Genomic DNA, 54,188 nt, shown 5'->3' with positions numbered 1-54,188 from the left:
CACCAGCTCGGTGACCCGGCCGCCCTGGCCGGGTGCGTCGCCGAGCGGGCGGTCGTACATCGCCTTGACGAACTGCACGTCCGGTTCGGTCAGCAGCGGGCCGACGATCCCGGAGACGAAGGCGGCGGAGAAGTCGCGCAGGTCGGCGTCGACGAAGCAGACGACGTCCCCGCTGGTCACCAGCAGCGAGCGCCACAGCACCTCGCCCTTGCCGGGCACCGCCGGGACCCGCGGCAGGATGTCGTCGCGGTGCACCACGCGGGCGCCCGCCTTCGCCGCGACCTCCGAGGTGCGGTCGCTGGAGCCGGAGTCGATGACGACGAGCTCGTCGACGAGCGGGACGGGCAGGGAGTCCATCAGGTCCCGGCGGATGACCTCGACGATCGCGCCGACCGTCTCCTCCTCGTTGAGCGCGGGCAAAACGACGCTGACTTTGATGCCCGATGCCCGCTTGGCCGAAATCAGCCGCTCCAGCGGTCGATCGGTGGCGGACCAGGAGCGGGCCCCCAGCCAGCGCTCCACCTCTTCCAGCACCTTCAGCACTCCCTGCTTGAGTCGTGGCCGGCCACCGATATGGCCGAAATGTGATCCATCTCGCGGTTCGGACGGCTGTCTCAACCATCCATGCCTTCGGTTACAGTCTTGAACAACGCGGAGGACCATCGCATGTCGGGGGTCCTTCCGTACAAACGCACGGGTGCGCCGCCAAGGCGCGTTCGCGCCATACCGCTCATCCAGAGGGGCAGAGGGATACGGCCCGTTGAAGCCCCGGCAACCCTCCAGTCGGTCTCGCGATTTTTGCAAAGTCAGCGAGGTCCCCGACTAGGGAAGGTGCCAAATCCGTCTCGTGGCGAAGTGCGCCACGGGGAAGATGAGGAGAAAGGGCCTCGCCGTCATGTCTGTACAGACTGTCGCCACCTCTGCCGCGACCACCGTCGATCTCGGACCCGCCATCGGGCTTTCCTGCCGCGAATGCGCCACCCGGTTCGATCTGGGTCCCATTTTCGCCTGTGCCGAGTGTTTCGGCCCGCTCGAAGTCGCCTACGACCTTCCGACCGGTGACCCCGAGGCGCTGCGCGCCGCGATCGAAGCCGGCCCGAACAACATCTGGCGCTACGCCCCGCTGCTGCCCGTCCCCGCCGACGTGGCCTCGAAGCCGAACCTGAACCCGGGCTTCACCAAGCTCGTGGACGCCGAGAACCTGGCCAAGGAGCTGGGCGTCACCGGCAAGCTCTACGTCAAGGACGACTCCGGCAACCCGACGCACTCCTTCAAGGACCGGGTCGTCGCGATCGCCGTCGAGGCCGCCCGCGCCTTCGGCTTCACCACGCTCTCCTGCTCCTCCACGGGCAACCTGGCCGGGGCCGTCGGCGCCGCCGCCGCCCGCGCCGGACTGCGCTCCTGCGTCTTCATCCCGCACGACCTGGAGCAGGGCAAGGTCGTCATGGCCGGCGTGTACGGTGGTGACCTGGTCGGCATCGAGGGCAACTACGACGACGTCAACCGCTTCTGCTCGGAGCTCATCGGCGACCCGCTCGGCGAGGGCTGGGGCTTCGTCAACGTGAACCTGCGCCCGTACTACGGCGAGGGCTCCAAGACGCTGGCGTACGAGATCTGCGAGCAGCTCGGCTGGCAGCTGCCCGACCAGATCGTCATCCCGATCGCCTCCGGCTCGCAGCTGACGAAGATCGACAAGGGCCTCCAGGAGCTGATCAAGCTCGGTCTGGTCGAGGACAAGCCCTACAAGATCTTCGGCGCCCAGGCCGAGGGCTGCTCGCCCGTCTCGACCGCCTTCAAGGCCGGTCACGACGTGGTCCGCCCGCAGAAGCCGGACACCATCGCCAAGTCGCTCGCGATCGGCAACCCGGCCGACGGCCCGTACGTCCTGGACATCGCCCGCCGCACCGGCGGTTACGTCGAGGACGTCGACGACACCCAGGTCGTCGAGGCCATCAAGATCCTGGCCCAGACCGAGGGCATCTTCGCCGAGACCGCGGGCGGCGTGACCGTCGGCGTGACGAAGAAGCTCATCGAGAACGGGCAGCTGGACCCGGCGCTGACGACCGTGATCCTGAACACCGGTGACGGCCTGAAGACCCTGGAGGCGGTGGCCGCCGACAGCGGCCAGACCGCCACCATCCGCCCGAGCCTGGACGCCTTCCGCGCCGCCGGCCTGGCCTGATCACCCCTCGAACCCCGGAAAGGCAGTAGCGCCATGAGCGTCAACGTCCGCATCCCCACCATCCTGCGCACCTACACGGGCGGCCAGGCCGAGGTCGCCGCCGAGGGCGCGACCCTCAGCGAGGTCATCGACTCCCTGGAGCAGAGCCACCCGGGCATCGCCGCCCGCGTCCTGGACGACCAGGGCAAGCTGCGCCGCTTCGTGAACGTCTACGTCAACGACGACGACGTGCGCTTCGAGAGCGGGCTGCAGACGCCGACGCCCGACGGCGTGGGCGTCTCGATCATCCCCGCCGTCGCGGGCGGCTGATCCTCCGCTCGGACGCCAGAACCTGAATTGCCCCCTCCGGTAAGAAACGGAGGGGGCAATTCTGCTTGGTTGGGCGCGGTAGAGTTGGGGAAGTCCCCACCGCTGTTCTTGCCCGGCGCATATGAACGGGTCGCGGAAGGGTTGACATTGAGTCAACATGCGTGCGCGCTATGGGTCGTTGGCGCGGTTTGTCCGGCCCGAGTTGCCCCGGAAGATTCCTAATTTTCACCCTATTTCAATGTAATGCCGTGTCCAGAATTCTCGTGGGAATGACCTGTTGCAGACAGCAGCGGTGCGGATACATTCAGCCCCGGTCGAGGCGTTCCGGCGCAAGTTCTGACCCGGGTCCGCGAAGTGCGGTCCTGCGCAAGGGCCAGTAATAGGGGAGTTAGGCATGGCTCAGGGCACCGTCAAGTGGTTCAACGCGGAGAAGGGCTACGGCTTCATCGCGGTCGACGGTGGTGCGGATGTGTTCGTCCACTACAGCGCCATCCAGATGGACGGGTACCGCACCCTTGAAGAGGGTCAGCGGGTCGAGTTCGAGATCTCGCAGGGTCAGAAGGGTCCGCAGGCGGACATGGTCAAGCTCGCAGTCGGCTAGCCGGAGCGATCGACCACCGACACACGAACGCGCGGGGCCCGCATCCTGAGACACGGATGCGGGCCCCGCGTGCGTGCGGGACCCGGGCCGGGCCCGGGCCGGGCCCGGGCGTTCACCGGGTGTTCCTCGAAGCCGCTTGCACTCGGGGGTGCCGAGTGCTAATCATTGGCGTTAGCACTCTCCAGGTGAGAGTGCTACCAAAACGAGGACCGGGTCGGTGAGGCCCACGGGGTCGGCGGGAAGGAACCGCCGGACCCACAGGCCGTCCGTCGCGGGCGCGGGCGCGGTCCGGGAGCAATCCACCGCTGTCCGGGAGGACCACTTCAGATGGCCAAGATCATTGCGTTCAACGAGGAGGCCCGGCGCGGTCTCGAGCGAGGCATGAACCAGCTCGCCGACGCCGTCAAGGTCACCCTTGGCCCCAAGGGTCGCAACGTCGTCCTTGAGAAGAAGTGGGGCGCCCCCACGATCACCAACGATGGTGTCTCCATCGCCAAGGAGATCGAGCTCGAGGACCCGTACGAGAAGATCGGCGCCGAGCTGGTCAAGGAAGTCGCCAAGAAGACGGACGACGTCGCCGGCGACGGTACGACCACCGCCACCGTGCTGGCCCAGGCGCTCGTCCGCGAGGGCCTGCGCAACGTGGCCGCCGGTGCGAACCCGATGGCCCTCAAGCGCGGTATCGAGAAGGCCGTCGAGGCCGTCTCCGCCGCCCTGCTGGCGCAGGCCAAGGACGTCGAGACCAAGGAGCAGATCGCTTCCACGGCCTCCATCTCCGCCGCTGACACCCAGATCGGCGAGCTCATCGCCGAGGCCATGGACAAGGTCGGCAAGGAAGGCGTCATCACGGTCGAGGAGTCGCAGACCTTCGGCCTGGAGCTCGAGCTCACCGAGGGCATGCGCTTCGACAAGGGCTACATCTCGGCGTACTTCGCCACCGACATGGAGCGCATGGAGTCGTCCCTCGACGACCCGTACATCCTGATCGTCAACTCGAAGATCGGCTCGGTCAAGGACCTGCTGCCGCTCCTCGAGAAGGTCATGCAGTCCGGCAAGCCGCTGCTGATCATCGCCGAGGACGTCGAGGGCGAGGCCCTGTCGACCCTGGTCGTCAACAAGATCCGCGGCACCTTCAAGTCCGTCGCCGTCAAGGCCCCGGGCTTCGGCGACCGCCGCAAGGCCATGCTCGGTGACATCGCCATCCTCACGGGCGGCACGGTCATCTCCGAGGAGGTCGGTCTCAAGCTCGAGAGCGCGGGCCTCGACCTGCTCGGCCGCGCCCGCAAGGTCGTCATCACCAAGGACGAGACCACGATCGTCGACGGCTCCGGCGACAGCGACCAGGTCCAGGGTCGCGTCAACCAGATCCGCGCCGAGATCGAGAACTCCGACTCGGACTACGACCGCGAGAAGCTCCAGGAGCGCCTCGCGAAGCTGGCCGGCGGCGTGGCCGTCATCAAGGCCGGTGCCGCGACGGAGGTTGAGCTCAAGGAGCGCAAGCACCGCATCGAGGACGCCGTCCGCAACGCCAAGGCGGCCGTCGAAGAGGGCATCGTCGCCGGTGGCGGCGTCGCGCTCCTCCAGGCCTCCGCGGTCTTCGAGAAGCTCGAGCTCACGGGCGACGAGGCGACCGGCGCCAACGCCGTCAAGCTCGCGCTGGAGGCCCCGCTCAAGCAGATCGCCGTCAACGGTGGTCTCGAGGGTGGCGTCGTCGTCGAGAAGGTGCGCAACCTTCCGATCGGCCACGGCCTGAACGCCGCGACCGGCGAGTACGTCGACATGATCGCCGAGGGCATCATCGACCCGGCGAAGGTCACGCGCTCCGCGCTGCAGAACGCCGCGTCGATCGCCGCGCTGTTCCTCACCACCGAGGCCGTCATCGCCGACAAGCCCGAGAAGGCCGGTGCCCCCGCGGGCGGCGGCATGCCGGGCGGTGACATGGACTTCTGATCCGCCCCGGGCTCCGGCCCGAGCTGATCGGCTGTTCTTCGAACGAGGGCGGCACTCCCCACGGGGGGTGCCGCCCTCGGGCGTTTGCGCGCTTCCGCGTTCCCGCGTTCCTACGCGGCGGGGCGCGCCACGAAGGTGACCGCTTCGTGGTCGCAGCCCAGGTCGATGGTCAGCGAGGCGTCGAGGGCGCGGGCGAGCCGCCGCAGCAGCGGCAGCGTGGGCACGGCGTCGGCTCCCTCGACCCGGGAGATCTTCGCCTGGGTGAGCCCGGCACGCTCGGCGAGTTGCGTCTGGGACAGTCCGAGCGCCTTGCGCCGGTCGTACACGGCCTTGGCGAAGGCCATCGCGAGGCGGATCTCCGCCCGCTCGGCCTCGACCTCGGGCGGTTCGACGTACTCCCGCGCGGCCTCCCGCTCACGGGCCAGCTTCCAGCGGCTGTGGTTCATCGCGCGTCCCCTTCCTTGCCGCGGCTGTACGTGGTGTGGGCCGGGGCGTGCTCCCGAGCGCACACGATACGGGCCGCCACGGCGCGGTCCACTTGATCCGGCTCGTGCATGCGCGTCTTGCTGAAGACCGTGAGGAGTACGATTCTGCGCCCCGGCGCGAACCAGTAGCTGATGCGCGTGGGCACGCCGTCGAGCGTGGGCCGCAGTTCGTAGACGCCGTTCCTCAGGGGGCGGGCGAACGGCATCGGGGTCAGGGGGCCTTGGGCGGCCAGCAACTCCGCGTACTCCTCGACCTTGCGGTACTGCTTGCCGGGCAGTAGCTCCAGCCAGGTCCGCACATCGGGCTCCACCTCGATCACGTACAGGTCGGCGTTCATGCGACGCACCGTATTATGTCGTATACGACATAATACGGCCGTGCGGAGCTTTCTGCCCCATCGGATGACCGGGGGCAGGGGGTTGACGGGCGGGTGGTTCACTTGCCGCATGAGTGACGTGTTCATCAAGATCTGCGGGTTGCGGACCGCGGCGGACGTGGACGTGGCGGTGGAGGCCGGGGCGGATGCGATCGGCTTCGTCTTCGCCGCCGGGAGCCCGCGTACGGTCGACACCGCCACCGCCCGCGCGTTGGCCGCCCGGGTCCCGGAGCGGGTGCTCACCGTCGGGGTGTTCCGGGGGCAGTCCGTGGCGGAGGTGCGCCGGCTCGCCGAGGAGAGCGGCGTGCGCGGGGTGCAGCTGCACGGGGAGGAGGGCCCCGAGGACTTCGCGGCCCTGCGCGCCGAGGGCCGGACCCTGCTGCGGGCCACCTCGCGGCACGTGGCGGGCTGCGGGGAGTACGGCGAGGACCTGCTGCTGCTCGACGCCCCCGACCCGGGCTCGGGCAAGCCCTGGAACTGGGGGTCCGAGGAGTTCACCGCGCCGCGGGGCCGCTGGCTGCTGGCGGGCGGGCTGACCCCGGACACCGTCCGCGAGGCCGTACGGGCCACCGGGGCCTGGGGCGTCGACGTCTCCAGCGGGGTGGAGCGGGCGCGCGGGGTCAAGTCGCCCGAGCTGATCCGGGCGTTCGTCGAAGCGGTGCGGAACGCCCCGCGCCCATAGCCGCTCGTGTTCGTACGATTACTCTGAGCGAGAATTCGAGTGTGGCGCGGCGTCCGGCGGGCAGCTCTTCACCATGGTCTCGGACATGCTCGAACGACTGTGGCGGCTCACCCGCCGCCTCGACCCGAGGGAGGGCGGGGGGCTGCTGCCGGGTCCTCGCCGCGCTCCCGTCTTCACCGCCGACTTCACCTCGCCCACCCAGTGGGTCGCCGGCCGCTCGTGGGCGTATCCCCGCGGCGGCCCGGTCAATCCGGGCGACAACAAGCTCGACCACCTCGTCGAGGACCCCGCCTACAGCCGCGGCGGGGTCTTCCGGGCGACGCTGCGCCCCGACGGCGACTGGAACAGCGGGCTGCTCACCACCGAGGGCAGCGACGAGGGCTTCATGGTGCGCACCGGCGACGTGCTGGAGGCCCGGGTGAAGCTGCCGGTGGGGCGGGGCGCCTGGCCCGGGATCTGGACCTGGCGCGACGGCGGCCAGGAGATCGACGTCTTCGAGTACCACCCGGACAACCCGGACCTGCTGGAGCTGTCGAACCACGTCCGCGAGGCGCACCTCTACTACCGCGACCCGGTCGTCCGGCCCGGCGGCTGGGTCGACCTCAAGGTCGAGTTCGGCAGGTCGTCGGTCATCTGGTGGGTCAACGGCTCCCGGGTCTTCAGCGACGGCCGGGGCGTCGGCCGGTCCTGGCACGCGTACCTCATCGTCAACCTCTCCGTCTGCGCGGGCCGTTACCACCCGGCGCCGGACCCGGGCGTGACGGAGCTGTCCTACGAGGTGTCGGCGCTGCGGGTGTACCGGCGCTAGCGGGGCCGGGGCGGGCCGGTCGGCCGTCGGGGCCAAGGGCCGGGCGGGGCGGGGCCTTCGGGCCCTGCGGCCGCGGACCAAGGTCCCTGTCCGGGGGCCTTCCGCCCCGGGAGACTTCGAGCCATGGACTCCCTGGCCTCCCTCGACTCGCTGATCGTCGACGTCAACGATCGCTTCTGGACCTACCTGCTGATCCCGCTGGTGGTCGGGGCCGGCCTGTACTTCACGGTCCGGTCCGGGGGCGTGCAGCTGCGGCTGCTGCCGGAGATGTTCCGGGTGGTCAAGGAGAAGACGCCGCCGCGCGCGGACGGGCGCAAGCAGGTCTCGTCCTTCGGCGCCTTCACGATCTCCGCGGCGGCGCGGGTCGGCACCGGCAACATCGCCGGTGTTGCCACCGCGATCACCCTGGGCGGCGCGGGCGCCGTCTTCTGGATGTGGGTGATGGCGCTCATCGGCGCGGCCTCCGCCTTCGTGGAGTCGGCGCTCGCCCAGCTCTACAAGGTGCGGGGCGCCACCGGCGCGTACCGGGGCGGTCCGGCGTACTACATGCAGCGCGCCCTCGGTAAGCGCTGGCTCGGGGTCCTCTTCGCGGTGACGATCACGCTCACCTTCGGCTTCGTCTTCAACGCGGTCCAGGCGAACACGATCGCCTCCGTGGCGACGGGCTCGCTGCCGCAGACGGAAGGGGCCTGGTTCGCGCCCGCGCTCGGCGTGCTGCTGGCCGCGCTGCTGGGCCTGGCGGTCTTCGGCGGGGTCAAGCGGATCGCGTCCGTGACCACGGTGCTGGTGCCGGTCATGGCGATCGTCTACCTGCTGCTCGGCGCGGCGGTCGTGCTGCTGAACCTGTCCGAGTTCCCCCGGGTCATCGCCGACATCGTCGGCGGCGCCTTCGGCTTCCGGGAGCTGGCGGCGGGCGGCATCGGCGCGGCGATCCAACAGGGCATCCGGCGCGGCATGTTCTCGAACGAGGCGGGCCTGGGCTCGGCCCCGAACGCGGGCGCGGCGGCGGAGGTCTCGCACCCGGTCAAGCAGGGCCTCGTACAGTCCCTGGGCGTCTTCTTCGACACGCTGCTCGTGTGCACGATGACCGCCTTCATCGTGCTCGTCACCAACCCCGAGCCGGTCGGGCGCCAGGGCGCGGACCTGACGCAGACCGCGCTGAGCGACACGCTGGGCAGCTGGGCCGGGCACCTGCTGACGGTGGTCGTCTTCATGCTCGCCTTCAGCAGCATGATCGGGAACTACTACTACGGCGAGTCCAACATCCAGTTCATCACCCGCAAGCGGTGGGTGCTGCCCTCGTACCGGGTGCTGGTGCTGGGCACGGTCGTGCTCGGCTCGCTGGGCTCGGTCTCGGTGGTGTGGAACCTGGCGGACGTCTTCATGGGCTTCATGGCCCTGGTGAACCTGCTGGCGATCCTCCCGCTGTCGACGATCGCCTTCCGCCTCCTGGAGGACTACCGCGCCCAGCGCCGCGCGGGCCTGGACCCGGTCTTCACCCGCGACCGCATGCCGGACCTGCGGGGCGTCCAGTGCTGGGACCCGGTCCGGGTGACGGTCCCGGCGGCGGCGGGACGGCACTGACCTCCTAGGCGGGAGCGGGCGCGCGCCGCGCGGACGCGCGCCCGGCGAGCAGGAGCAGGGCGGCCGGCACGAGGCCGAGCGGGAAGCCGGAGGGCTCCAGGATCCAGGCGCCGACGAGGACCCACGCGCCCACGACCCAGCCCAGGTAGCGCGGGACCTCCTGGCCGGTCCGCGCCATCCGCGACACGAGCAGCCCGAGCAGGACCAGCGGTACGGCGAAGCTGCCGGGCAGGGCCCAGAACTCGGCCATGGAGGCGGCGTTGGCGGGGTCCTTGATCGCGGCTTCGCCGTGCAGCGCGCCGCCGATCCAGTCGCCCCATCTCGGCCAGGTCCTCGCGGTGAAGGCGGCGATGTGCAGGGCGCCGATCGCCACGCTGGTGCGCCCGGCCCAGACGTTCAGGCCGCGGGCGCGGTCCGTACCGGTGGGCACGGTCGCAGTTACGGTACTGACAGTTTCGATACTCATAGTTCCGTATAGTGGACCCGTGCAGCCTTCGAAGCAACCCCCCGGCCGACCGCGGGACGCCCGCGTGGACGACGCGATCCGAGACGCCGTACGGGAGTTGGTGGCCGAGGTCGGATACGCCGCGCTGACCGTGGACGCCGTGGCCGCCCGGGCGCGCGTGGGCAAGGCCGCGATCTACCGCCGCCACGCCTCCCGCGGCGAGCTGGTCTTCTCCGCCCTCGTCCACGGGCGCGCGCCGCAGCCGCTGGCGGACACGGGCACGCTGCGCGGGGACCTCACCGCGCTCGCGGAGCTGATCCTCGGGATCTTCTCCGATCCGGTCGCGGCCGCCGCGACCCCCGGCCTGCTCGCCGACGTGAAGCAGCAGCCGGAGATCGCCGCCCGCTTCCAGGCGACCTTCATCGCCGAGGAGCGGGCCCTGGTGACGCAGCTCCTGGAACGGGCCGTCGCGCGCGGCGAACTGGCCGCCCGGCCCGACCCCGCGCTGGTCCACGCCGCCGTCCTCGGCACGGTCTTCGCCTGGGTGTTCCTCCTGGAGCAGCCCCCCGGCCCCGACCTCGCGCCGCGCATCGCCGCGATGGCCCTGGTGGCGTGCGGGGGCGTCGGCTAGGCCGTCCCCGGAGGGGTCTTCAAGGGATGGGCAAGACCCGAAGGGGCCGCCGGTCTAGGGTTGCTGGCACATGCCTCAGGGGAAGGGGACCCGATGCTCGCTGCGGGCGGTCGCGCGTGGGAGTACCTGCTGGAGAGCTGGCGCGACCTGGACGTACCCGAAGGCTGGCGTGCCGAGATCGGCGGCGGCCGGATCATCTTGTCGCCGCCGCCGGACCGCCATCACCACGGAACGCTCTCGCTCCTCCAGCGCGCGCTGTACGGCGTGCTGCCGGCGGAGTGGGGGCTCTACCAGCGGCTCGGGATCGGGATCGCGGGCCGGGACGAGCTGTGCGTACCGGACCTGGTGCTCGTGCCGTCGGTCGTGGTCGCCGGTGTCAGCCCGGAGGTCAACCACCCGGTCGACGCGGCCGAGGCGCTGCTCGTCGTGGAGATCACCTCGAAGAGCAACGCCGAGGACGACCGGAAGAAGAAGCTCTGGGCGTACGCCCACGCCCCGGTCCCGGTCTACCTGTTGATCGACCGCTTCGACGAGCACGGGCCCACGGCCACCCTGTTCACCGAACCCCGGAACGGCGCGTACAAGCACGCGGACCGCGTGGCGTTCGGTGAGGGGCTGGTGCTGCCGGAGCCGTTCGCGCTGACCCTGGACACCGGGGCCTTCCCGCGCTGACGGCCCGACCGGGTGAGGGAGGAGCGATTCTGCTCGCGCGGGCGGGAGTTGGCCCGGGGCGTGCGCTCGTGCTTCGGGTATCCAGGGGCTCCCACCGCCGAAACCCGGAAGGTCGCGATGAGACTCTCCCGCCCCGCCCTGCTGGTCGCCGCCGCCCTGCTCGCCCTCTACGTGCCGACGGCCTCGGCGCAGGCGGTACCGCCCGCCCCGAGGGCCGCGGAGACCCTGACCCGCGTCACCGGTGAGCGGGTGGAGATCCCGGACGAGTATCCCGCCGTCCTGCACACGGCCCGGGCCGACTGTCCGGCCGGCCAGGTGCCCACCGGGGGAGGGGTGACCACCTACGGGAACAGGTTCAGGTTCTCCCTCACCAGCTCCTACGCGCAGGGGCGCAGCTGGATCGTCACCGGCAGGAACGACGACACCCTGCGGGCCGGGACCGTCGCCGCCACGGTGGTCTGCTCGACGGCTCCCCACCGCCAGGTCTTCGGCGGCCGCGTCACGCTGGAGAGGGGCCAGGTCGTCACCCTCCACCAGCCCTGCCCCAGCGGCGAGGTGCCCACCGGCGCCGGGGCAGGGGCGACGCGGAACGCGTGGTCACCCAGAGTTCGCTCCCCGCCCTCAACACGTGGGAGGTCAGCTACTGGAACAACAGCGGGATGACCCGCACGGTGGAGCCCTTCGTCGTCTGCTCGACCGCGCCGCACCACGCGGTCGCAGGGCGGACGGGCTCGGTGTCGAGGGGCGGCAGCGGAACCTCTCTGGCCCAGTGCCCGGACGGCCAACAGGCCACCGGCGGCGGAGGGTTCAGCAAGAACGACACCGAGCTCATCCTGACGACGTTCGAGGGCGACGGCTGGCGCGCCACGAGCGCCAGCTATTCGCCGGACTTCCAGCAGGTGACCGCGTTCGTGGTGTGCACGGGCGGCTGAGCGCCTAGCCGAGGGCGGCGACGAAGGCGCTCCAGGCGGGACCGTTGAAGGTCAGGTGGGGGCCGTCGGGGCGCTTGCTGTCCCGGACCGGGACGAGGTCCGGGTGGCCGTGACCTTCGGCCACCTCGACGCAGTTGCCGCCGTCGCCGCCGCTGTGCGTGGACTTGCGCCAGGTGGCCATCTCCAGGCAGTCGCCGCCGTCGCCCGCGCTGTAGCTGGACTTGTGCCACCGGGCCGTCGAGAGGTCGTACTCACGCGTGCTGATCATTCTCGAAATCCTCCGCCACCGACTCGATCATGGCCAGGGATTCGCGCGGCGACAGCGCATTGGCCGTGAGGAGATCGTAGGTCAGGGTGTGGTGGGCCACCGTGGCCGGATCGTCGACCAGTTGGCCCGTCCCGAGGCCCGTGACGTAGGCCAGCGGAGGAGCGTCGTCGAAGCTCATCAGCTTGAGGGGCCCGGCCAGAGCGGCGTGCGGGCCCGCGCTGAACGGCAGCACCTGCACGATGATCCGGTGCGACCGGATCAGCCTCGCGATGTGTCGCAGGTTCTCGGCCAGCACCGCTTTTTGGTCGCCCGCGCGGCGCAGGACTGCCTCGTCGATCACGCACCACAACAGCGGTGTCGTCGGGTCATCGAGCAGAGCGGCTCGTGCGAGCCGGTTCGTGACCAGCTCGTCGATGACCGGCTCGGGGGCCGTGGGCTGGTACGCACGGAACACCTGGCGGGCGTACGCCTCCGTCTGCAACAGCCCCGGGATGATCAGCGGGGCGTACTCCCGGATGCCCGTGGCCATCGCTTCCGCCTCGGCCGCCGCGGCGAAGTGGTCCGGGTACTTCGATTTGGCCGCCGCCTCGCAGTTGCGCGCGAAGAAGCCGCCGGTGTCGAGGATCTCGTCGATCCGGCTGGCGATGTCCAGGTGCATCCGCCGCGTGCCGGCTTCCAGTTGGCCGATGAACGAGCCGCTCACGAAGAGGGGTTCGCCCAACTCGGCCTGGCTGAGGCCCGCGCGGTCGCGGGCCACGCGGAGTTCCGCGCCGAGGAGGGCGCGGGGGGACGAGGAGGGATCGAGGGGCTTTGGTGGCATGCCAACTCCTTGGTCAACACGTCCGGTTGTTGCGGGGTTCGCATTGAAAGGCTAGCGAGCGGGTCGCCACGCTGTGTGTAGAAATCGATTACTCAGAGCGAAAGGTGACATGTGATGGTGATGACCCCCAAGGAGCGGCGCCAGGCCGCCGAGGAGGCCGTCTGGCAGCTCAAGGCGGCCCTGGACGGCGTGGGGGTGGTGTTCCCGTCCCTCGGTGTGGACGTGGTGTCCGCGGCCGGGACGTACGGGCTCCCGCTCGTCGACCTCGGGCGCTGCAACCTGGACACCGCGATGCGCCTGGCCGCCGTGCTGCACGAGCGGGCCCACCCGTGACGACCTACGCTGGATGTCGGGTTTGTTCTCGTACGGCGGGAGTCGGGCCATGACGCACTCGTCCATGCGGTTGCGCAGGGGGGCCGTGACCGCGGTCGCGGCCGGGATGCTGCTGGTGCCGCTCGCCGGTGGGGCGGCCTTCGCCCAGGGGACGGCCGTGCCGGGCGTCTCCGCCGCGACCGATCCGCCGGTGGCGCCCGGGACCGTACGGCAGCTGACGCCCGCCGTGGCCAAGCAGCTGGACGCGGCCGTGCAGCGGATCATGACCGAGGCGAAGGTGCCCGGGGTGAGCGTGGGGCTGTGGACGCCGGACAAGGGTGAGTACGTCCGCTCCTTCGGCGTCGCCGACAAGGCCACCGGGCAGAAGATGGCCCGCGACCTGTACATGCGGATCGGCAGCGAGACGAAGACCTTCACCGTGACCGCCCTGCTCCAGCTCGTGGACCAGGGCAAGGTGAAGCTGGACGACACCATCGACACGTACGTCAGCGGGGTGCCCAACGGGGACAAGATCACGCTGCGGCAGCTGGCGGAGATGCGCAGCGGGCTCTTCAACTACTCGGCGGACGAGGGCTTCTACAAGGCGCTGACCAGCAATCCCGACAAGCCGTTCACGCCGCAGCAGCTGCTGGACTACGCCTTCAAGCACCCGGTGCTCTTCGCGCCGGGGGCGAAGTTCTCCTACTGCAACACCAACCTGATCCTGCTCGGCCTGGTGGTCGAGAAGCAGAGCGGGCAGCAGCTCGCGGACTACGTCGACGAGCACGTCCTGACCCCGGCGGGGATGGACCGGACGCTCTTCCCGAAGGGCGCGGAGTTCCCCGAACCGCACGCGCAGGGGTACACGGAGCAGACGGCCAGCGGGAAGGTGGAGGACTCGGCCGACTGGAACCCCTCCTGGGGGTGGGCGGCCGGGGCGATGATCTCCACCCTCGACGACCTGCACACCTGGGCGCCGACGGTGGCCACGGGCGTCCTGCCCGACGGCAAGGACATGCTGAGCCCGGCCACGCAGAAGGACCGGCTGGACACGATCAAGACCACGATCCCGGGGGCGGGTTACGGCCTCGGAATCTTCAAGGTGCAGGGTTGGATCGGGCACAACGGTTCGCTGCCGGGCTACGAGTCGCTGACCGTCTACCTGCCCGAGGCGAAGGCGTCGCTCGTCGTGGTGCTGAACACCGACGTCAACTACAAGGGCGCGGAGCCCTCGACGGTCTTCGGCGAGGCGATCACGAAGATCGCCTCGCCGGGGAACGTCTTCAACCTGCCCGCCGCACCCGCGGCGCGGTGACGGCGGTGCCCGTGGACTACGACATCGCCGGTTCCTTCGCGGGGGCCGGCGGGGGCGTGCCGTCCGTGCCGTGCGTGCCGTCCGCGGTGGTCGCGGCCGGGTCGGTGGCGGCCGCGGTGGCCGGGTCCGGCTCCGGGTCGGTGTTGAGGTCCACCAGCATCTGCTTCGTGAAGCCGAAGAAGTAGGTGGCGAGGAAGCCGACCGCGTAGCCGACGGCCAGGCCGCCCGCGTAGATGGCGATCGTCATGCCCAGCCCGCCCTTGCCGTTGAGCAGGGGGAACAGGGCCCAGCCCGAGGGGCCGATCGCGGTCGAACCGAAGGCCGAGCCGAGCTGGTTGAAGAGGCCGATGAAGGCTCCGCCGGCCGCGCCGCCGACGCAGGCGGTGACGAAGGGGCGGCCCAGCGGCAGCGAGACGCCGTAGATCAGCGGTTCGCCGACGCCCAGGAAACCGGCCGGAAGGGCGGACTTGATGGTGCGGCGCAACGATCCGTTGCGCGGGAGGCGGTAGTAGACCGCGATGGCCGCGCCGACCTGGCCCGCGCCGGCCATGGCGAGGATGGGGAGCAGGACGGTGTAGCCGGTCTGCTCGATCAAGGTGGTGTGGATCGGGATCAGTGCCTGGTGCAGGCCGAGCATGACCAGGGGGAGGAAGAGCCCGCCGAGGACCAGCCCGGCGAAGGCGCCGCCGGTGGCGAGCAGCCAGGTGGCGAAGGTCCCGATGGCCCGGGAGGCCTCACCGGCGAGGAACATCAGGCCGAAGATGGTGACCAGGCCGGAGATCAGCACGGTGAGGGTCGGCGTGACGAGGACGTCGAGGGCCTCGGGGACCCAGCGCCGGCACCACTTCTCGACGTAGACGGCGAGCAGTGCGGCGGCGAGGGCGCCGAGCACGCCGCCCTGGCCGGGGGAGAGCTGCTGGCCGAAGACGTCGATCTTCGCGACGCCGGGGAAGACGATGATCGCGGCGACGGCGCCGCCCAGGATCGGCGTGCCGCCGAACTCCTTGGCCGTGTTGTAGCCGACGAAGACGGCGATCAGCGACATGAAGCCGGAGGCCATCGCGGCGAGGGCCGGGACGATGGTGGGCAGCCAACCGAAGTTCGTCAGCAGGCCGTTGAGGCCCGCGATGATGCCGCAGCCGATGAGGGCGGGGATCAGCGGGACGAAGATGTTGGCGACGCGGCGCAGGAAGAGCTTGAGGGGGGTCGAGTTCTTCGCCTTCTGGGCCTGCTTGATGGCCGCGCCCTGGGCGGCGAGCTCCTCGGCGGTCACGGTGTGCGGGGACGGCGGGGCCGCGGGCGTGGCCGGTGCGGGGGCCGCGGCGCGTTCCTCGGCGACGAGGGCTTCCAGCTCGGGGGTGACGCGGGCGACCGTACCCGGGCCGAGGACGATCTGGTACGTGTCGTCCTCGACGACGCCCATGACCGCGGGCAGGGCCTTGAGGGCCTCGTCCTGGACGAGGGTGCGGTCGCGCAGGCCGATCCGCAGGCGGGTCATGCAGTGCGCGATCGAGGTGATGTTGTCGGGGCCGCCGACCAGCGGAAGGATCGCGGCGGCGGTGGCGCGGTTCTTGTCTGTGGACATGGTGCGGGTCGTCCCTCGGTGGTGGCGGTCAGGTGGTGGGGGCGGGGCGCGCGGCGGTGAGCGCTTCGCGGAGGTGGCCGTGGGAGGACTCCAGCAGGTCCGCGGCCGTGGGGGCGTCGACCGCGCCGAGGATGACGAGGATCGCGTGCTTGACCTCGCCGCCGGTGGCGCCGAGCGCGGCCTCGATCTCGTCGTCCGGGGCGCCGGTGGCGAGGGCGACGATGCGGCGGGAGCGGGCGCGCAGCTTCTCGTTGGAGGCGCGCAGGTCGACCATCAGGTTCCCGTAGGTCTTGCCGAGGCGGATCATCACGATCGTCGAGATGAGGTTCAGGACGAGCTTCTGGGCGGTCCCGGCCTTGAGGCGGGTGGAACCGGTGAGCAGCTCGGGGCCGACGACGACCTCGACGGGGTGTTCGGCGGCCGCGCCGAGCGCGGAGTCCGCGTTGCAGGACAGGCCGACGCTGAGCGCGCCGCGGGTACGGGCGAACTCGACGGCGCCGATGGCGTACGGGGTGCGACCGGAGGCCGAGATGCCGATGACCGTGTCGTCGGCGGTCAGGCCGAGGGCGGTGAGGTCCGCGACCGCCAGCTCCGGGGAGTCCTCGGCGCCCTCGACGGCCTTGACCATGGCGGAGGGGCCGCCCGCGATCAGGCCGACGACGACGGAGGGGTCGGTGTTGAAGGTGGGCGGGCACTCGCTCGCGTCCAGGACGCCCATCCGACCGGCGGTGCCGGCACCGGCGTAGATCAGGCGGCCGCCGCGGGCCATGCGCTCCGCGATGGCGTCGATGGCGGCGGCGATCCGCGGGAGCTGTGCGGCGACGGCCGTGGGGACGGCGGTGTCCTCGGCGTTCATGGCGCGGGCGATGTCGAGGGTGGGGAGGCGGTCGATGTCGGCGAGTTCGGGGCGGAAGGCCTCGGTGGTGAGGGTGTCCAGTTGGGCGCGGAGGTCGCTGGCGCTGGCCTGGTGGGTGGGCATGGGTGGCTCCTTGCGGGTGTGCGGGTGGTCTGTGGCCGTGTTGTTGGCCTCCGGCGGGCCCTCAAACGCCGGGCGGGCTGGATTTGGGTGGGCGGGGGGTTGTCGGTGTGGTGGTGCGGTGGCGGGGGGCCAGGGCTTCGTAGGAGGCGGCCAGGGCGGGGGCGGCCGTGGCGAAGGAGGCCTGCGCGATGCCGACGAAGAGGCAGTCGACGACGAGCAGTTGGCTGGTCCGGCTCGACATGGCCGCCGGGCGCAGCTCGGTCTCCCGGGCCGCGGAGGTGGCGAGGACGAGGTCGGCGTAGTGGGCGACCGGCCCGCCGGGTCGGCCGGTGACGGCGATGGTGGTGGCGCCGTTCTCGAAGGCGTGGCGCAGCGGCTCGATCACGTCGCCGGTGGCGCCGGAGTGCGTGATCGCGACGGCCACGTCCCCGGGGCGCAGCAGGACGGCGTTGGTGATGGCCAGGTGCGGGTCGCCGTGCGCGTGGGCGATCAGGCCGATGCGGAGCAGCTTCTGCGCGAGGTCCTGGGCGACCAGGGAGGAGGCGCCGACGCCGTAGATGTCGATGCGGCGGGCGGCGGCCAGCGCGTTGACCGCGGCCGCCAGCTGGGCGTGGTCCAGCCCGGCCGCGGTCTCGGCGAGGGTCTGCTGCTCCTCGTAGGCCAGCTTGGCGATGACGTCCGCGATCGGGTCGTCCACGGCTATGTCGGCGGTGAGGGCGGGGGCGGCGCCGGATTCCTGGCGGGCGGCGATCGCGGCGAGCGCGAGGCGCAGGTCCCGGTAGCCGGGGTAGCCGAGCAGGCGGGCGGTGCGGACCACGGTGGCCTCGCTGGTGCCGGTACGGGCGGCCAGCGCGGTGACGGTGAGCTTCGAGCAGTCGGCCGGATCGGCGGCGACGGCCTCGGCGACGACCAGCATGGAACGGGTCATGGCGGGGCCCAGCGTGCGGATCTTGGCGCGCAGGGTCTCGGGGCCGGGGATCACGGCGGGGGCGATCGGGGCGACCGGGGCCGGGGCCGGGGCCGGGGCCGTCACCGGGCTCCGGCTGAAAGTTTCCTTCTGGTTTTCGCTCACCCCTGAAAGATATTTTCACGCGGTTGCGGGCGTCAAGGCGCCATAAGTCACCTGCCGGGCGGGACCTTCGCCACTTGGGGCGCGGGGGTCCACAATGACTCGTATGGACCACGCGACCCCCCTGGAGCAGGCGCTGCACGCCGCTCGTGCTCTCGTACTCGCCGACCTCATCGCGGGTGAGGTCGCCGACGCCGATGTCGTCTCCCTCGTCGAGGACTCGGTCGTGCACCGCCGCTGGTGGGCGGAGCAGTGGCCGGAGGGGGCCGACTACCTCGCCGGGCTCGTCGCCCAGGACGTGCAGGACGCGCTCCTGGAGAAGCACGGGCGCTGGCCGCTGTGTCCGGTCTGCTCGCACTCCGACCTGCACGCGATGGACGTGGACCCGGAGTTGGGGCCCGATCCGCACTGGGTGTGCGGGAAGCAGGGCGTGAAGGTGGCGGCCGTGGGCGGGCTCGGCTCCGTCCTCGGTCACTAGGGCCGGGGCCCGGGTGACCCTCTACATCGACCCGCCGACCTGGCCGGGGCACGGCCGGATGTGGTCGCACCTGGTCAGCGACGTCTCCTTCGAGGAGCTGCACGCCTTCGCGGCGGCCATCGGTTGCCCGGAGCGGGCCTTCGAGCGCGACCACTACGACGTCCCCTCGCACCGGTACGCGGACGCGGTGCGCGCGGGCGCCGTCGAGGTGGGCAGCAAGGAGATCGTCCGCCGGATCACGGCGGCCGGCCTGCGCCGACCGAAGGGCCGCCCGTCGGCCTGAGCCGTCCGCGTCGTCGGTCCGTGCCGTTCGTCCGCCTGAGTCGCCCGCCCGATAGGCCGTGGAACGCGATCATGGCAAGGGCGCGATCGCGCCACGTGGGCGCTGGTGTGTCGGGTGGGTCCCGTGGTGGGGAGCGGGGGGTCCGGCGCGCGGCCGGATGTGGCCGTCCGTGAGCCGGTGGAGCCCGGAAGGTCCGGCTTCCGGTGCGCTGGAGCGGGTAACTCCGTTGCTGCGGAGGGTCGGAGAAGTTCCTGGCTGAAGCGGTGGTTCCGGTCGAGGGGGACGTGCGGAGGCCGTCGTGGGCCCCGTTTTTGCGCCGCGAAGGGGCCGCTCCGGCATTTCTTTCGGTTGGCCGAAAAACAGCTCCCGGCGCAATGCTGCCGCAATGAAAGGTGTGAGGGCGGGCACCGAACAGGCGCTCTGATGTATCGATCATTTGTTCGCTTCACGAACCCGATGGGGGACACATGCGCATCGAAATGATTCTCGCCAACGACACGTCCGACCTGGACCTCGACCTCAGCATCTCCGAGGTCTCCGACCAGTCGCAGGAGTTCGGCGCCGGTACCTTCACCTCGCCGAGCAGCTACGCCATCGGCACCCGCTGCCCCACTTGCTGCTGACGCGGTAGACGTGATGTGAAGCGGGGCGGGCCGGTGCCCGCCCCGCTTCTTCGTACCGACACGGGGGATGAACGACGTTGGACCTCTTCGAGGTGCGAGGACCGGTGCTCGTGCGCATGGCGAGCACACCGCGCGGGAGCGCCGAAGCCCGGATCGACGCGGCCGATCCCGTCCCGGGCCTGCGCCTGCTGGCCGCCGACCCGCTGCTGCGCCAGGCCGTCGAGGTCGCCAGCGGCAGCCTCTCCCTGAGCCTCCAGCGCCTCGCCACCGACGCGGGCGCCGCCGCCCTCGGCCGCAAGCGGACCCTCAGCGCGGCCCGGACCCTCACCCGCTACGCCCGCCGCGCGGGCGGGCGCCCCACCCCCTTCGGCCTCTTCGCCGGCGTCTCCCGGGCCCGCTTCGCCACGGCGGCCGCGGCGGCCACGACGGAGCCCACCGCCCCGCCCACCGGTCCGACCACCGCCCCCGCGGAGGTCGCAGTCCGGCTCGACGGCGCCTGGCTGCACCGGCGGGTGCGCGACTGGCTCGCGGTGCCCGAGGTGCGTCGGCGCACCGACGTGGTGCTGAACGACCTGTGCGTGCGCCGCGACGGGAGGCTCGTGCGGCACACCGGCGAGCGGGAGGTCTCGGTCCAGGACAACGCGCTCGTCGCCGTCGTCCGCGAGGCCGCCGCCCGCCCGGTCCCGTACACCGACCTGCTCGACGCCCTGGTCGAGCGCTTCCCGACGGTCGGCGCCGAGCGCATCGACGGGCTGCTGGCCGGACTCGTCCAGCACGGCTTCCTGCTCACCCCCCTGACCCCGCACCGCATCGACGCCGCGCTCCTCGACCGGATCGAGGCCGCCGTGGCCGGGGCGGTCCCGGGCGCCGCCGAAGGGCTGCGCGCGGTCCGCACCGCGGCCGCCGCGCACGAGGCGGACCGGCCCGGCGAGGGGCACGCGTCCTGGCGGGCCCTGCTGGACGCCGTACGCGCCCTCGACGGACCGGACGGCGGGAGCGGCGCGCGGGCGCGGGGCGGGGCCGGGGAGCGGCCGCCCGTCCACGTCGACCTGCGGATGCCCGCCGACCTCGTGCTGCCCGAGGCGATCGGCGAGGAAGTGCGCCGCTACGCCGCCGCGATCTGGGCGATGACCCCGCAGTGGACCAGCCTCGACCACATGCGGGACTACCGCGAGCGGTTCATCGAGCGCTACGGCACCGCCTGCGCCGTCCCGCTCGGCGACCTCGTCGACCCGCACCGCGGGCTCGGCCTGCCGCCCTCCTACGGAGCCCCCGCGCCCGCGCACCCGCGCACCGGCCCCGGCGAGGACGCCGACCGCCCGCGCCGCGCGGCCATCGCGGAACTCACCCAACGGGCGGTCCTCGACGGCGGCGACATCGAGCTCACCGACGCGGACGTGGCCCGGCTGGCCACCGCCGTCGGACACGACCCGGCGGCCCGCGCCCCGCGCACCCTCGAACTCTGCTTCCAGGTCCTCGCCGACAGCCAGGAGGCCCTCGACCGGGGCGAGTTCACCCTGCTCGGCAGCCCGCACATCGGCTCCTGGACGGCCGGTGCGACCGCGGGCCGCTTCGCCGCCGTCACCGGGCTCACCGAAGAACTGCGGGCGTTGGCGGTCGGCCCCGACCCGGACCCGGGCGCGGACCCCGCCGACGAGCCGATCCTCGCGCAGGTCGACGTCATGCCCACCGATCCGCGCTCCCTGAACATCGTGCAGGTCCCGCCGCTGCTGGAGCACCGGATCCCGATCGGCGTCGCCGACGACCGCGGCGATCCGCACTGCCTGGACTGGCGCACCCTGCTCGTCGCCGCCGGGGAGGACGGGCTGCGCCTGCTGCACGGGCCCACCGGCCGCCCGGTCGTCCCCGTCTTCCCGCACATGCTGGCCCTCGACGCCCAGGCCCCGCCCGTCGCCCGCTTCCTCAGCGACCTCGCCGCGGCCCGCCCGCGGGTGTGGTCCGGGTGGGACTGGGCCGGGCTCGACGTGCTCCCGTACCTCCCGAGCGTCCGCTACGGCCGCGTGATCACCGCCCCGCGCCGCTGGCTCGCCGGGCGCGGGCTGCTGGACGCGGCCCGCTCCTCCGACGACTCCGTGTGGGAGGAGGGGCTGCGCGCCTGGCGGCGCCGGGGGCGGGTGCCCGACCGGATCCAGATCGCCCGCAACGACCAGATGTTCCCCGTCGACCTGAGCGAGCCCTGGGACCAGGGGCTGCTGCGCGCCGAACTGACCGCGAAGGAACCCCGGTTCCAGCTGTACGAGGACCTCACCGCCGGTGGCGCCGGGCTCGGCTGGAACGGCGGACACAGCACCGAGATCGTCGTCCCGCTGGTACGGGCCGCCCGCGCCGCCGGGCCGACCCCGCCCGGCGGGCCCGCGCCGCTCGCCCGCTCCGCCGTGCGCACCGCGCCCACCGCCGTCCACCTGCCCGGCGAGGACTGGCTCTCCCTCAAGCTGTACGCCGAGCCGGGCGTCCACGACGCGCTGCTCGCCGACCACCTCCCGCGGCTGCTCGCCGAGGTCGACGCGGACGTGGACCGCTGGTTCTTCCTGCGCTACCGCGATCCCGATCCGCACCTGCGGATCCGGCTGCACGGCGACCCGGCGGCGCTGCACGCGCGGGTGCTGCCCGCCGTGGCCCGGCACGTGCGCCGGTTGGTCGAGGCGGGCACCGTGCGGACGCTGGTCCTGGACACCTACCGGCCCGAGACCGACCGCTACCTGGGGGCGGCCGCCCAGGAGGCGGCCGAGGGGCTCTTCCTCACCGACAGCCGGTCCGCGCTGATCCAGCTGCGGGCCCGGCGCGCCGGGGCGGCCGCGGTGCCCGACGAGGTCCTCGCCGCCGCCGGGCACGCGGTCCTGCTGGACTCCCTCGGGGAGTGGGACTGGTGCGCCTGGGCGGACCACATGTTCACCAAGGGCCCCGACCACGAGGTCTACCAGCGCCACCGCGCCCTCGCCGACGAGCTGATCCACCCCGGCGGGGCCCCCGGGGACACCGCCCGCCGGGTCGGCGACCGCCTCGGCGTCCCCGCCGTCGCCGAGCTGTGGACGCGGTCACCCGAACCGCGCGCCTTCGGCGCACTGCTGCTGGCCGCGCCCGAGGCGGACCGGGACGAGGCCGTGCTGTCCCTGCTGCACATGCGGCACAACCGGCTCTTCGGCATCGACCCGGCGGCGGAGGCCCGCGCCTACGCGGTGCTGCGCGGAGCCGCCCGCACCCGCCTCGCCAGCCGCGCCCACGCGCACCGCACCGCCTCCGGTACCGGTGTCGTCCCCGATGCCGGTGCCGTCCGCGACGGCGACCCCGATGCCGACCGCGACGAGCGGGCGCGACCGATGAGCAGGAGCAGCCGATGACCACCGCCGACAACGCCCGGCTGCGCGAGCGCGCCGGAGAGGTCTCGGAACAGGTACTGGACCGGCTGGCCGACCCCGCCGCCACGATGGCCGCCACCCGGATCCCCGCCGAGGCCTCCGACGACGGCGAGCCCGAGGGGATCTGGGCCGAGCTGACCCTCGGCAGCGGCAGCCCGGGCCTGGCCATCGCCTTCAGCGGTGCGGCCCGCCCCGGGACCGACCGCACGGCCCGCGCGCACGGCTACCTGACGCTCGCGACCCGCGCCGCCGGTACCGGCGAGACCGTCCCGAGCGGGATCTTCAAGGGGCCCGGCGCCCTCGCCTTCGCCGCGCTGCTCGCCCACCGCGCCACCGGCGGCTACGTCTCCGTCCTCCAGAAGCTGGACGCGTACCAGCGCGGCCTGGTCCGCACGGCGATGCCCGCCGTCCCGGAGGACTCCCCGCTGCCCACCATCGGTCACTACGAGGTGGTGCGCGGGATGACCGGCGTGGGCCGCTACCTCCTGGCCCGCGCCGAGACCTGCGGGGCCGAGCTGGAGTCCGTACTGGCCTACCTGGTCCGGTTGGCGCAGGGCGAGGTGGAGCACCGCGGCCACAAGGTGCCGCGCTGGTGGGCCCTGGACGCGCCGCGGATCGGCTCCGAGGCCAAGCTCCCCGACGGCCACCTCAACCTCGGGATCTCGCACGGGGTCGCCGGGCCGCTGGCGCTGCTGTCGCTGGCCTGGAGCCAGGGCGTACGGGTCCCCGGGCAGCGGGACGCCATCGAGTCGGCCGCGGCCCTGCTCACCCGGTGGGTGGTGCGCGACGAGCACGGCACGTACTGGCCCCCGCACCTGAGCCTGGCCGACTACCTCGCGGGGCCCGACGCCTACGCCGTCCCCGCGGGCTGGCCGTCCTGGTGCTACGGCGCGCCGGGGGTCTCGCGCGGGCTGCAACTGGCCGGGCTGGCGCTGGACCGGGCGGACTGGGCGGCCACGGCGCTCGGCTCGGTGGAGCGGATGCTGACGCTGCCGCCCGAGCGCTGGGGGATCAACGACAACGCGCTGTGCCACGGCTGGGCGGGCGCCCTGCACCAGCTCGGCCGACTGAACGAGCACGTCGGCGACCCCCGGATCGAGGCGGTCCGGGACGGCATCGCGGCCCGCCTCGTCGCGGACTTCGACCCGGAGCTGCCCTTCGGCTTCCGCTTCACCATGACGCGGGCGGCGTACGGCACGGACGTCTCGGGATACCTGGACGGGGCGGCGGGCCTGGCCCTGGCGCTGGACGCCTACTCCGTCGGTGGCGCGCCCTCGGGCTGGGACATGCCGCTGCTGCTGTCGTAGGGAACGGCTAGACCCGCTCCTGCGCCAGCGCGGACGCGGAGGCGTCGGACGAGGTGACGACGCGGGTCGCGCGGGGCGGCGTACGGCGTTCCAGGCGCAGGGACACGACGGCCAGCGCGATCGCGGTGACCGTCATGGCGCCGCCCGCCCAGGCGGTGGCGGCGAAGCCCCAGCCCGCGTCGATGACCGTACCGCCGAGCCAGGGGCCGCCGGTGTTGCCCAGGTTGAAGGCGGCCGTGGTGGTCGCCCCGGCCAGGGTGGGGGCGGCGCCCGCCACGTTGAACATGCGGGCGTTGAGCGCCGGGGCCGTGAAGAAGGCGGAGAAGCCCAGCAGGAAGGCCAGCGCGATCGCGGCCACCTGCACGGAGGCCAGCAGCGCGAGGGCGGCCAGGAAGACGGTGGAGGCGCTGATGCCCCACAGCAGCACCCCGAAGAGGTGCGCGTCGGCGACCCGGCCGCCCACGGTCGTACCGACGAGCGCGCCGACGCCGAAGAGGCCCAGGATCCACGGGACCCAGGCCGAGTCCAGCCCGGCGACGTCGGTGAGCAGCGGCGAGAGGTAGCTGAAGGCGCAGAAGACGCCGCCCGCGGCGAGCGCGGTGACGCCGATGGACAGCCAGACCTGGCGGTCGCGGTAGATGGCCAACTCGCGCACCAGGCGCGGCTTCTCGTCGGGCAGCGGGATCGGCGGGATCAGCGCGAGGATGCCGACGAGGGCGATGGCGGAGGCGGCGCCGACCGACCAGAAGGCGGAGCGCCAGCCGAGGTGCTCGCCGAGGAAGGCACCGGCCGGGACGCCCAGGACGTTCGCGATGGACAGGCCGCCGATCATGACGGCCATCGCCCGGGCCCGCTGGTGCCGCTCGACCATGGCGATCGCGACGGCCGCGCCGACGGCCCAGAACCCGGCGCAGGCGAGGGCGGAGACGATGCGGGAGGCGAAGAGCAGCTCGTAGGTCGGGGCGAGCGCGCCCGCCACCTGCCCGAGGCCGAAGAGGCTGATGAGGGAGACGAGGGTGGTGCGGCGGGGGAGGCGCAGGGTGGCCACGGCGAGCAGCGGGGCGCCGACGACCATGCCGATCGCGAAGGCGGATATCAGCAGACCGGCCTGCGGGATGCTGACGCCCATGTCCTCGGCGATCGGTGGCAGCAGCCCGGACAGCATGAACTCGCTGGTCCCGAGGGCGAAGACGGAGAGGCCGAGGACGTAGACGGCGACGGGCATGCGGGTGCGTTCGGCTGCTGCGGGCATGCCTTGCACCAACGACGCGGAACACCGGCGCATTCCCGGTGATTCCCTTTTGTGTGTTTTTATTCCTGATGAGTCGTATCGGTGGTGCTGGTCGCTCCGGCCGCTCCGGCCGCTCGTTCCAGCGCGGCCGCCTCGGCGGCGAGGTTCGCGCGCGCGGGCGCCTCCCAGTGGGCGGCGCCGTACGGGGTGCGGAAGAGCCGGGGCAGGGCGAGGAGCTGGCGCAGTACGGCGACGCGCCCGGTGCGGAAGGCCGCGTCGGGGACGAAGCCGTACTCCTCGCGGACGGCGGCCGCGTAGGCGGCGTAGGCGTCCGGGGCGCCGGCCAGGACCGCGAGGTCCGCGTCGCAGAGCACCTCGCCGTCGGTGTCGCCGGGGGCCGGGTCGTGGGTGACGGTGAGCCGGACGAGCCGGGCGACCTCGGCGGTGCGGGCCGCGTCGATGCCGAGTTCGGGCAGGGCGCGCTCGGCGAGGGCGGCGCTGCGCTCCTCGTTCTCGGACCGGTCGGGGCGGTAGACGGCGTCGTGGAACCAGGCGGCGAGGCGGACGGCGCTCGGGTCGGCGGCGTGCGCGGCCAGGGTGTCGACGTGCGCGAGTACGGCGGCCAGGTGCGCGGTCGAGTGGTAGCGGCGCTGGGGTTCGGCCCAGGCGGCGAGCAGTCGGTCGGCGTAGGGGGCGGGGTCGCGGTCGGCTCCGGCCTCGGTGGCGGTCCGGTGCCAGGCGGCGCGGAGGTCCGCGCCGGGGCCCTGCTGGCGCTGCGGTGTGTCGGAGTCCATGCGCACATTGTGCGGGTGGCGTGATTCTGCTGGTGGAGGGTGCCGGGGGAGCCGTACCCTGGACATTGGACTAGACCTATTTTCCATACCAGTCATACGAGCAGCAATCCGAAGGATGGGGTCAAATGAGCAACCGTGCGCTCCTGGAGGTGATCGCCCTCGACGTGGAGGACGCGGTCGCGGCCCAGGCCGGTGGGGCGGACCGTCTCGAACTGGTCACCGACATGGCGGCCGACGGGCTCACCCCGCCGCGCGAGACCTTCGCGGCGATCCGGGCTGCCGTGGACATCCCGCTGCGCGTGATGCTGCGGTCGGCGGACGGCTTCGCCTCCGGCGACGTCGAGGCGCTGCTGGAGGACGCGCGGGCGCTGCGGGCCGAGGGGGCGCAGGAGTTCGTGCTCGGCTTCCTGAACGCGGACGGGAGCCCGGACCTCAAGGCCGTCGAGGCGCTGGTCGCGGAGCTGGACGGCTGCCGGTGGACCTTCCACCGGGCCATCGACCGGGCCGCGGACCGGGACGGGCTGCGCAAGGCGCTCGCCGACCTGCCGGGCCTGGACACCTACCTGACGGCGGGCGCCGCCGACGGCGTGGACGCCGGTATGGCGACCCTGCTGGCGGAGGCCGCGCGCAGCGGCGAGCAGGGCTACGGGCCCCGGATCCTGGTCGGCGGCGGGCTCGGCCTGCACCACCTGCCCGAGCTGCGGGCGGCGGGCGTGGACGCCTTCCACATCGGTGGCGCGGCCCGCCCCGACGGCTGGTCGGCCCCGGTCGACCCGGCGGCGGTGGCCGCCTGGCGCGAGGCCCTGGCCTGAGGGCCTGACCCGAGGGCCTGACCGGCGGGCCTGGCCCGAGGCCTGACCGGCGGGCGGGTCCGGATCCGAGGGGGAACCGGATCCGGACCCGCCCGCCTGTGCGAGGGCCTCAGGCCAGGACCTTGGCCTTGGCCCGGTCGTACTCCTCCTGGGTGAGGTGGCCGCTCTCCTTCAGCGCGGAGAGCTTGTGCAGCTCGTCGGCCGGGCTGGCGTGGGCCGCGCCGCCGGTCCCGGCGGCCTTCTGCACGTACTGGCGGAAGGCCTGCTCCGCGTCCTCGGCCTGCTTCACGTCCCGCTTGCCCATGCCGTGGCCGCGGACGACGAGGTAGACGAAGACGCCGATGTACGGCAGCAGGAGCACGAGGACCAGCCAACCGGCCTTGCCCCAGCCGTGCAGATCGTGGTCGCGGAAGATGTCCGAGATCACCTTGAAGAGCAGGAAGAACCACATGACCCAGAGGAAGAGCCAGAGCATGGTCCAGAAGAGGTTGAGCAGCGGATAGTCGTCCACGTGTCACTCCGAGGTCGTCCGCGGTGGGCCGCCCCGGGTACGGAGCCGCCGGGCCGGAGCCCACGTCCGAGTCTCGACCCGCACCCCCCGCCCCACCACGAGGACTAGCCCGTCCGGGGGACCCCCGGGGGCGGACCTCAGACCAGCGCCCCCGGCAGGGCTTCGGCATGCAGGGCCGTCAGCCCCGAGACCGCTCGGGTCAGGCAGACGTAGAGCCGCCGCAGCCCGGTCCGCTCGTCCGGCTCGCCCGCCACGATCGCCCCCGGCTCGTCCAGGACCACGTAGTCGTACTCCAGACCCTTCGCCAACGACGCCGGCACCAGCGTCAGCCGCGACTCGGCCGTGGTCTCCTCACCCGGCGCCAGGTACGGCAGACCGTCCGCGACCAGCGCCTCGCCCAGCCCCCCGATCCGCTCGTCGGCCGCGATCAGCCCGATCGACCCCTCGTGCGCGAGCGCCGCGCGGCAGGCCGCCACCACGGCCCCGGTCAGCTCCTCGGCCGCCACCGCCCGCACCTCCAGCGACCCCGGCGTCTCACGCACCGAGGACACGGGCGCCAGCCCCGGCGAGATCTGCGGCAGCAGGAGCGAGGCGTACGCGATCACCTCGCGCGGCACGCGGAAGCCCGCCGTCAGCTCCTCCAGCACCGCCTCCGGCTTGCCCAGGTGCCCCAGCGCCTCCGCCCAGCTCCGCGTGGCCCACGGCGTGGTCCCCTGGGCCAGGTCGCCCAGTACCGTCGCCGAGCCCGTCGTGCAGCGCCGCCCCACCGCCCGGTACTGCATCGGGGACAGGTCCTGCGCCTCGTCGAGGACGACGTGGCCGAGCGAGTGCGTGCGCTCCACCAGGTCGCTCGCCTCGTCGATCAGGACCAGGTCGGCCGGGGACCACTTCGCGGACTTCACGCTGCGGAAGGGCTTCGGCCACAGCAGCAGCCGCTGCTCGTCCTCGTCGAGGATCCCGGCGGCGTGCTCAGCGAGGAACTCCGGCTCGGCGAGCAGCCGCAGCACCAGCTTCGCCGGGTCCACCGGCGGCCACGCCTGCTTGACGACCGCCTTGACGGCGGGGGTGCGGGCCACCGCGTCCTGAACGCGGTCGTCGGGGGCCTCGCCCGCCTGTTCCATCCGGACGAGCACGGTGTGCGCGATGCGCTGCGGGAGCGCGTCGTGGGCGGCGCCGTAGCGGATGTCGCGGTTCTGGAGCTCTTCGACGATCTCGGCGAGTTCGTACGCCGGGACCCGCCAGCGGCGCGATCCGCGGACCACCATCAGCGGCTCGGTCGGCGGCGTGACGTGCGACCGTACGGCCCGGCGCAGCACCTCCGCCATCCTCGCGTCGCCCTTGACCACGGCCGTGGCGGCCCCGTCCACGGCCCGGACCTCGGCCACGCCCGGGCGGGCCACCAGGTCGTCGACGGTCGCCTGCTTGACCTCCAGCTCGCCCAGGGCCGGCAGGACCTGCTCGATGTAGTGGAGGAAGGACCGGTTCGGCCCGATGACCAGGGTGCCGGTGCGGGCGAGCCGGTCGCGGTGCGCGTAGAGGAGGTAGGCGACGCGGTGCAGGCCGACGGCGGTCTTCCCGGTACCGGGGCCGCCCTGCACGCAGACCGAGCCGCCGAGCCCGGACCGGACGATCTCGTCCTGCTCCGGCTGGATCGTGGCGACGATGTCGCGCATCGGACCGACGCGCGGGCGCTCGATCTCCTGCTGGAGGAGCTTGCTGACGGCGGAGGCCTCGGCGGGGTCGGAGAGGTGCTCGTCCTCGTACGCCGTCAGCTCGCCGCCCGTGTACCCGAAGCGGCGGCGCAGCCCGATGTCCTGCGGGTCCTTCTTCGAGGCGCGGTAGAAGGGCTGGGAGACGGGCGCGCGCCAGTCGATGACCATCGGGTCGCCGCCCGCGTCGTGGACGTGGCGGCGGCCGATGTAGAACTGCTCGCCCTCCGCGCCTTCGGCCAGGGACGCGCCGGGCGCGTGGAGGTAGTTGAGGCGGCCGAAGAAGAGGGGCGTGTGGGCCAGGTCCGCGAGCGCCTTGATCCGGTCGTCGATCTGGGCCTGCAGGACGATGGCGTTGACCCAGTTCGCGGTGACGTCGCGGATGTCGAGGGACTCGACGTCCTCGCGCATGGCGCGCAGCGCGGAACGGGACGCGGCGAGGTGGGCCCGTTCGCGGGCGAGCGGGGCTGTGGACGGGTCGACGGCCGGGTCGGCGGACGCTTCGGCGGACGCTTCGGCCGACGACGTGGAACTACCTGCGGACACGGAACTGCCTCCAGCTGCTGATCTCTGTGATCGGACCGTCCGGTTTCCGAGCGGACGGCGGCTCTCCCCGGCGGCGTGATGGAGCGACGGCGGGAGGGGAGGCGGCAAGAGCGGAGATTGTAGTCAGCGCGGCGGCGCGGCGCGAACGGATTACCGGCGCCGCCCCTCGTCGTACGGGAGGGGGAGCAGGGTCCCCCTTTCGACAGACTCCCTAGGGGATGCCATGCGTCGCGAGGAGGACGCGGGAGGGGGCGGGCTTCCGCCCCCAGGGCGATGTGTCGGCCGGGCCGGAAAAGGACCATGGATACATGAGCACCGCCACCTTCACCCCGAGCCAGGGCCGCCACACTCGCGGCGCCACCACCACGACCTCCATCGGCTCCGCCGCCGACGGCCACACCGCGAGAGCGGCCGCGCCCGCGCACCCCGGTCAGCGCCGCAAGGGCGGTCTGCTGCGGGCCGCGAAGATATTCGCCGGGACCGCCGTGAGCGTGGTCCTCCTCGGTGAGTACGCCGAGGACGCCGGCGTCGTACGCCGCTGACGCCCCCGGCCACGCACCGTTCGGCCGCGCTCCGCTAGTCGGAAGCCAGCAGCTCGTCCGCGTCCATGATCCGGTAGGCGTAGCCCTGCTCGGCCAGGAAGCGCTGGCGGTGGGCCGCGTAGTCCTGGTCGATCGTGTCCCGGGCCACCACCGAGTAGAAGCGCGCCTCGTGACCGTCCGCCTTCGGGCGCAGCACGCGGCCCAGGCGCTGTGCCTCCTCCTGGCGCGAGCCGAAGGTGCCCGACACCTGGATGGCCACCGTCGCCTCCGGCAGGTCGATCGAGAAGTTCGCGACCTTCGACACCACGAGCACGTTGATCTCGCCCTCGCGGAAGGCGTTGAACAGCTTCTCCCGCTGCGCGTTCGAGGTCTCGCCCTTGATGACGGGCGCGTCCAGGTGCTCGCCCAGCTCGTCGAGCTGATCGATGTACTGGCCGATGACCAGCGTCTGCTCGCCCTTGTGCTTGCGCACCAGCGCCTCGGTGACCTTCCGCTTCGTCGCGGTCGTCGCGCAGAAGCGGTACTTCTCCTCCGTCTCGGCCGTCGCGTAGGCGAGCCGCTCGCTCTCGGTGAGGTTGACCCGCACCTCGACGCAGTCGGCCGGCGCGATGTAGCCCTGCGCCTCGATCTCCTTCCACGGCGCGTCGAAGCGCTTGGGACCGATCAGCGAGAAGACGTCCGACTCGCGGCCGTCCTCGCGCACCAGCGTCGCGGTCAGCCCGAGCCGCCGCCGCGCCTGCAGGTCCGCCGTGAACTTGAAGACCGGCGCCGGCAGCAGGTGCACCTCGTCGTAGACGATCAGGCCCCAGTCCCGGGAGTCGAAGAGCTCCAGGTGCGGATAGATGCCCTTCCGCTTCGTCGTCAGGACCTGGTACGTCGCGATCGTGACCGGGCGGATCTCCTTGCGGGTGCCCGAGTACTCGCCGATCTCCTCCTCGGTGAGCGAGGTCCGCTTGATCAGCTCGTGCTTCCACTGACGGGCCGAGACGGTGTTCGTGACCAGGATCAGCGTGGTCGCCTTGGCCTGTGCCATCGCCCCGGCGCCCACCAGCGTCTTGCCCGCGCCGCACGGCAGCACGACCACGCCCGAACCGCCGTGCCAGAAGCCCTCGACCGCCTGCTGCTGGTAGGGGCGCAGCGCCCAGCCGTCCTCGGCCAGCTCGATCGGGTGCGCCTCGCCGTCGACGTAACCGGCGAGGTCCTCGGCGGGCCAGCCCAGCTTGAGCAGGGTCTGCTTGATCTGCCCGCGCTCGGAGGGGTGCACGGCGACCGTGTCGGCGTCCAGCCGCGCGCCGACGAGCGGGGCGATCTTCTTGGAGCGCAGGATCTCCTCCAGCACCGGCCGGTCCGTGCTGGTCAGGACCAGCCCGTGCACGGGGTGCTTGGTGAGGGTGAGCCGCCCGTAGCGGGCCATCGTCTCGGCGACGTCGACGAGCAGCGCGTGCGGCACCGGATAGCGGGAGAACTCGACGAGCGCGTCCACGACCTGCTCGGCGTCGTGCCCGGCCGCCCGGGCGTTCCACAGCCCGAGCGGGGTGATCCGGTAGGTGTGGATGTGCTCGGGGGCCCGCTCCAGCTCGGCGAAGGGCGCGATCGCCCGCCGCGCGGCGGCGGACAGCTCGTGGTCGACCTCCAGCAGGAGGGTCTTGTCACTCTGGACGATCAGAGGCCCGTTCAAGAGCGTCCCTTTCCGGCGGTGTGACCGTCCGGGCGCGGACGGCCAAACCTCCAGTCTGCCGCATCCCCCGCCGGCTGTGGGGGTCCGGCGGGATCCCTCAGGCGCCCAGGTGCGGCAGCGGGGGCGCCGGGTAGGGGGTCTCGACGGGGAGGAGGGCGCGGGCCGCGTCGTCGTTTCCGGCGCGCACCAGGGCATGGATCTCGTGGGCCAGGGGGGTGACGTCGCGGATGGAGAGCGTCCACTCGTCGGCGTAGGCGCGCGAGGCCGATCCGGACAGGCCCAGTTGGAGGGCGCGGTGCGGCAGGGCGCCCAGGTGGAGGTCGCGTTCGGGGTCCCACTGGACGCGGGCCGGGGCGGCGCGCAGTGCGCGGCGCCAGGCGGTGCGGTCGGGGTGGACGCCGGACGCGTAGTGGGACAGGCAGGCGTGGCGCAGCGCGTGGTCGAAACCGGCCCGGGTGATCTCGACGGCGAGGACCGTCTCCTGGCCCTCCTTCGCACCCCAGCCGCAGCGGTACATCATCCACAGGAACGACGGCTTGATCCACGTCATCCGGTCCCGCTTCCAGTCGGGCGGGAAGCGGCCGTCGCGGGCGGCCGGGAGGCCCAGCCGCGGGGAGTACGCCTGGTAGACGGTGATCGTGTCGGCGGTGTGGGCGGCGCGGATCCGGCGGGACGGTTCTGTGGACATGCCCACAGAATCACCGCCCGCGGACCGGAGCGGCCAGCGGTTTTCGCCGCCGCCCCCCGGAGCGCGCGGCCCCGCGGTGCTCACACCTGGTCGTCGGCCAGTTCCGCCACGCCCGTGACCCGGTGCAGGGCGTACGTGCGGACCTCGTCCGCGGTGTGGTCGTAGCCGGTGACGTAGCCGCCCTCGACCCGGACCGGTGCGATCACGCGCTGGCTGGCCGCGCCGTCCGCGTTCACGTACCCGATCCACACCGCCGACCCGGTCAGCGCCGCCGCCTGCACGGTCGCCAGGGTCTCCGCCGCGCTGGTGCGCGGCAGTTCACCGGGGACGGCGGCCGCCGTCGCGGTCGGCGCGGTCTCCTTGCGCACCGCCGTCGCCGCCAGGTCGCCCGCGCGGATCGCCCGTACCGCCGCGCCCAGCAGCGTCGCGTCGGGCACCGGCGGCCCGTCCGGCACCGGGACGGGCGCGGCCCGGCGCGGGGTGCGGTGCGCGTCGGCCCGCGCCACCAGCACGTCACCGGTGCGGGACTCGGCGGCCGGGGCGTAGCCCATCGCCCGCAACCCGTCGAGCAGCGCGCCCGGTTCGGCCTGCGCGGCCAGGACGGTCGGCGCGAGCCGACGCAGCCCGAGCCCGGCCGAACGCTTGTCGGCGAGCAGCTCGCCGAGCACCGCGTCGTCGTCGCAGCGCACGTACGAGGAGGCGGAGCCCACGCGCAGGTGCCCGTGCCGCCGGGCCACGTCGTCGATCAGGTAGGTCAGCGGCTGCGGTACCGGCGTACGGCTGTGCTCGGCCAGGAAGGAGTGCAGGTCGGAGGCGGTCCGACCGGCGTCCAGGGCGCGGCGCACGGAGCCGGGCGTGAAGCGGTACACCGTCGCCCCGCCCTTGGACTCCACGTCGGCCAGCACGGCCAGGACGTCCCCGAGCGGCCGCCGCAGCGGGCCCGGCGCGACGGCCGTCAGGTCGGCCTGGAGCAGTACGTGGTCCACCGGTTCCGGCAGCAGCGGCGCCAGCAGCGGCCCCGGGTCCTGATGCGCGAGCAGCGCCCGACCGGGGCCCGAGAGCGCCCCGCGCCCGGTCACCCCGAGCAGCTCCGCCTCGTCCAGGGTCCAGCGCGCGAGCCGGGCCCGCAGCTCGCTGGTGCCGCGCACCGGGCGCTCCCAGGCGAGCCGGGCGAGCAGCTCCGCCGGATCGGCGGAGCCGCCCTCGGGCAGCGCGCCGAGCAGTTCCAGGACCCGGCGGCGCACCTCGGGGTCGGCGCTGCGGTCCAGGTCGGGGCCGAGGACGGACAGGGTGCGGCCCTTGGCGTCCTGCTCCCCGGCCAGCGCGGCCGTCCGGGTGGCGGGGAGCCAGGCGACAGCCAGCGCCGACCACCGTTCGGCGGGCGGGAGTTCGACCCAGGTGTCGAAGGCGGGGGTCGGCGCGTACCGCTCGTCGGCCTCGCCGTCGCTGGCCAACAACCCCGCCGCGTAGGCGAGTTCGATCCAGAACGCGGCGAGGGACTCGCTGGTGTCCAGGGCGCCGGCGGTGCGCTTGAGGTCGCGCACGGCGAGGCCGCCGGCGCGCAGCACGGCGGGGCCGGTGTGCTCCCAGTGCTTGACGAGCTCCTCGACGGTGGACAGCGCGGCGAGCGCCTGCCCGGCCGCGTTCGCGTCCACGAGCGGCGGACGGTGCTCGCGCGCGGCGGCCACCGGCGGGGCCACGGGCTCCACCGTCCGGTGGGCCAATCCGCCGCGCAGGTGCAGGGCGACCTCGCGCGGCAGGACGACCGTGCGCGTCGAGGAGGGCAGCAGCAGCCCGCGGTCGCGCAACCAGCGCACGGGCGGCGTCGGGTTGGCGGTCACCTCCCCGTACGGCGGCCCCCACACCAGGCGGCCCAACACCTGGTGGGCCTCGGCGGGGGCCTCGTCGAGCAGCGCCGACATCCGCTCCCCGTCGGTGAACAGGGCGGTCAGCGCGGACACCGCGGACACCGGGTCGTGGGTCGCGGGCAGTCCGGCGGCCAGCACGATCTCCTGGACCCGGCCCGGGGACATGCCCGCGGTCGCCTCGGCGACGGTCGGGCCGAGCCCGGTGGGGGAGGGTCGGGAGGCGGACGGGGCCAGCAACTCCCGCGCGGTGCGCACCAGTCGCACCGTGTCGTCCCCGCCCCACACGAGGGCCTGGTCGCGCAGGGTCCGCAGGGCCCCGGGCAGCGCGGCCCGCACGGCGTCGGCGACCGGCGCGCGGTCGTCCTCGCCGCCCGGGGCCGTTCCGGTGAGCAGGGCCTCCAGCACCGGGTACGGGCACGGGTCCGGGGCCACCGCCAGCGCTTCCGCGCACTGGAGGGCGAAGCGGTCCAGGTGTTCCAGGGCGCGCACCACCGACGCGCGGGTCCCGGCCCGGGTCGCCAGTTGGGTGACGTCGCCGGGCACCGGGTTCAGCAGGTCCGGCCGGGCGCGCAGCAGTGCGGCGAGCGCGGCGTCGTCACGGGCGCGCAGCGCCTCTGCCAGGGAACGCGGAGCGGTCCCTGCGGTGCTTGCCTCGGGCACGGTCGCCTCCTGGTCGCGTCGGCCGGTCGTCGGCCGGTCCCCATCCGGTCCACGTTATCCGCTGCGTGGGCGGCCGCTCCACGGGCGCACGCGCTACCTTTCGACGAGGTGGTACGGGAGGAGCCGGGGCGTGGGGATCGAGAGCGACCATCTGGTCTACGAATATCTGAGCCGGGTCGGCGACTTGGCCCAGCGGCGCCAGCTGGCGTCGGGCGACCGGATGCGGCTGGTGACGGGCCTGCGCGACGAGATCGACCGGCGCCGCGCCAAGTACGACCCGGACACCCCGGCCGCCGTACGGCGCATCCTCGACCGGATCGGCAGCCCCGAGGAGATCCTGGACGCGCTGGCGGCGGGGCGCGACCCGGCGCCGACCCCGGCGCCGACCCCTGCGCCCGAGGGCGGCGCGGGCGTGCCGGTCCAGCGGGGGGCGGGGCGGCTGCTGGGCCGCAGGCCCGTACCGCCGCCGCGGCCCGCGGAGCCGACGGCCGCCGCGCCGGTCGGCCCCGCGTCGCCGCACCTGGCCGGGATGGACGAACTCGGCCCCGACGGGGGCGGGTCGGCCGAGCCCGACTGGTGGCGGGTCGGCCCGGCCCGCTACGGCACCGGTCCGCAGGTCGAGGGCTTCGCGGGCGGCATCGAGATGCCGGACCTGCCGGACCTCTTCAAGGTCCCGGCGGAGGAGGACGAGGCCGCCGAGGCCGAGGCGACCGCGGCGGCGGCCACGGGCGGATCGCGGGGGCGGGCCGCGCTGCGGGCGCTGCGCGAGCGGCGTCGGCGGCGCAAGGAGGCGGCGGCGGCCGCCGCCCCGGGGGCGGGGGAGGAGGCCGGGAAGCCGCGGCCGCACGCCTTCCTGTTGCTCGCGGCGCTGCTGCTGGTGGTCGGCGCGGTCACCGGGTACTGGGTGCTGCTCGGGCTCGGCTGGCTGGTGGCCTACCTCTCGCGGGTGCTCGGGCCCGCCGAGAAGAAGTGGGTGGTGTTCGGGCTGCCGGGGGTGGTGTTCGCGGGTGCGGTGGTGTGGGTGTGGGGGCGGATGAACGACCGCTGGGGCGACCCGATCGTGGACGGCCATCTCGGCGAGGCCTTCCAGGGGATGTGGCCCTGGCTGGTCCGCGCGGCCGCCGTGGCCTCGGCCCTCCACCTGGCCTGGCGCTCCCGCCGCCGCTGATCCCCCGGTGGGGCGGGGCCGTTGAGCGGCGGCCCGCCGAATCCAGCCTGTCGGGCCCGCCGATTCCAGCCCGCCCGGCGTTTGAGGGCGCCCGCCGGAGGCGGGTTGTGGGGGTGGCGCTGCGCTGGGCTTTCGGGCTCCGCCCGGACCCGCGCCTCAAACGCCGGCGAGGCTGGATTGGGCCCGCCGGCCCGAGCTGAGCGGCGGCCCGCCGAGGGGTCCGGCGGGGGTGGGTCAGGGGGTCCATGGGGAGGTGGGGATGATGAGGGGGGAGCCGGTGACGGGGTCCGGGATGACCAGGGAGGTCAGGCCGAAGACCTCGTGGACCAGGTCGGCCGTGACCACGGCGGAGGGCGGACCCTGCGCCACCACCCGCCCCGCCTTCATCGCGACCAGATGATCCGCGTACCGCGCGGCCTGGTTGAGGTCGTGCAGGACGGCCACCACCGTCCGCCCCCGCTCGTGGTTGAGCCGCCGCACCAGGTCCAGCACCTCCACCTGGTGCGCGATGTCCAGGAACGTCGTCGGCTCGTCCAGCAGCAGCAGGTCCGTCTCCTGCGCCAGCGCCATCGCGATCCACACCCGCTGCCGCTGCCCCCCGGACAGCGCGTCCACGGGCCGGTCCGCGAGGTCGGCGACCGACGTCCGCTCCATCGCCGCGACCACGGCCCTCTCGTCCGCCTCGGACCACTGCTGCCACCACCGCTGGTGCGGCTGGCGCCCGCGCGCCACCAGGTCCGCGACCGTGATCGCCTCCGGTGCCACCGGGGACTGCGGGAGCAGCCCGATGGCCTGCGCGATCCGCCGCGTCGGCAGGGAGGCGAGCGCCTCGCCGTCCAACAGGACCGCCCCCGCCCGCGGCTTCAGCAGCCGACCCAGCGCCCGCAGGGTGGTGGACTTCCCGCAGGCGTTCGGCCCGACGATCACCGTCACCTTCCCGTCCGGGACGGACAGGTCGAGGTCCTCCACGACGACCCGGTCCTCGTACGCGAGCGTCAGCCCGCTCGCCGTCAGACGGTTCATGCCTTGCCTCCACTACGGACACCACGGCTGCGCACGATCAGCCAGATCAGGTACGGCGCTCCCACCGCGGCGGTCAACACGCCCACGGGAAGCTCGGTCGGGGACAGCAGTCGGCGCGCCAGGAGGTCGGCCAGGACCACGATCACGGCGCCGGTCAGCGCCGAGCACAACAGCGGGATCTGCGCGGTCCGGGTCATCCGGCGCGCGATCTGCGGGGCCAGCAGCGCGACGAAGTCGACGGGCCCGGCCGCCCCCGTGGCCACCGACGCCAGGACCACGCCCAGCGCGACCAGCCCGAGCCGCACCGGCCCCAGCCGGACCCCGAGCGCGGTCGCCGTGTCGTCGTCGAGCGAGACCGTGCGCTGCGCCCGCGCCGCCCACAGCACGGCGGGCGCCAGCGCCAGCAGCACCCAGCCGAGCGGCGCCGCGATGTCCCAGCCGCGCCCGTTGAGGGAGCCGGTCATCCAGATCTGGGCCTGCTGGGCCACCAGGTAGTCGCCCTTGGTCATCAGGAGCGTCGTCACCGACCGCAGCGCGATGGCGAAGCCGATGCCGATGAGGACGAAGCGCCCCGCGTGCAGGCCGCCGCGCCAGGCGAAGACGTAGACCAGGGCGGCCGCGAGGAGCCCGCCGAGCACCGACAGGTACGGCAGGACGGCGTACGAGGTCACCCCGAAGGTCAGCGCCGCCACGGTGACCGCGCCCGCGCCCTGGCTGATCCCGATGATGTCGGGGCTGGCCAGCGGGTTGCGGGCGACGGTCTGGATCAGCGCGCCCGCGATCCCGAAGGCGATCCCGACCAGCAGACCCACCGTCAGCCGGGGCAGCCGCAGGTCGGCGACGACCAGCTCGTCCGGGGAGGGCCGCCCCAGCAGCACCTCGACGACCTCGCCGGGCGCCACGAAGGACTCGCCGACGCAGAGGTACGCCACGCACACCGCGGCCAGCAGCCCCGCGAGGCCGAGCGCGACCACGGCGGCCCGCCGGTGCAGCAGGAACGATCCGCGCCCGGCCCGTACGAGCGCGTACCCGGCCGGTCGGACCGAGGGGTTCGCGCTCACGCGGCCACCGCCTTGCGGCGGACCAGGGCGACCAGGAACGGCACCCCGATGAGCGCGGTCATCACCCCGGCCGGCACCTCGCCGGGCGGCACCACGACCCGCCCGATCACGTCCGCGACCAGCAGCATCACGGGCCCGATCAGCGCGGCCATCGGCAGCACCCAGCGGTGGTCGCCGCCCACCACGGCCCGCGCGATGTGCGGCACGGCCAGCCCGATGAAGGCGATCGGCCCGGCCGCCGCGACCCCGGCGCCGGTCAGCACGGTGGCCCCGAGACCGCCGACGACGCGGACGGCGGCGACGTTCTGCCCCAGGCCCTTGGCGACGTCCTCGCCGAGCGCGAGCGCGTCCAGACCGCGCGCCACCGACGCCACGAGGACCGCGCCCACCAGCAGGAACGGCCAGATCTGGGAGACGACCTGGAGGTCGCGCCCGGCGACCGAGCCGACCTGCCAGAAGCGGAACTCGTCCAGCGTGGACGCCTTCGTCGTCAGGACCGCCATGGTGACGGAGGCGAGCAGCGCGTTGATCGCGGCCCCGCCGAGGGCGAGCTTCACGGGGGTCGCGCCCCCGCGCCCGCTCGCGGCGATGGCGTACACGGCGACGGACGCCACCGCCGCCCCCGCGAAGGCGAACCACACGTAACCGGTGAGCGTGTGCACCCCGGCGAAGGCGATGGCGCAGACGACGGCGACCCCGGCGCCCTGGCTGATGCCGAGGATGCCGGGGTCGGCGATGGGGTTGCGGGTGATGCCCTGGAGCGTGGTCCCGGCGAGCGCGAGGCCCACCCCGACCATCAGGGCGACCAGGGTGCGCGGGACCCGCAGGCTGCGGACGACCTCGGCGTCGGGGGTGTGCGCGCCGCGGAACAGCGCGTCGAAGACTTCGGAGGGGGGTATGGAACGGGCGCCGACGGCGAGGCTCAGCACGACGGCGCACAGCAGCGCGGCGAGCGCGGCCGCCGTCCAGCCGAGGCGACGGGCCGTCAGGGCGCGCCGCGGGGCGGCGCTGGGAGCGGGGGCTGACATCTCACCCAATTTCATGATCTGGTAAGGCGAGCCTAAGTCTACGTTCCCCCGCGTTCGCCCGGTCTCGGCACAATGGAGGACATGACTTCCCCCGCGCCCCACCCCTTCACCGTCGGCTTCGACCTCGACATGACGCTCATCGATTCGCGCCCCGGCATCAAGGCCACCTACGAGGCGCTGTCCGCCGAGACGGGCACCTGGATCGACGCCGCCGAGGCGGTCACCCGGCTCGGTCCGCCGCTGGACGAGGAGCTGGCGAACTGGTTCCCCGAGGAGCGGATCGCGGAGATGGCCGACCGCTACCGGGAGATCTACCCCGCGTACGCCATCGAGCCGAGCCCGGCGATGCGCGGTGCGCGCGAGGCGGTGGAGGCGGTGCGGGCGCTCGGCGGCCGGGCGATCGTGGTGACGGCGAAGCACGAGCCCAACGCGCGGCTGCACCTGACGCACCTGGGCATCGAGCCCGACGCGGTGGTCGGCTGGCTGTGGGCGGAGGCGAAGGCGGTCGCGCTGCGCGAGTACGGGGCGCGGGTCTACGTCGGCGACCACGTGGGCGACGTGCGCGGGGCGCGGACGGCGGGCGCGCTGTCGGTGGCCGTGCCGACCGGGCCCTGCCCCGCGCCGGAGCTGCTGGAGGCGGGCGCGGACGTGGTCCTGGCGGACCTGACGGAGCTGCCGGCCTGGCTGGCGGAGTACGTCGGCACGCAGCTGCCGGCCGCGGTGGCCCAGGAAGCCTGAGCCCGGGACGCCCTGAGCCCAGGACGCCTGAGCCCGGGACGCCTACCCGCGGGCGGCCCCGGCGGCGGCCTGCGCGCGGCGGGCGGCGCGGCGCTGGGCACCGGCCGAGCGGAGCACCCCGGCGGCCGAGATCGCGAAGCCGACGCCCATGAGCATGCACACGGCCCACGCGTACGAGGGGAACGGATCGGTGTGCAGGAACAGCGGGGCCATCGTCGCGAGCGTCGCCACGGCGCCGAGGATGAAGACGATGCCGCCGGCCTTGACCAACGCGTCGCCGGGGCGCGCTTCGTCGGGGCGCGCTTCGTCGGGCCGCGCATTTTCCGAATGGGGAGTGGGAGTCACCTCACCAGGGTAGTTCCCTGGCCGAAGGGGCACTGCAGGAAGGACCGGGGGACGCCTTGTCAGGGTTGTCCTGACCATTAGCCTTGAAGGTGACAGGTCACACATGACCCGCCACACCGACGAGCACAAGGACAGAGGACGGACGTGCCTACCGGCAAGGTGAAATGGTTCAACAGCGAGAAGGGCTTCGGCTTTCTCTCCCGCGACGACGGCGGCGACGTCTTCGTCCACTCGTCGGTACTGCCGGACGGGCTCGACGCGCTCAAGCCCGGCCAGCGCGTGGAATTCGGCGTGGTCGCGGGCCAGCGCGGCGACCAGGCCCTTTCGGTGACGGTCCTGGACCCGGCGCCGTCGGTCGCGGCCGCTCAGCGCCGCAAGCCGGACGAACTGGCCTCGATCGTCCAGGACCTGACGACCCTGCTGGAGAACGTCACGCAGCAACTGGAGCGCGGCCGCTACCCCGACAAGGCGCACGGCGCGAAGATCGCCGGCATGCTGCGCGCGGTGGCCGACCAGCTCGACGTCTGAGACCCGCGTCCGCGTCGGACCCCTACGACCGCGCCCCGCTCGCCCGCCACCCGGTGGGGGACCGGGGCGCCGTCGCGCGGCCTCAGGGGAAGTCGAGCGCCCCCGGCGCGATCGCCGGGACCAGGCCCTCCGCCGCCGCCCGGGTCAGCAGCCCGCGCACCGCCGCGTAGCCGTCCTCGCCCAGGTCCGCCGTGAACTCGTTGACGTACAGCCCGATGTGCTGGTCGGCCACCGCGGGATCCAGCTCCTGCGCGTGCGCCCGCACGTAGGGGCGGGACGCCTCGGGGTCCTCCCACGCCATCCGCACCGACGTACGGGCCGCCTCGGCCAGCGCGCGCAGCGCCTCGGCGCCCAGCGAGCGCCGCGCGATGATCGCGCCGAGCGGGATCGGCAGTCCGGTCGTGGACTCCCAGTGCTCGCCCATGTCGGCCAGGCAGTGCAGCCCGTAGTCCCGGTAGGTGAAGCGCGCCTCGTGGATCACCAGTCCGGCGTCCACCCGGCCCTCGCGCACCGCGGGCATGATCTCGTGGAACGGCAGCACCACGACCTCGCCCACACCGCCCGGCAGCACGTCGGCCGCCCACAGCCGGAAGAGCAGGTAGGCGGTCGAGCGCTCGCTGGGCACGGCCACCGTCCTGCCGGTCAGGTCGGCGCCCGGCTCCCGGGTCAGGACCAGCGGCCCGCAGCCGCGGCCCAGAGCCCCGCCGCAGGGCAGCAGCGCGTAGTCCTCCAGCACCCAGGGCAGTACGGCGTAGGACACCTTCAGCACGTCGAGCCCGGCCAGGTCGGCCGCGTGCGCGGGGGCGTCCGGGCCGCGCTCGGCGATGCCGTTGGTGACGTCGATGTCCGCGAAGGTCACCTCCAGCGCGGGCGCCCCGGGCACCCGGCCGTGCGCCCACGCGTCGAAGACGAAGGTGTCGTTGGGGCAGGGCGAGTACGCGATCCGCAGCGGCCCGTCCGTGAGCGGTTCAGTGGTGCTCATGCTGGCGTTCTCCCCAGTTCGCGAGTACGGGCCCCAGCGCGCGGAAGCCGTCGGTGAGCGCGGCGAGCGCCTCCCCGATCCGCCAGGCGGCGCGGTCGCGCGGGCCCACGGCGTTGGACACGGCGCGGATCTCCAGTACCGGCAGTCCGTGCGCGGCGGCGGCCTCGGCGACCCCGAAGCCCTCCATGGCCTCGGCCCCCGCGAGCGGGTGCCGGGCGGCGAGCAGCGCGGCCCGCTCGGCGCTGCCGGTCACGGTGGACACGGTGAGCACCGGCGCCAGCAGGGCGCCGCTCGCCTCGGCGGCCCGGGCGGCCAGCTCGGCGGGCGGCAGGTGCACGGTGTGGCCGAAGCCGAGTTCGCGGACGTCCAGGAAGCCGTCGGGGGTCTCGGCCCCCAGGTCGGCGGCGACGAGCGCGTCCGCGACGACCAGCGACCCGAGGGGGGCGGCGGGCTGGAAGCCGCCGCCGATGCCCGCGCTGATGACGAGGCCGTAGGGGGCGGGGCCGCCCGTGCCGGGCGCGCCCACGAGGGAGGTCGCGAGCGCGGTGGCGGTGGCCGCCGCGGCGGCGGCCGGGCCGACCCCGCCGACGAGCACGTCGAGGGCGAGGCCGGGCAGGTCCCGACGGGTGATGAGGTACCCGCCGGGGAGGGTGCGCGGCTCAGGTGACCCGGAGGGGTCCGGATGAGGGGTGAGACCGGTGACGACGGAGTCGGCCTCCGCCGCCACCGCGGTCACGATGAGCGCGCGCACCGGGCGGGCTACTTCTTGAGCTTGAGGTTGAAGGTCCAGACGGAGGTGGGCTTGCCGTCCTTGCTCAGCTCGATGATGTGCAGCGGCTGGGCCGACGGGGCCTCGCCCTGGCCGCCGGTGGAGAAGGGGTTCAGGCCCGGGAAGCTCTGGTAGGTGTTGCTGGTGAGGTCGCCGAGGCGCTGGGTGCCGACGGCGGCCAGCCACTTCTTGCCGTCCTCCACCACGTCGGGCTCGACGCCCAGGCGCAGGGTCTCACCGGCGGTGTAGTCGATGGTCTTCGCGTCCTTCGTGCCCTTGGAGTCGGAGAGGCACTCCTGGACGCGCGCCTCCGACAACTCCTTCTCCGAGTCCTGGAGACGGCAGGCGGCCTGCGCGGAAACCGACGAGCTGCCGACCGTCACGGTCGCCAGAGGCGTCGGCTTGTCGCAGGCGGAGAGGACGAGGAGGCCGGCGGAAACGGCTCCGAGGGCCGCGACACTGCGGCGGGCCCTACCCGAGAAAAGCGGTGCGGTCATGAGCCGAAGGCTATCGGGCCACCGCGCCCCCGCCCCGCACCGGGTCCCTTGGCGGGCCGCCCGCAGAAGTTTTTTCCGGTGCGCCGTCACATCCGCGCGGCGCCGCGGGTCAGGGGAGCGAAGGACGCGCCGCAGCAGTCCGAACCTCCCGAGGAGCCCACGATGTCCACCGCACACCTCGTCGTCACCCTGGTCGCCGCCCTGATGGTCGGGTTCTCGGCCTACTCGCTGCTCACCCGCACCTCCTGGGTCGTCGAGCCGCTCGTCGCCTACGGCGTCCCCGAAGGCTGGTGGATGCCGCTCGGGGCGGCCAAGGCCGCGGGCGCGGTCGGGATCCTCGTCGGACTCTTCGTCCCGGTGATCGGGACCCTCGCCGCCGTCGGCCTCGTCCTCTACTTCGGCGGCGCCGTCCTGACCGTCCTGCGCGCCCGCTCCTACGCCCACGTCTCCTTCCCGCTCCTGTACGCGGCCCCGGTCGTCGGCGCGATGCTGCTCGCCTAGGCCCCCCCGGGGGGGGCGGGGGCTAAGCCACCCGGGGGCGGGACGCGCCCGGGTGGTGGTGGCGGGGGGCGGACATCAGTCCGCGGACCGCCATCACCGTGCCCAGCGCGACGATGGCCGCCGCCACCCCCATCCCCAACACCCCGTGCAGCGGGAGCGCGATCCCGATCGCCCCGCCCAGCACCCAGGCCACCTGGAGCAGCGTCTCCGAGCGCGCGAAGGCCGAGGTGCGCACCGCCTCCGGCACGTCCCGCTGGATCATCGCGTCCAGCGACAGCTTCGCCAGCGCCTGGCAGAAGCCCGCCGTCGCGCCCAGCACCGCCATCAGGACCCCGGAGAAGAAGACCGCCGCCACCACCGCGACGCCGAGCGTGACGCACAGCACCACCGCGATGATCGTCTCCGGCGCGCGGGCCCGCAGCCAGGCGCCCACCGCCGTCCCGCACGCGTTGCCCACGCCCGCCGAGACGCCCACGATCCCCAACGAGACGGCCGCGCTCTGCCCGGCCAAGGGGTGCTCCCGCAGCAGGAACGCCAGGAAGAAGATCAAGAAGCCGGACAGGCCGCGCATGGCGGCGTTCGCCAGCAGCCCGCACAGCACCGACCTGCTGACCGTCCGCAGACCGGGCCGCCGCGAGTGCGCCTCGTGGGTGGAGAGCCGGGCCCGCCGCTCGCCCTTCGCCTCGTCCACCTTGTGCGGCAGGGTGAACGCCGCGAAGGTACCGGCGAGGAAGATCGCGCAGGCCCCGTACAAGGGCCACGGCGGGCCGATCGTGTGCAGGGCCGCCCCCACCGGCGCCGCGGCCCCGGTGGCCAGCAGCCCGGCCAGCGTGACCCGGGAGTTCGCCTTGACGAGCGAGAACTTGGGCGGCAGCAGCCGCGGCACCACCGCGCTGCGCACCACCCCGTACGCCTTGGACGCGACCAGCACCCCCAGCGCCGCCGGATACAGCTCCAGCCCGCCCGTGGCCACCGCGCCCGACATCATCACGGCGAGCACCGCCCGGGTGAACATCGCCGCCGCCATCGCCGCCCGGCGGCCGTGCGGCAAGCGGTCCAACAGCGGGCCGATGACGGGGGCCAGGAGGGTGAAGGGCGCCATGGTGATGGCGAGGTAGAGGGCGACCCGGCCGCGGGCCTCGTCCGTGGGGACGGAGAAGAACACCGTCGAGGCGAGCGCGACTGTGATCATCACATCACCGGCGCCGTTGATCGCGTGCAGCTCGATCAGCTTGCCGAGGCCGGATTCACCCGCCCCGTGCGCGTGCGTGGCCCGCCGGATCCCGCGCGCCGTACCGGTGATCGGCAGGTGCAGGGCACGCCCGAATGCCCGGCCGGCCCTCCGGACCGGTCCCGAGCCGTCATCGGACGACCGTACGGGTGCCACCTGGCCATAGTGCCCCACGCGGCCCCCGAGGACCCCTCCCGGCGCGCTCCCGGCGCGCTCCCGGCCCGAACCGGAGCGAGCCGGACGTCCGCGAATCGGACTTGCATGTGGGCCCAGGCCCGAAGAAGAGGTAGCGTGCGTAGCGCGCCACCGGCGGTTGCTCTTGGCCGCGCGCCTCTTCGCGATCCCGCAGAATGGATGGCAATAGGTGCGCCCGAGGCCGATCGGGTGCGGACGTCGACGCGGCCCTCTGGTCCGCTCCGCCCGCGCCACGTACGGACAGCACCGACGGGTCGTTGTGGACGACAGTACGGACGGCGCACACGTGAGACGGCGTAGGAGAGAACGAGACCAGTGAGTGCTGCGACGACGCGAAGCCGTACCCCGCGTACCCCTGACCGCCTGTGCGTCGAGGCGGTAGAACTCGCGCGGGCGGCGGCCGAGGATGCCGCCTTCCCCGGCGTGGTGGGAGAGCACGTCTCCGCGGTGGCGGAGGGCGACAGGGTCGTCACCCACTACTTCGAGGCCAAGGAGCCGGGCTACCGCGGCTGGCGGTGGGCCGTCACGGTGACCCGCGCTTCCCGCGCGAAGAACGTCACCCTCGACGAAACGGTGCTGCTCCCCGGCTCCGACGCGCTCCTCGCGCCCGAGTGGGTGCCGTGGAGCGAGCGGCTGCGACCGGGTGACATGGGGCCGGGCGACCTGCTGCCCACCGATGCCGAGGACCTGCGGCTGGAGCCCGGCTGGTCCGGCGAGGACGCGCCGCCGCCGAACTCCGTGGTCTCCGCGGAGATGGCCGAGCTGGTCGAAGCGGAGTACACGGACGCGACGGACGTAGCGGACGTGACGGATCCCGCGGTGACGCCGGTGGTGCCGGCGCGCGGTTCCATCGCCTCCGTGGCCGAGGAACTCGGCATGCGGCGGGCGCGGGTGCTGTCCCGCTACGGCCTGCACACCGCGGCCGACCGCTGGGACGAGTCCTTCGGCGCGAAGACCCCGATGGCGCAGGCGGCGCCCGCCTCCTGCGTGTCCTGCGGCTTCCTCGTGGCGATCGGCGGCTCGCTGGGGCAGGCCTTCGGGATCTGCGCGAACGAGTTCGGTCCGGCCGACGGGCGGCTGGTGTCCCTGTCCTACGGGTGCGGTGGGCACTCCGAGGCGGCGGTCATGCCGGCGCCGATGCGGCCCGCGCCGCCGGTGCTGGACTCCATGGCCTCGGACGAGTTCGCGCTGCGACCGGTCGCCGACCCGGACCCCACCCCCTCGGACCTCGGCCACTCCTGACCCTCCCTCCGGGGGCGCCCCGACCTCCCCCAGCTACCGCTGGGCGGGACCCCCGGGCGGGGCTGGGTCGGTCCACTGAGCGCTCGGCCGGGTGCTCGGATGGGTTACCCGGGGTGTGGGGCGGGGGGTGGCGTGGTCCGCTGGGCGGGATGAGGATCAGCGAGCGCCGGCGGCCCGCCGCCAGGCGAACCGGTACCGGGGGCCAGGTCGTCCCCGCTCGACGCCGCCTGTCCTGGGTCGACTTCGCCGTGGCCGCGGCCGTCCTGCTCCTCGGCTACCTGGCCCTGCGCGTCGGCAAGGGCACCACCGTCAACTTCGACCCCGCCGACGTCCCCGACGTCGACACCGACCCGACGAAGCTGCCGTACTACGCCGCCCGCAGCGTCCTGCGCATGTTCATCGCCCTCGGCGCCTCCGTCGTCTTCACCTTCGGCTACGCCTACGCCGCCGCCCGCAGCCGCCGCCTGGAACGGATCCTGATCCCGGCCCTGGACATCCTCCAGTCCGTCCCCGTCCTGGGCTTCCTCTCCGTCCTCGTGACGTTCTTCGTCGCCCTCTTCCCCGGCTCGCTCCTCGGCCTGGAGTGCGCCGTCGTCTTCGCCATCTTCACCTCCCAGGCCTGGAACATGACCTTCGGGTTCTACGCCACCCTCACCTCCCTCCCGCGCGAACTCGACGAGGTCTCCCGTTCGTTCGGCTTCAGCCGCTGGATGCGCTTCTGGCGGATCGAGGTCCCCGCCGGGGTCATCGACCTCGTCTGGAACGGGATGATGAGCTTCGCCGGCGGCTGGTTCATGCTCGTCGCCTCCGAGGCCGTCAGCGTCAGCGGCCACGACTACGCCGTACCGGGCCTCGGCTCGTACGCCGGTACCGCCATCGGCGAGGGCGACCTCGACAGGATCGGGTGGTGCATCGTCGCGATGACGCTCACCATCGTCACCGTCAACTTCCTCTTCTGGCGGCCGCTGACCGCCTGGGCGGAGAAGTTCAAGAACGAGCAGTCCGAGGCCACCGACGTGCAGCGCAGCTACGTCCTGGACTTCCTGCGCCGCTCCCAGTGGCCCACCCTCCTCGGCCGGGCCACCGCCCCCGCCCGCGAGGGCCTCGGTCGGGCCGGCCGGGTGGTCCTGGGCCGCGACGACAAGGCGCTCGCCGTGGACCGGGCGCGGCGCCGCACCGGCGACCTGCTCTTCGCGCTGGTCGCCTGCGCCGTGCTGCTGTGGGGCCTGTACGACCTGCTGAGCTACCTGCGGCGCGAGACCGGCCTCGGGGTCTTCGGGGAGCCCCTGTGGCTCGGCCTGATCACCTTCGTCCGGGTGGTCGTCCTGGTCGCGGGCGCCACCGTCGTCTGGGTGCCGGTCGGCGTGTGGATCGGCTCCTCGCCCCGGCTGACGAAGATCGCCCAGCCCGTCGTCCAGGTCCTGGCCAGCTTCCCCGCGAACCTGCTCTTCCCGCTCGCCGTCTGGTTCTTCCTCAGGACCGGGCTCGACATCAACATCGGGTGCGTCCTGCTGATGGCGCTGGGCGCGCAGTGGTACGTCCTCTTCAACGCCATCGCCGGGGCCATGGCCATCCCCACCGACCTCAAGGAGGCGATGGACGACCTCGGGGTGCGCGGCCTCCAGCGCTGGAAGCGGCTGATCCTCCCGGCCGTCTTCCCCGCGTACGTCACCGGCGGCATCACCGCCTCCGGAGGTGCCTGGAACGCCTCGATCGTCGGCGAGGTGGTCACCTTCGCGGGCACCACGCTGACGGCGACGGGCCTGGGCGCGTACGTCTTCCACGCCACCGAGACGGGTGACTTCCCGAAGCTGATCGCCGGGATCGCGGTGATGAGCCTGTACGTCGTCGGGCTCAACCGGCTCTTCTGGCGCCCGCTCTACGCCCTCGCCGAACGCCGCTACTCGATGTGAGGACCCCGCCATGACGCTGCCGACGCCCCCGCCGACCATCCTGCGGGCCGCCGGGCTCACCAAGTCCTACGCCGGAGCCGACGGCGAACTGCCCGTGCTCGGCGGCATCGACCTCGACATCCACGAGGGCGAGATCGTCGCCCTGCTCGGCAAGTCCGGCAGCGGCAAGTCCACCCTGCTGCGCTGTCTGGCCGGGCTGGTCCCGGTCAGCTCGGGCGCGGTCACCTACCGGGGCGAGGAGCTGCGCGGGGCCAATCCGGGCACCGCGATGGTCTTCCAGACCTTCGCGCTGCTGCCCTGGCTGACGGTCCAGCAGAACGTGGAACTGGGCCTGGAGGCCAAGGGCGTGGACCGCGCCACCCGGGCCCGCCGGGCGGTGGAGGCCATCGACCTGATCGGCCTGGACGGCTTCGAGTCGGCCTATCCGAAGGAGCTCAGCGGCGGGATGCGCCAGCGCGTCGGCTTCGCCCGCGCGCTGGTGGTCGAGCCGGACGTGCTGATGATGGACGAGCCGTTCTCCGCGCTGGACGTGCTGACCGCCGAGAACCTGCGCGGCGAACTGATGGAGCTGTGGGCCTCGGGCCGTTTCCCGGCGAAGGCCGTGGTGCTGGTGACGCACAACATCGAGGAGGCCGTGCTGATGGCGGACCGGGTGGTCGTCCTCGGCTCGCGCCCCTACGGCACGATCAAGGAGACCTTCGAGGTGGCGCTGGAGCGGCCGCGCGACCGCACGGCGCCCGCCTTCGAGCGGATGGTCGACGCGGTGTACGCCGTGATGACCGGGCGGACCGCGAAGGCGGCCGCCCCGGCCGCCCCGCCCGCGCGCCGGACCCCCGCGAACACCCCGCTCCCGGCGGCCAGCGTGGACGGCATGGCGGGCCTCGCCGAGATCGTGCTCCAACGCGGCCGCGACAACAGCGAGGACCTGGCGGACCTCGCGGACGAGCTGGGGCTGGAGGTGGACGACGTACTGCCCCTGGTGGACGGTCTGGAACTGCTCGGGCTAGCCGAGGTGCGCGACCTGCACCTGGTGCTGACCCCGCGCGGGATCGCCTTCGCGGGGGCCGACGTACAGGAGTCGAAGGAGCTCTTCGCGCAGGGCGCGATGGAGGCCCCGCTGGTCCACCTGATCACCACGACCCTGCGCCGCTCGGGCGGCGGCACCCAGCGGGCGGGCTTCTTCCGGGACCTGTTGGCGCACCACTACACGAGCGAGCAACTGGAGCAGCAGTTGGAGACGGCCACCGACTGGGGCCGCTACGCGGAGCTGTACGGCTACCGCGCGGACAGCGAGCAGTACCGGCTGGACGAGTCGGCCGCGGGGGAGCGGGCCCCTCGCTGAACGGCCCGGGCCCGGGGACCGGCAGGCCCGCGCCCGCCGGTCCCCGGGCCGCGGGTCACGCCCGCCCGTCCTCGGTGATCGGGATCGGCTGGACCCCGTTCGCCGAGGGGGCGCCCGGCGCCGGTACGACCGTCTTCGGGGCGCCCGTCACCGCGCCCGTCGCACCGGCCTGCGCGTCCGGCGCCTGGTTCATCGACGACAGCAGCTGGCGCGCGAGGCCCAGTCCGGTGCCGCCCATCGTGAGGGCCTTCGCGAACATCTCCGACATGCCCTCGGCGCCGTTCAGCAGCACCATGTGCTCGACGTTGCCGAAGGCGCTCGCGCCCGCCTCCACGATCTTGGGCCAGTTCTCGGCGAGCTGCTGGGCGACCACGGCCTCCTGGTTCTCCGCCAGGGCCGCCGCGCGCGCCTTGATGGACTCGGCCTCGGCGAGGCCCTTGGCCTTGGCCGCGTCCGCCTCCGCCAGACCCCGGGCCCGCGCCCATTCGGCGTCCGCGAGGCCCTTGGCCTGCGTCGCCGCGGCCTCGGCCTCACCGGTGGCCCGGGTGGCCTTCGCCGCCGCCAGACCGCGGGTCTCGATGGCCTGGGCCTCGGCGGCGGCCGCCGTCTTGACCCGGGTGGCCTCGGCGGCCGCCGCGAGTTCGGTCTCCTGGGCCTTGGCCTGGGCGGCCGAGATCCGGGAGTCGCGGTCGGCCTCGGCGAGCGTGCGCTGCTCGTAGGCCTTGGCGTCCGCGGGCTTGCGCACGTCCGCCTGGAGCTGCTGCTCGCGCCGGTTGGCCTCGAGCTCGGCGACCCGGGTCTCCTGGACGACGACCTCCTGGCGGGCCGCGGCGTCCGCGAGCGGACCGGCCTGCCGGGAGGCGGCCGCGGCCTTGTCCCGCTCGGCCTGGTAGCCGGCCTGGAGGATCTCGCTGTCCCGGGTGGCCTCCGACATGCGGGCGAAGGCGGCCTGTTCGGCCTCGGTCGCCAGCAGGTTCGCGTCGGCCTGGGCGATGCGCGCGTCCCGCTGGACGGCGGCCGCGTGCGGCATCGCGAGGTTCTTGATGTAGCCGGTCGGGTCCTCGATCTCGTGGATCTGGAGCGAGTCGACGATCAGGCCGAGCTTCTCCATCTCGCTGCCGCAGGCCGCCCGGGTCTGGCCGGTCAGCTTCTCGCGGTCGCGGATCATGTCCTCGACCGTCAGTCCGCCGACGATGGAGCGCAGGTGACCGGCGAACACGATGTGCACGCGCTCCGGGATCATCTTCTGCTGGTCCAGGAAACGCCGCGCCGCGTTCGCGATCGAGACCATGTCGTCGCCGACCTTGAAGATCACCACGCCCTTGACCTTGAGCGGGATGCCCTGGTGGGTCACGCAGTCCACCAGCAGCTGGGTCTCGTTCAGGTCGAGCGACAGTTTCCGGACCGCCTGGACGCCGGGCAGGACGAGCGTGCCGCGGCCGGTGACGATCCGGAAGCCCATGCCCTCGCCGAGGCCCTCGGTCTTGTGCGTGGAACCGGAGATGACAAGTGCTTCGTTCGGTTCGGCCACCCGCCACATGAGCTTGAACAGGCCGATCAGAACGAGTAGTGCGGCGAGAACGACTCCCGCCACGACGCCGATAGCCATCGGCAAACGCCCCCTTAGTGCAGTGCCGTTGCGGCACCGATGAGGGCGAGTCTGCGCCCGCCGCCGTTTGGCGTGAAGACGCTGACGGGTCCTTGTCGCAATCTTGATACGCAGCGCCGCGGCGACCGGCCGTGCGACGCCGCCGCGCCGGTCGGCGGAAGGTCAGAGGCAGGTCAGGGGCAGGTCAGAAGCAGGTCAAGGGAGGGTCAGTTGACGTAGGCGGCCGTGACGTACACCGTGCGCGGCGGCAGGTGTTCGACCACCGTGACCACCGTGCCCACGGGGATCGGCTCCCGCTCGTTCAGCGCCGGGTGGGCCAGGAAGTGCTCCGCGCCGCCCCGGATCCGGACGATGACCTCGCCCACGAGTCCGGGCCCCACCGTGCCGGTGACCCGCCCGGTCATCCCCACCATGTCCTGGTCCATACCGGCAGGTTACGCGGGAAGGGCCCGGGGCAGACCCCGGGCCGATCATCCGTTCTCCCCGCGCCCCTCAGCCGGCGAGGACCGGCGGGTGCTCGGGCCGCGCCGCCCGGGCGGCCTCGGTGCGCCGGACCCGGGTCACCGCGATGACCGCGGCGACCAGCAGCAGGGCGGTGGCGCCGTAGGAGGCGGTGTGCATGCCGTGGACGAAGGCGGTGCGGGCGGTGGCGAGTACGGTCTCCCCGGCCGCCCCGCCGATCTGCCGGGCGACCGCGGCGGCCCCGCCGAGCGTCTCCCGTACGGCGGGCCGGGCGTCGCTCAGGTCGCCGCGGTAGACGGCGGTGCCGAGGCTGCCCAGCAGGGCCATGCCGAGCGCTCCGCCGAACTCGCCGCCGGTCTCCAGGACGGAGGCGGCCGAACCGGCCTTCTCGGCGGGGGCCGAGGCGAGGGCCATGTCGGAGACGAGCGCCATCACGGTGACGATGCCGGCGGCGAGGACGGCGGCGCCGATCAGCAGCAGCCACAGCGAGTCGGTGCCGGTGAGGCCGAGGAGGGCGAATCCGGCGGCGCCGATGACGAACCCGCCGGCGATGACGACGGGGCGGCCGAACTTCTGGCCGAGGGCGGTGGAGGCGGGGGCGGTGGCGCCGACGGCGACCGAGGGGGCCAGGGACCACAGGGCGGCTTCCAGGGTGCCCATGCCGAGGACGGACTGGAGGTACTGGGTGGTGAAGTAGGCCGAGCCCATCATGGCGAAGGAGGCGACGGTGTTGAAGGCGACCCCGGCGGCGAAGCCGCGGCCCCGGAAGAGCTCCCGGCCGATCATGGCGTCGTCGCGGCCGAGCTGGCGGCGGACGAAGAGGAACCCGAAGACCAGCCCGGCGGCGAGGCAGCCCAGGTGGAGCGGCCCGAGGCCCTCGGCGGCGATCCCCTTGACGCCGTAGACGACGGGGAGCACGGCGGCCATCGAGAGCGGGACGCTGAGCAGGTCGAAGCGGCCGGGGGCGGGGTCCTTGAACTCCGGTACGAGCACGGGCACCAGGACCAGCAGGAGCACCATCGCGGGGACGTTGATGAGGAAGACGGACCCCCACCAGAAGTGGTTCAGGATGAGCCCGCTCATGACCGAGCCGAGGGCGATGCCGCCGGCCATCGCGCCGGACCAGATGCCGATGGCCCGGCCGCGCTGCCGGTCGTCCTGGAAGAGGTTGCGTACGAGCCCCAGCGTGGACGGCATCAGGGTCGCGCCGCCGATGCCGAGCAGGACGCGGGCGGCGATGAGCATCTCGGCGCTGGTGGCGTAGGCGGCGCCGACGGAGGCGAGGCCGAAGGCGGCGGCGCCGATCAGCAGCAGCTTGCGGCGGCCGATCCGGTCACCGAGCGAACCCATGGTGATGAGCAGTCCGGCGAGTGCGAAGGCGTAGCTGTCGAAGATCCACAGCTGCTGCGTCGCCGTGGGGTCCAGCTCCTGCGTGATGGACGGGATGGCGAAGTAGAGGACGGAGACGTCCATCGAGACCAGGAGCAGGGGCAGCAGGAGGACGGTGAAGGCGGTCCATTCCCGGCGACCTGCGAGACGTGCTGCGGGGTTCGTCATGAGCAGCAATGTACAAGCGTCATAAACGCTTGTCTAGTACGGATGTATGGGACGCTTGTTTAGAACGCTCGTATATCCTCGGGGACATGGGACATCGTGAAGATCTGCTCGAAGGTGCCAAGAAGTGCCTCGTGGCGAAGGGGTTCGCGCGCACGACCGCGCGGGACATCGTCAGCGCGTCCGGGGCCAACCTCGCCTCGATCGGCTACCACTACGGCTCCAAGGACGCCCTGCTGATCCAGGCGTTCATCGGGCTCGCGGAGGACTGGGGCGCCGCGGTCACCCCGGAGGTGACGGGGGAGGGCGGCACGCTGGACCGCTTCGCCTCGGTCTGGGAGGGCATCCTCGGGCGGCACGAACAGTTCACGGCGATGTGGGCGGCCAGTACGGAGATCGCGCTCGCCCCGGACCGGATGCCGGAGCTGGCGGCCATGCTGTCGGCCTCGGAGGGCGAGGGGCGGCGCGGCCTGATCGCCCTGTTCACGGGCATCCCCGAGGAGGAGCTCGACGAGGACGACGTCCGGACGCTGGGGGCGGTCTACCAGGCGCTGCTGACCGGGGTCATGGTCCAGTGGCGCTTCAACCCGGCCACGGCGGCCACGGCGGCGGACCTGACGGAGGGCATCCGCCGCCTGGCCAGCGCCCTCCCGGGAGCCCACCCCCCGAAGCCGTAACCGCTCCGCTGGGCGGGCTGGATGTGGCCCGGGAGCCGTCCCCCTCAAACGCCGGGCGGGCTGGGTGTGGTTCGGGAGCCGTCCCCCTCAAACGCCGGGCGGGCTGGGTGTGGTTCGGGAGCCGTCCCCCTCAAACGCCGGGCGGGCTGGGTGTGGTTCGGGAGCCGTCCCCCTCAAACGCCGGGCGGGCTGGGTGTGGTTCGGGAGCCG

At 73.2% G+C, this 54,188-nt stretch carries 55 protein-coding genes and 1 riboswitch (1 of these 56 running past the window's edge); of the genes, 28 read left to right on the top strand and 27 right to left on the bottom strand.

Going from position 1 to position 54,188, the window contains the following annotated elements:
- Positions 1–534, bottom strand: partial view of a glucosyl-3-phosphoglycerate synthase gene (locus ACFWAR_RS19135; RefSeq protein ID WP_385778581.1) — the 5' portion only. It extends 417 nt beyond the left edge of the window; the window shows 534 of its 951 coding nt (coding positions 1–534); its start codon is at positions 532–534; the stop codon falls past the left edge of the window.
- A 193-nt stretch (positions 535–727) separates the two neighbouring features.
- Positions 728–878: riboswitch (SAM riboswitch) on the top strand.
- Positions 879–895: 17 nt separating this feature from the next.
- On the opposite strand from ACFWAR_RS19135, the gene thrC reads away from it, so the two are divergent.
- The 4 genes from thrC (at position 896) to groL (ending at position 5,042) form a co-directional block, all read left to right on the top strand.
- Positions 896–2,182, top strand: a complete 1,287-nt coding sequence (gene thrC, locus ACFWAR_RS19130) for a threonine synthase (protein ID WP_385778579.1) — start codon at positions 896–898, stop codon at positions 2,180–2,182.
- 33 nt (positions 2,183–2,215) lie between these two features.
- Positions 2,216–2,491 (top strand): ubiquitin-like small modifier protein 1, encoded by a 276-nt coding sequence (locus ACFWAR_RS19125; protein WP_385778577.1) that lies wholly within the window; start codon positions 2,216–2,218, stop codon positions 2,489–2,491.
- A gap of 394 nt (positions 2,492–2,885) precedes the next feature.
- Complete coding sequence (locus ACFWAR_RS19120; protein WP_003967346.1) at positions 2,886–3,092, top strand: cold-shock protein; 207 nt, start codon at positions 2,886–2,888, stop codon at positions 3,090–3,092.
- A gap of 327 nt (positions 3,093–3,419) precedes the next feature.
- Positions 3,420–5,042 (top strand): chaperonin GroEL, encoded by a 1,623-nt coding sequence (gene groL, locus ACFWAR_RS19115; protein ID WP_354381245.1) that lies wholly within the window; start codon positions 3,420–3,422, stop codon positions 5,040–5,042.
- Positions 5,043–5,152: 110 nt separating this feature from the next.
- Here the strand turns inward: groL and ACFWAR_RS19110 are convergent, their stop codons facing one another.
- Both ACFWAR_RS19110 and ACFWAR_RS19105 read right to left on the bottom strand, forming a co-directional pair.
- Positions 5,153–5,488 (bottom strand): helix-turn-helix domain-containing protein, encoded by a 336-nt coding sequence (locus tag ACFWAR_RS19110; protein WP_385778575.1) that lies wholly within the window; start codon positions 5,486–5,488, stop codon positions 5,153–5,155.
- A complete protein-coding gene (locus ACFWAR_RS19105; RefSeq protein WP_385778573.1) occupies positions 5,485–5,865 on the bottom strand; it encodes a type II toxin-antitoxin system RelE/ParE family toxin in 381 nt (126 codons plus the stop codon). Before ACFWAR_RS19105 ends, ACFWAR_RS19110 begins: the two co-directional genes overlap by 4 nt.
- Before the next feature lie 109 nt (positions 5,866–5,974).
- Here ACFWAR_RS19105 and ACFWAR_RS19100 point away from each other — a divergent pair, with 109 nt between their 5' ends.
- The 3 genes from ACFWAR_RS19100 to ACFWAR_RS19090 all read left to right on the top strand — a co-directional run bounded on the left by ACFWAR_RS19100 (position 5,975) and on the right by ACFWAR_RS19090 (position 8,978).
- Positions 5,975–6,586, top strand: a complete 612-nt coding sequence (locus ACFWAR_RS19100) for a phosphoribosylanthranilate isomerase (RefSeq protein ID WP_385778571.1) — start codon at positions 5,975–5,977, stop codon at positions 6,584–6,586.
- An 85-nt stretch (positions 6,587–6,671) separates the two neighbouring features.
- Positions 6,672–7,394, top strand: a complete 723-nt coding sequence (locus ACFWAR_RS19095; protein WP_385778569.1) for a beta-glucanase — start codon at positions 6,672–6,674, stop codon at positions 7,392–7,394.
- A gap of 123 nt (positions 7,395–7,517) precedes the next feature.
- On the top strand, positions 7,518–8,978 hold the full coding sequence (locus tag ACFWAR_RS19090) for an alanine/glycine:cation symporter family protein (protein ID WP_385778567.1): 1,461 nt from the start codon (positions 7,518–7,520) through the stop codon (positions 8,976–8,978).
- A gap of 4 nt (positions 8,979–8,982) precedes the next feature.
- Here the strand turns inward: ACFWAR_RS19090 and ACFWAR_RS19085 are convergent, their stop codons facing one another.
- Positions 8,983–9,408, bottom strand: coding sequence for a DUF6463 family protein (locus tag ACFWAR_RS19085; RefSeq protein WP_385778565.1), 426 nt, complete (start codon positions 9,406–9,408; stop codon positions 8,983–8,985).
- Between the two features lie 55 nt (positions 9,409–9,463).
- Between ACFWAR_RS19085 and ACFWAR_RS19080 the strand changes: the two genes are divergently transcribed.
- The 4 genes from ACFWAR_RS19080 to ACFWAR_RS19065 all read left to right on the top strand — a co-directional run bounded on the left by ACFWAR_RS19080 (position 9,464) and on the right by ACFWAR_RS19065 (position 11,658).
- Complete coding sequence (locus ACFWAR_RS19080) at positions 9,464–10,054, top strand: TetR/AcrR family transcriptional regulator (RefSeq protein WP_385778563.1); 591 nt, start codon at positions 9,464–9,466, stop codon at positions 10,052–10,054.
- Positions 10,055–10,147: 93 nt separating this feature from the next.
- Positions 10,148–10,726: a Uma2 family endonuclease gene (locus ACFWAR_RS19075; protein ID WP_385778561.1), complete on the top strand. Its 579-nt coding sequence runs from the start codon at positions 10,148–10,150 to the stop codon at positions 10,724–10,726.
- Positions 10,727–10,843: 117 nt separating this feature from the next.
- Entirely contained in the window at positions 10,844–11,389 is a 546-nt protein-coding gene (locus ACFWAR_RS19070; RefSeq protein ID WP_385778559.1) for a hypothetical protein, read from the top strand.
- Complete coding sequence (locus ACFWAR_RS19065; protein WP_385778557.1) at positions 11,386–11,658, top strand: hypothetical protein; 273 nt, start codon at positions 11,386–11,388, stop codon at positions 11,656–11,658. Before ACFWAR_RS19070 ends, ACFWAR_RS19065 begins: the two co-directional genes overlap by 4 nt.
- Before the next feature lie 4 nt (positions 11,659–11,662).
- On the opposite strand, the gene ACFWAR_RS19060 is transcribed toward ACFWAR_RS19065, so the two are convergent.
- Positions 11,663–11,926 carry a DUF397 domain-containing protein gene (locus ACFWAR_RS19060; RefSeq protein WP_385778555.1) on the bottom strand — a complete coding sequence of 88 codons (264 nt, stop codon included), beginning with the start codon at positions 11,924–11,926 and terminating at the stop codon, positions 11,663–11,665.
- On the bottom strand, positions 11,910–12,746 hold the full coding sequence (locus tag ACFWAR_RS19055) for a Scr1 family TA system antitoxin-like transcriptional regulator (RefSeq protein ID WP_385778553.1): 837 nt from the start codon (positions 12,744–12,746) through the stop codon (positions 11,910–11,912). Before ACFWAR_RS19055 ends, ACFWAR_RS19060 begins: the two co-directional genes overlap by 17 nt.
- A gap of 114 nt (positions 12,747–12,860) precedes the next feature.
- Between ACFWAR_RS19055 and ACFWAR_RS19050 the strand changes: the two genes are divergently transcribed.
- Both ACFWAR_RS19050 and ACFWAR_RS19045 read left to right on the top strand, forming a co-directional pair.
- Positions 12,861–13,079: a hypothetical protein gene (locus ACFWAR_RS19050; protein WP_385778551.1), complete on the top strand. Its 219-nt coding sequence runs from the start codon at positions 12,861–12,863 to the stop codon at positions 13,077–13,079.
- A gap of 49 nt (positions 13,080–13,128) precedes the next feature.
- Complete coding sequence (locus ACFWAR_RS19045) at positions 13,129–14,373, top strand: serine hydrolase domain-containing protein (protein ID WP_385778549.1); 1,245 nt, start codon at positions 13,129–13,131, stop codon at positions 14,371–14,373.
- Positions 14,374–14,389: 16 nt separating this feature from the next.
- Here the strand turns inward: ACFWAR_RS19045 and ACFWAR_RS19040 are convergent, their stop codons facing one another.
- The 3 genes from ACFWAR_RS19040 to ACFWAR_RS19030 all read right to left on the bottom strand — a co-directional run bounded on the left by ACFWAR_RS19040 (position 14,390) and on the right by ACFWAR_RS19030 (position 17,931).
- Entirely contained in the window at positions 14,390–15,958 is a 1,569-nt protein-coding gene (locus tag ACFWAR_RS19040) for a PTS transporter subunit EIIC (RefSeq protein WP_385778547.1), read from the bottom strand.
- Positions 15,959–15,986: 28 nt separating this feature from the next.
- Positions 15,987–16,937 carry an N-acetylmuramic acid 6-phosphate etherase gene (gene murQ, locus ACFWAR_RS19035; RefSeq protein WP_385778545.1) on the bottom strand — a complete coding sequence of 317 codons (951 nt, stop codon included), beginning with the start codon at positions 16,935–16,937 and terminating at the stop codon, positions 15,987–15,989.
- 61 nt (positions 16,938–16,998) lie between these two features.
- Positions 16,999–17,931 carry a MurR/RpiR family transcriptional regulator gene (locus tag ACFWAR_RS19030; RefSeq protein ID WP_385778643.1) on the bottom strand — a complete coding sequence of 311 codons (933 nt, stop codon included), beginning with the start codon at positions 17,929–17,931 and terminating at the stop codon, positions 16,999–17,001.
- A gap of 181 nt (positions 17,932–18,112) precedes the next feature.
- Here ACFWAR_RS19030 and ACFWAR_RS19025 point away from each other — a divergent pair, with 181 nt between their 5' ends.
- The 5 genes from ACFWAR_RS19025 (at position 18,113) to ACFWAR_RS19005 (ending at position 24,074) form a co-directional block, all read left to right on the top strand.
- Positions 18,113–18,484, top strand: a complete 372-nt coding sequence (locus tag ACFWAR_RS19025; protein WP_385778543.1) for a hypothetical protein — start codon at positions 18,113–18,115, stop codon at positions 18,482–18,484.
- 13 nt (positions 18,485–18,497) lie between these two features.
- On the top strand, positions 18,498–18,767 hold the full coding sequence (locus ACFWAR_RS19020) for a DUF4031 domain-containing protein (protein WP_351041706.1): 270 nt from the start codon (positions 18,498–18,500) through the stop codon (positions 18,765–18,767).
- 467 nt (positions 18,768–19,234) lie between these two features.
- Positions 19,235–19,390: an SCO0268 family class II lanthipeptide gene (lanA, locus tag ACFWAR_RS19015; RefSeq protein WP_354381260.1), complete on the top strand. Its 156-nt coding sequence runs from the start codon at positions 19,235–19,237 to the stop codon at positions 19,388–19,390.
- 116 nt (positions 19,391–19,506) lie between these two features.
- Positions 19,507–22,749 carry a lantibiotic dehydratase gene (locus tag ACFWAR_RS19010; protein ID WP_385778540.1) on the top strand — a complete coding sequence of 1,081 codons (3,243 nt, stop codon included), beginning with the start codon at positions 19,507–19,509 and terminating at the stop codon, positions 22,747–22,749.
- Positions 22,746–24,074 (top strand): lanthionine synthetase C family protein, encoded by a 1,329-nt coding sequence (locus tag ACFWAR_RS19005; RefSeq protein ID WP_385778538.1) that lies wholly within the window; start codon positions 22,746–22,748, stop codon positions 24,072–24,074. Before ACFWAR_RS19010 ends, ACFWAR_RS19005 begins: the two co-directional genes overlap by 4 nt.
- Before the next feature lie 7 nt (positions 24,075–24,081).
- Here the strand turns inward: ACFWAR_RS19005 and ACFWAR_RS19000 are convergent, their stop codons facing one another.
- Positions 24,082–25,299, bottom strand: a complete 1,218-nt coding sequence (locus tag ACFWAR_RS19000; protein WP_385778641.1) for a Cmx/CmrA family chloramphenicol efflux MFS transporter — start codon at positions 25,297–25,299, stop codon at positions 24,082–24,084.
- A gap of 86 nt (positions 25,300–25,385) precedes the next feature.
- Positions 25,386–26,099, bottom strand: coding sequence for a hypothetical protein (locus ACFWAR_RS18995; protein WP_385778536.1), 714 nt, complete (start codon positions 26,097–26,099; stop codon positions 25,386–25,388).
- A 125-nt stretch (positions 26,100–26,224) separates the two neighbouring features.
- Between ACFWAR_RS18995 and ACFWAR_RS18990 the strand changes: the two genes are divergently transcribed.
- Positions 26,225–26,911 carry a copper homeostasis protein CutC gene (locus tag ACFWAR_RS18990; protein WP_385778534.1) on the top strand — a complete coding sequence of 229 codons (687 nt, stop codon included), beginning with the start codon at positions 26,225–26,227 and terminating at the stop codon, positions 26,909–26,911.
- A 109-nt stretch (positions 26,912–27,020) separates the two neighbouring features.
- Here the strand turns inward: ACFWAR_RS18990 and ACFWAR_RS18985 are convergent, their stop codons facing one another.
- Complete coding sequence (locus ACFWAR_RS18985) at positions 27,021–27,422, bottom strand: SHOCT domain-containing protein (protein ID WP_385778532.1); 402 nt, start codon at positions 27,420–27,422, stop codon at positions 27,021–27,023.
- Between the two features lie 137 nt (positions 27,423–27,559).
- A complete protein-coding gene (locus tag ACFWAR_RS18980; protein WP_385778639.1) occupies positions 27,560–29,542 on the bottom strand; it encodes a HelD family protein in 1,983 nt (660 codons plus the stop codon).
- 443 nt (positions 29,543–29,985) lie between these two features.
- Between ACFWAR_RS18980 and ACFWAR_RS18975 the strand changes: the two genes are divergently transcribed.
- Positions 29,986–30,219: a hypothetical protein gene (locus ACFWAR_RS18975; RefSeq protein ID WP_385778530.1), complete on the top strand. Its 234-nt coding sequence runs from the start codon at positions 29,986–29,988 to the stop codon at positions 30,217–30,219.
- Positions 30,220–30,253: 34 nt separating this feature from the next.
- Here the strand turns inward: ACFWAR_RS18975 and ACFWAR_RS18970 are convergent, their stop codons facing one another.
- The 3 genes from ACFWAR_RS18970 to ACFWAR_RS18960 all read right to left on the bottom strand — a co-directional run bounded on the left by ACFWAR_RS18970 (position 30,254) and on the right by ACFWAR_RS18960 (position 35,113).
- Positions 30,254–31,897, bottom strand: a complete 1,644-nt coding sequence (locus tag ACFWAR_RS18970; protein ID WP_354381266.1) for a DNA repair helicase XPB — start codon at positions 31,895–31,897, stop codon at positions 30,254–30,256.
- A 97-nt stretch (positions 31,898–31,994) separates the two neighbouring features.
- On the bottom strand, positions 31,995–32,585 hold the full coding sequence (locus tag ACFWAR_RS18965) for a DUF4291 domain-containing protein (protein ID WP_385778528.1): 591 nt from the start codon (positions 32,583–32,585) through the stop codon (positions 31,995–31,997).
- Positions 32,586–32,665: 80 nt separating this feature from the next.
- Positions 32,666–35,113, bottom strand: coding sequence for a helicase-associated domain-containing protein (locus ACFWAR_RS18960; protein ID WP_385778526.1), 2,448 nt, complete (start codon positions 35,111–35,113; stop codon positions 32,666–32,668).
- A gap of 130 nt (positions 35,114–35,243) precedes the next feature.
- Here ACFWAR_RS18960 and ACFWAR_RS18955 point away from each other — a divergent pair, with 130 nt between their 5' ends.
- The gene (locus ACFWAR_RS18955) at positions 35,244–36,281 is read left to right on the top strand and encodes a hypothetical protein (RefSeq protein WP_385778524.1); all 1,038 of its coding nucleotides are present in this window, start codon (positions 35,244–35,246) and stop codon (positions 36,279–36,281) included.
- A gap of 234 nt (positions 36,282–36,515) precedes the next feature.
- Here the strand turns inward: ACFWAR_RS18955 and ACFWAR_RS18950 are convergent, their stop codons facing one another.
- The 3 genes from ACFWAR_RS18950 to ACFWAR_RS18940 are packed head-to-tail and all read right to left on the bottom strand — an operon-like array spanning position 36,516 to position 39,393.
- Positions 36,516–37,304: an ABC transporter ATP-binding protein gene (locus tag ACFWAR_RS18950; RefSeq protein ID WP_385778522.1), complete on the bottom strand. Its 789-nt coding sequence runs from the start codon at positions 37,302–37,304 to the stop codon at positions 36,516–36,518.
- A complete protein-coding gene (locus ACFWAR_RS18945; protein ID WP_385778520.1) occupies positions 37,301–38,365 on the bottom strand; it encodes a FecCD family ABC transporter permease in 1,065 nt (354 codons plus the stop codon). Before ACFWAR_RS18945 ends, ACFWAR_RS18950 begins: the two co-directional genes overlap by 4 nt.
- Positions 38,362–39,393 carry a FecCD family ABC transporter permease gene (locus ACFWAR_RS18940; protein ID WP_385778518.1) on the bottom strand — a complete coding sequence of 344 codons (1,032 nt, stop codon included), beginning with the start codon at positions 39,391–39,393 and terminating at the stop codon, positions 38,362–38,364. Before ACFWAR_RS18940 ends, ACFWAR_RS18945 begins: the two co-directional genes overlap by 4 nt.
- An 81-nt stretch (positions 39,394–39,474) precedes the next feature.
- On the opposite strand from ACFWAR_RS18940, the gene ACFWAR_RS18935 reads away from it, so the two are divergent.
- Complete coding sequence (locus ACFWAR_RS18935) at positions 39,475–40,131, top strand: HAD family hydrolase (protein WP_385778516.1); 657 nt, start codon at positions 39,475–39,477, stop codon at positions 40,129–40,131.
- Positions 40,132–40,173: 42 nt separating this feature from the next.
- Here ACFWAR_RS18935 and ACFWAR_RS18930 read toward each other — a convergent pair whose 3' ends face one another.
- Entirely contained in the window at positions 40,174–40,476 is a 303-nt protein-coding gene (locus ACFWAR_RS18930) for a hypothetical protein (protein ID WP_385778514.1), read from the bottom strand.
- A gap of 144 nt (positions 40,477–40,620) precedes the next feature.
- On the opposite strand from ACFWAR_RS18930, the gene ACFWAR_RS18925 reads away from it, so the two are divergent.
- Positions 40,621–41,004, top strand: a complete 384-nt coding sequence (locus tag ACFWAR_RS18925) for a cold-shock protein (RefSeq protein WP_385778512.1) — start codon at positions 40,621–40,623, stop codon at positions 41,002–41,004.
- Positions 41,005–41,086: 82 nt separating this feature from the next.
- Here ACFWAR_RS18925 and ACFWAR_RS18920 read toward each other — a convergent pair whose 3' ends face one another.
- Genes ACFWAR_RS18920 through ACFWAR_RS18910 form a run of 3 tightly spaced genes read right to left on the bottom strand, consistent with a single transcriptional unit; the run spans position 41,087 to position 43,252 of the window.
- Complete coding sequence (locus tag ACFWAR_RS18920) at positions 41,087–41,986, bottom strand: 1,4-dihydroxy-6-naphthoate synthase (protein WP_385778510.1); 900 nt, start codon at positions 41,984–41,986, stop codon at positions 41,087–41,089.
- Positions 41,973–42,737: a futalosine hydrolase gene (locus ACFWAR_RS18915; protein WP_385778508.1), complete on the bottom strand. Its 765-nt coding sequence runs from the start codon at positions 42,735–42,737 to the stop codon at positions 41,973–41,975. Before ACFWAR_RS18915 ends, ACFWAR_RS18920 begins: the two co-directional genes overlap by 14 nt.
- A gap of 8 nt (positions 42,738–42,745) precedes the next feature.
- Entirely contained in the window at positions 42,746–43,252 is a 507-nt protein-coding gene (locus ACFWAR_RS18910) for a DUF2771 domain-containing protein (protein ID WP_385778506.1), read from the bottom strand.
- A gap of 162 nt (positions 43,253–43,414) precedes the next feature.
- On the opposite strand from ACFWAR_RS18910, the gene ACFWAR_RS18905 reads away from it, so the two are divergent.
- A complete protein-coding gene (locus tag ACFWAR_RS18905; protein WP_385778504.1) occupies positions 43,415–43,753 on the top strand; it encodes a DoxX family protein in 339 nt (112 codons plus the stop codon).
- Positions 43,754–43,775: 22 nt separating this feature from the next.
- Here ACFWAR_RS18905 and ACFWAR_RS18900 read toward each other — a convergent pair whose 3' ends face one another.
- Positions 43,776–45,158, bottom strand: a complete 1,383-nt coding sequence (locus tag ACFWAR_RS18900) for an MFS transporter (RefSeq protein ID WP_385778502.1) — start codon at positions 45,156–45,158, stop codon at positions 43,776–43,778.
- Between the two features lie 336 nt (positions 45,159–45,494).
- Between ACFWAR_RS18900 and ACFWAR_RS18895 the strand changes: the two genes are divergently transcribed.
- From ACFWAR_RS18895 to ACFWAR_RS18885, 3 genes are all read left to right on the top strand, one after another.
- Positions 45,495–46,421: a DUF3027 domain-containing protein gene (locus ACFWAR_RS18895; protein ID WP_385778500.1), complete on the top strand. Its 927-nt coding sequence runs from the start codon at positions 45,495–45,497 to the stop codon at positions 46,419–46,421.
- Positions 46,422–46,570: 149 nt separating this feature from the next.
- Positions 46,571–48,334, top strand: coding sequence for an ABC transporter permease (locus ACFWAR_RS18890; RefSeq protein ID WP_385778498.1), 1,764 nt, complete (start codon positions 46,571–46,573; stop codon positions 48,332–48,334).
- 10 nt (positions 48,335–48,344) lie between these two features.
- Positions 48,345–49,676 (top strand): nitrate/sulfonate/bicarbonate ABC transporter ATP-binding protein, encoded by a 1,332-nt coding sequence (locus tag ACFWAR_RS18885; protein WP_385778496.1) that lies wholly within the window; start codon positions 48,345–48,347, stop codon positions 49,674–49,676.
- A gap of 55 nt (positions 49,677–49,731) precedes the next feature.
- On the opposite strand, the gene ACFWAR_RS18880 is transcribed toward ACFWAR_RS18885, so the two are convergent.
- The 3 genes from ACFWAR_RS18880 to ACFWAR_RS18870 all read right to left on the bottom strand — a co-directional run bounded on the left by ACFWAR_RS18880 (position 49,732) and on the right by ACFWAR_RS18870 (position 53,304).
- The gene (locus ACFWAR_RS18880; protein ID WP_385778494.1) at positions 49,732–51,285 is read right to left on the bottom strand and encodes a flotillin family protein; all 1,554 of its coding nucleotides are present in this window, start codon (positions 51,283–51,285) and stop codon (positions 49,732–49,734) included.
- A 206-nt stretch (positions 51,286–51,491) separates the two neighbouring features.
- Positions 51,492–51,710 carry a hypothetical protein gene (locus tag ACFWAR_RS18875; protein WP_385778492.1) on the bottom strand — a complete coding sequence of 73 codons (219 nt, stop codon included), beginning with the start codon at positions 51,708–51,710 and terminating at the stop codon, positions 51,492–51,494.
- Between the two features lie 67 nt (positions 51,711–51,777).
- Positions 51,778–53,304: an MFS transporter gene (locus tag ACFWAR_RS18870; protein ID WP_385778490.1), complete on the bottom strand. Its 1,527-nt coding sequence runs from the start codon at positions 53,302–53,304 to the stop codon at positions 51,778–51,780.
- Between the two features lie 86 nt (positions 53,305–53,390).
- Between ACFWAR_RS18870 and ACFWAR_RS18865 the strand changes: the two genes are divergently transcribed.
- A complete protein-coding gene (locus ACFWAR_RS18865; RefSeq protein WP_385778488.1) occupies positions 53,391–53,978 on the top strand; it encodes a TetR/AcrR family transcriptional regulator in 588 nt (195 codons plus the stop codon).
- Positions 53,979–54,188 lie beyond the last annotated feature (210 nt).

This window comes from Streptomyces sp. NPDC059917, assembly GCF_042730635.1.
Classification (GTDB): Bacteria; Actinomycetota; Actinomycetes; order Streptomycetales; family Streptomycetaceae; genus Streptomyces.
The sequence above is the reverse complement of the archived record's forward strand: the minus strand, read 5'-3'. Positions and strand labels throughout refer to the sequence as shown.

Excerpts from the sequence above, each read along its gene's own strand:
- thrC (WP_385778579.1), top strand. The coding sequence starts at position 896 with ATGTCTGTACAGACTGTCGCCACCTCTGCCGCGACCACCGTCGATCTC.
- ACFWAR_RS19125 (WP_385778577.1), top strand. The coding sequence starts at position 2,216 with ATGAGCGTCAACGTCCGCATCCCCACCATCCTGCGCACCTACACGGGC.
- ACFWAR_RS19120 (WP_003967346.1), top strand. The coding sequence starts at position 2,886 with ATGGCTCAGGGCACCGTCAAGTGGTTCAACGCGGAGAAGGGCTACGGC.
- groL (WP_354381245.1), top strand. The coding sequence starts at position 3,420 with ATGGCCAAGATCATTGCGTTCAACGAGGAGGCCCGGCGCGGTCTCGAG.
- ACFWAR_RS19110 (WP_385778575.1), bottom strand. The coding sequence starts at position 5,488 with ATGAACCACAGCCGCTGGAAGCTGGCCCGTGAGCGGGAGGCCGCGCGG.
- ACFWAR_RS19105 (WP_385778573.1), bottom strand. The coding sequence starts at position 5,865 with ATGAACGCCGACCTGTACGTGATCGAGGTGGAGCCCGATGTGCGGACC.
- ACFWAR_RS19100 (WP_385778571.1), top strand. The coding sequence starts at position 5,975 with ATGAGTGACGTGTTCATCAAGATCTGCGGGTTGCGGACCGCGGCGGAC.
- ACFWAR_RS19095 (WP_385778569.1), top strand. The coding sequence starts at position 6,672 with ATGCTCGAACGACTGTGGCGGCTCACCCGCCGCCTCGACCCGAGGGAG.
- ACFWAR_RS19090 (WP_385778567.1), top strand. The coding sequence starts at position 7,518 with ATGGACTCCCTGGCCTCCCTCGACTCGCTGATCGTCGACGTCAACGAT.
- ACFWAR_RS19075 (WP_385778561.1), top strand. The coding sequence starts at position 10,148 with ATGCTCGCTGCGGGCGGTCGCGCGTGGGAGTACCTGCTGGAGAGCTGG.
- ACFWAR_RS19070 (WP_385778559.1), top strand. The coding sequence starts at position 10,844 with ATGAGACTCTCCCGCCCCGCCCTGCTGGTCGCCGCCGCCCTGCTCGCC.
- ACFWAR_RS19065 (WP_385778557.1), top strand. The coding sequence starts at position 11,386 with ATGACCCGCACGGTGGAGCCCTTCGTCGTCTGCTCGACCGCGCCGCAC.
- ACFWAR_RS19060 (WP_385778555.1), bottom strand. The coding sequence starts at position 11,926 with ATGATCAGCACGCGTGAGTACGACCTCTCGACGGCCCGGTGGCACAAG.
- ACFWAR_RS19055 (WP_385778553.1), bottom strand. The coding sequence starts at position 12,746 with ATGCCACCAAAGCCCCTCGATCCCTCCTCGTCCCCCCGCGCCCTCCTC.
- ACFWAR_RS19050 (WP_385778551.1), top strand. The coding sequence starts at position 12,861 with ATGGTGATGACCCCCAAGGAGCGGCGCCAGGCCGCCGAGGAGGCCGTC.
- ACFWAR_RS19045 (WP_385778549.1), top strand. The coding sequence starts at position 13,129 with ATGACGCACTCGTCCATGCGGTTGCGCAGGGGGGCCGTGACCGCGGTC.
- ACFWAR_RS19040 (WP_385778547.1), bottom strand. The coding sequence starts at position 15,958 with ATGTCCACAGACAAGAACCGCGCCACCGCCGCCGCGATCCTTCCGCTG.
- murQ (WP_385778545.1), bottom strand. The coding sequence starts at position 16,937 with ATGCCCACCCACCAGGCCAGCGCCAGCGACCTCCGCGCCCAACTGGAC.
- ACFWAR_RS19025 (WP_385778543.1), top strand. The coding sequence starts at position 18,113 with ATGGACCACGCGACCCCCCTGGAGCAGGCGCTGCACGCCGCTCGTGCT.
- lanA (WP_354381260.1), top strand. The coding sequence starts at position 19,235 with ATGCGCATCGAAATGATTCTCGCCAACGACACGTCCGACCTGGACCTC.
- ACFWAR_RS19010 (WP_385778540.1), top strand. The coding sequence starts at position 19,507 with ATGGCGAGCACACCGCGCGGGAGCGCCGAAGCCCGGATCGACGCGGCC.
- ACFWAR_RS19005 (WP_385778538.1), top strand. The coding sequence starts at position 22,746 with ATGACCACCGCCGACAACGCCCGGCTGCGCGAGCGCGCCGGAGAGGTC.
- ACFWAR_RS19000 (WP_385778641.1), bottom strand. The coding sequence starts at position 25,299 with ATGCCCGTCGCCGTCTACGTCCTCGGCCTCTCCGTCTTCGCCCTCGGG.
- ACFWAR_RS18995 (WP_385778536.1), bottom strand. The coding sequence starts at position 26,099 with ATGGACTCCGACACACCGCAGCGCCAGCAGGGCCCCGGCGCGGACCTC.
- ACFWAR_RS18990 (WP_385778534.1), top strand. The coding sequence starts at position 26,225 with ATGAGCAACCGTGCGCTCCTGGAGGTGATCGCCCTCGACGTGGAGGAC.
- ACFWAR_RS18980 (WP_385778639.1), bottom strand. The coding sequence starts at position 29,542 with ATGCGCGAGGACGTCGAGTCCCTCGACATCCGCGACGTCACCGCGAAC.
- ACFWAR_RS18975 (WP_385778530.1), top strand. The coding sequence starts at position 29,986 with ATGAGCACCGCCACCTTCACCCCGAGCCAGGGCCGCCACACTCGCGGC.
- ACFWAR_RS18965 (WP_385778528.1), bottom strand. The coding sequence starts at position 32,585 with ATGTCCACAGAACCGTCCCGCCGGATCCGCGCCGCCCACACCGCCGAC.
- ACFWAR_RS18950 (WP_385778522.1), bottom strand. The coding sequence starts at position 37,304 with ATGAACCGTCTGACGGCGAGCGGGCTGACGCTCGCGTACGAGGACCGG.
- ACFWAR_RS18940 (WP_385778518.1), bottom strand. The coding sequence starts at position 39,393 with ATGTCAGCCCCCGCTCCCAGCGCCGCCCCGCGGCGCGCCCTGACGGCC.
- ACFWAR_RS18935 (WP_385778516.1), top strand. The coding sequence starts at position 39,475 with ATGACTTCCCCCGCGCCCCACCCCTTCACCGTCGGCTTCGACCTCGAC.
- ACFWAR_RS18920 (WP_385778510.1), bottom strand. The coding sequence starts at position 41,986 with ATGAGCACCACTGAACCGCTCACGGACGGGCCGCTGCGGATCGCGTAC.
- ACFWAR_RS18910 (WP_385778506.1), bottom strand. The coding sequence starts at position 43,252 with ATGACCGCACCGCTTTTCTCGGGTAGGGCCCGCCGCAGTGTCGCGGCC.
- ACFWAR_RS18905 (WP_385778504.1), top strand. The coding sequence starts at position 43,415 with ATGTCCACCGCACACCTCGTCGTCACCCTGGTCGCCGCCCTGATGGTC.
- ACFWAR_RS18890 (WP_385778498.1), top strand. The coding sequence starts at position 46,571 with ATGAGGATCAGCGAGCGCCGGCGGCCCGCCGCCAGGCGAACCGGTACC.
- ACFWAR_RS18885 (WP_385778496.1), top strand. The coding sequence starts at position 48,345 with ATGACGCTGCCGACGCCCCCGCCGACCATCCTGCGGGCCGCCGGGCTC.
- ACFWAR_RS18880 (WP_385778494.1), bottom strand. The coding sequence starts at position 51,285 with ATGGCTATCGGCGTCGTGGCGGGAGTCGTTCTCGCCGCACTACTCGTT.
- ACFWAR_RS18875 (WP_385778492.1), bottom strand. The coding sequence starts at position 51,710 with ATGGACCAGGACATGGTGGGGATGACCGGGCGGGTCACCGGCACGGTG.
- ACFWAR_RS18870 (WP_385778490.1), bottom strand. The coding sequence starts at position 53,304 with ATGACGAACCCCGCAGCACGTCTCGCAGGTCGCCGGGAATGGACCGCC.
- ACFWAR_RS18865 (WP_385778488.1), top strand. The coding sequence starts at position 53,391 with ATGGGACATCGTGAAGATCTGCTCGAAGGTGCCAAGAAGTGCCTCGTG.